Raw genomic sequence first — 57671 nt, forward strand, 5'->3', positions numbered from 1 at the left:
GCTTACATTCGTGGCACTCGTCGTCAGGATCACTTCAGCCGGCTGCGTGATGGTAATGCTCGTGCTAACTGTACTGGCATCACCATCATCCGTAACTGTGACACTATATGTTCCCGCCGAAAGACCTGTCTGATCTTCAGCTGAAGCTGACAAACCACTACCATCTGAGGTTGTCCAAGAGTAGGTATATGCTCCACTCCCATCAGTTATCGATAAATCTATCGCCCCATCACTACCCCCATAACAAGAGACATCAGTTTTGGAATAACTTATCGTTGCTGCCGTTCCCATCCCCGATTTCAAAACAACCTCTTCCGCTTCAACAGCAATCAAATGCTCGGCAACTCCGCGGTTTCCGTTTACATCGGTAATTTCATAAACCCGTGTAAGGGTGTAGGGGCAGTCCGGATTGCTTTTCGATTCAGAAGCCAGGCGGAAACTTGAATAATAAATTTGACAATTGTCTCGAACTGTACCGCCTGCATTGGCAAATTCAGACCAGGTTGAATAAGCAGCCGGGATAGATTGCCCGCATTTTCGTTGAATTGCTGCAGGAGCATTTAGCACCGGTGCCTGATTATCGGATACCAAAATACTAAAATCGAAGGACAATAAACGAACGCCATCCTCGTAAACCATTACGGTATAGTCGCCATCGCTTAAGGTACTTTGGTCTTCAGCTCCCTGCACAATACCACTTCCGTTTTGTGTCGACCATACAAAACTTACGATTCCTGATGTACCATTTACGGTCAGGTCAACCATTCCGGTTCTGCTGCCTTTACAACTAACATCGGTTTTTGAGAATAAGATTTCGGCCTGCGTTTCTGCTCCGGGTTCTAAAAGTACTTCCGGTTCGGTCGATTCAACTGTGGCTTCATAAGCCATTCCTTCTCCTGTTACCTCAATTACATGCTTAACTTCGCTTACATTGCCATCATCATCCGAAATACTATAGGTACGTGTTACTTTGTAGGGGCAGGTTATACCGCTGCTGGTTTGACCCACGTACCTAAAACTACCGTAATTAACCGAACAGTTGTCATTGGCACTTCCGCCAGCCTGTTCAAATTGTGCCCACGTTGTGAAAGCATCCGGTACCGGTTGTCCACATTCGCTTTCCGAATCCGGTGGTGCAATCAGTTGCGGTGCTTCAGCATCGGTTACGGTTACGGTAAAATTATGAACCGCCGTATTTACTCCATCGCTAATTCGATATTCAACCAGGGTTGAACCAACAGGAAACCGCTGACCCGAACTGTAATTACTGGTATAAATCAATTTATCCTGAGGTACACAATTATCCGTGGCAGATGGTTCGGTCCAACTTACATTGGCATAACATTCCCCGGGCAGGTTCCGAACCGTTATGTGTCCGGGAGAGCTGATTAACCGTGGAACCTGGTTATCTGAAACCGTAACAGTAAAGGTGCAGTTAATTGAGTTGTTGTAAAGAGTTGCACCACGATAAGTAATTACTGTTGTTCCCTGATTAAAAGTATAACTGCCAATTTGGTTGATACCGGAACCGTTCGAAGCGGCTTCGGTTGCACCTGTCATTTCCCAGCTGAGTGTTGAAATGATGCCGTTGGGATCGGAAATGTCTAAACCATTGCTGATAACTGCCACACAGGAATTCAGGTCGGTATATATGGAGATATCTTCCGGACAAACAATGCCAGTTGTATCGTCTTGAGAAGCAGGGTTGCCCGAAATTTCCGAAAGTGATTGGTTTGAAATTGAGGGTGAAACAAAACCCATTACAGAATCTATTGCAGGAGAGAATGAGGCATAGCTCTCACTACTCACAGCATTGGGTTCTGTAAAACACAGAAAAACAGCCAGCAAAAAGAATGCTGTTTTTAAAGTCTGGTTATGTTTCGATTTGGTCACTAATCAATTCTTTTTTTTAATAATTTTCGTCTTTACATAAATTTCAATTTAACCGTTATACATTCATTTTCGGGTTTGTAATTGAGTCTTTCGTCATTAAAAGTATCTGGACCTTAAATAGCTACGTCCAAAAAAGTCCACATCAAAACCAAACGTAAACTCAAAGGTTCCGTTCTGATATGGGTATATTTCGTTTGTTGTTATGTCCATTGCAAATCCCACTCTAAACTTGTTGCTAAACATCCAGTTTCCGGTAAAACATATGGCACCACCGGTACGCCCCAAAACACCTAGCCAAAGTTTTTCGCGGATCATAAAATTGGCAGCCAAATCAATCTGAATTGGCGTACCCCAGGTTGCCTTAACCAGCAATGTGGGTTTGAACACAAAATAATTAAAGGGGTCGAGCGGAAACACGTAACCACCGTTCAGGTATATGGTACGCACCTCGGCACTGGTAGAATAGTTATGAAAATTCTCTTTCAGATCGTTTTCAATAAGTTTGGGAATAGAGAATCCGGCATAAAAATAATCCTGGTAAATAAATATTCCGAAACCGAAATTGGGAAGAAATGATAAATCTACATCTTCATCAAAAGCCCTGTCGTACTTTCCGTCGGGATATAAAATGTATTCGGTAAGCGGGTTTTTATAGTTGGTAAAACCAAATTTCACGCCCATTCGCATACGTGTACGGCGCGATAGGTATACTTCGTAGGCGTAATCGCCCAGTACAGTTAAGCGCTTTTCGCGACCAAAAGTGTCGTTCATGATGTTGAGTCCAACACCAACAGCTTCGTTTCGTAAAGGTGAGTGAAATGAAATGTATTCAGTCAGAGGCGAACGGTTAATCCCGGCCCACTGTTTTCTTACTAAGGTGGTAAAACCTATCTTTTCCCACATTCCTGCATAAGCCGGGTTAATGATTTGGCCATTATACATGTATGAGGTGAAAATAGGATCTTGTTGTGCACCACACCTGAGTGATATTAGCAAGACAAATATCCCTAATACAACAATTCTTTTAATGACGATACAAATTTTCTCTTTACAACTATGGCAAACTACGACAATTTATTAACAAATGCAACTATATGTTGCGTAAAAAGATATTCACAAAGCCCTTAATAAATCAGTACTTTCAGAATTATCTTTGTTAATTTTCCCATATTGGGAAATGTTAATAACTCGGACGGACAAAATAAATTTTAATCCTGTCGTTAATCTTGCCTATTTAATAAAAAGAAAGTGCAAACCTCATCATCAAAAAATGGGGAAAGACGGCCCCGGTGATGATTATATTAAATAGAAGATATATTATCAGTCAAATATAGAATAATTTTCGTTTTTGTCTGTTAATTAACCGAACTCTTTTGAATAACCGCTGAAAATACGCGCAGGAAATTCCCGCCCCAAACTTTGGCAATTTCCTCTTCGGTATAACCACGTTTTAACATTTCGGCTGTGATGTTTGGCATCTGGCTCACATCGGCACAATCGGCCAGTCCGCCGCCGCCATCAAAATCCGAGCCAATCCCAACGTAATCAATTCCTACCAGTTTTTTTACATGATCGATATGATCTACACAATCGGCAACAGTTGGCAATTGTTTGGGGTATTTCTCATCCAGTTCGCGCCACTGTCTCCGCACTTCTGCCTGCTCCTCTTCGCTCATTTTTGCAAAACGTGTATTGAAAATTTTTCTTATTTCCTGTTCTTTCTGATAACGGACAGTGGTAGTATCGGGATCTTTAATGTAGTCGTCGAGCAAACAAATCTGAATTACACCACCGTTTTTAGCCAGTGCTTTTATCATATCATCGGTCATGTTTCGCTTATGACTGGCAATTGCACGCACACTCGAGTGCGAAGCAAAAACCGGAACCTTGCTCAGCTCTACCACATCGTAAAATGATTTGTCTGAAATATGCGAAACATCGATTAGCATTCCGAGGCGGTTCATTTCTTTTACCACCTCTTTTCCAAAGGGGCTTAATCCGTTAAATTCAGGCCCTTTTTTGTCGGTTGAAGAATCGCAAACATCATTGTTCGATGAGTGACAAAGTGTGATGTAACGAACTCCTTTATTGTAAAACTCCTCTACTCTGTTGAGTTCCTGACCCAGTGGAAATCCGTTTTCCATACCGATGTAAATGGCACGTTTACCTTCCTTTTTTAGGCGAACAACATCCCCGGGAGTAGTGGCCACTTCGGCCATGCTGTTATAATTTTTGCACACCTCATAAGTTTTCTCAATCATCTTATTCGCCATTTCGTAGGCATTCTGCGTATTCTCTTCGGTGCGTGGCCGCTGACTGGTAAATGCCGCAAAAAATATGGCATCCAATCCACCTTCTTCCATTCTCGGAAAATCAACCCGGCTTCCCGGCGCTTTGTTTGCTACCCCCACATCCAGATTGCCTTCCAACAGCGCCATTGGCGTATCACAATGTGTATCAATTGTTATTGCACGTTTATGTACTTCCATTGCTTTTCCATCTTTACCTTCACAAAATCCATTTAACCCCGCTAACAGTCCCCCAACCATTAGCAAAAAAGAATATGCCTTAATCATTATAAAATGTTTTTTGATTTTAAACTGAAAGCAATTATAACAAATGTATTTTATAATAGGCTGTATTCTGTCAAAAAGAATTTATATTATAATTAAAAATAAATTTTGGTCAATACGATTCACTCCAAAAAATCAAAAACCCACCACCTGTTTTGCATGTCTAACAGCCACGAGCAAAAGTGAAAGAGACGACCGTCCCGAATATCTTTAAATTTTGTCTTGTATATTTACCCGAAAAAAATTGAGAACAGACAGAAAACACAAATGGCTTATTCTTCCGGCGTTGGCAGGAATTGTTTTTGCGCTTACACTTATCCTGCGCCGACATCCCGGCTTTGTTGAAACCTGGTATGCGCAGCGAATCTATCCATTTATAGCTTCAATACTTTCAACCATTTCTTTTGTTTTTCCTTTTTCGCTTGATGATAGTTTTTACGCGATTTTGATCTTAATGCCTGTAGTTCTGCTCGTTCAACTATTTACAAAACGTATAAAATGGAAAGCTGCCGGAAAATTTTTGCTGAATACTATTGCCACAGTATATATCCTGTTTTATGTGCTTTGGGGATTCAACTATTTCCGCTCGCCGTTACCCGACCGATTGGGAATAAAAGACCGGGAACCCGATACGGAGGAATTTGTGCAATTTATTCACCAGTACGTTACTGAACTAAACCAATTACATTGCGATTTTGACACTGTTGACAAAGCTGAAATCGATCGCTTAATTGAAGAATCGTACCAACACCTGGCTCCGGTTTTACAGTTCGCGTACCCGATGGGCAAACGCCCCGACAAAACAATCACTTTCAGCGGATTTTATGTAAAATCAGGAATCACCGGTTATTTCGGACCATTTTTTAATGAAGTTCATGTAAACAAAAAGATTTTACCCATTGAATACCCCTATGTTTTGGCACACGAAAAAGCGCACCAGCTGGGCATAACAAGCGAGGCAGAAGCAAACTTTTACGCGTGGCTGGTTTGTTTAAACAGCTCGTCGCAACAAATCAGGTATTCGGCTAAATTGTTTATTTCATTTCATTTTTTCAGGCAGGCCCGTGGTCTGGAGGCCTATAAAGATCTTGTTGCCAAGATTTCGCCCGAAGTACAGGCAGACATCAACAGAATAACTGAACACTGGAACAAACTGCGTAATGCAACCATGGACAAAACAGCTTCGAAACTTAACGATGCGTATTTAAAACACAACAATATAAAATCGGGGATAAAAGATTATACGGGTGTGGTTGACCATGTTATGAACTTTTCGTTAGATTCGGCTTTTCAGCAGCGTCATGGTCTTACACCCCGTTAAATTCATTTACTTTTACAGCCAATAACAAAAGTTGGAAAAGAGATTGCTTCGAAAACTTCGTGCACCCAACTTCCGACTTCAAACTTTTTTTATGAAGCTAATTCCGATTTCTGCCGGTCATTTTCATTGCGATGGAGGAGCCTTGTTTGGCGCCATCCCAAAAGTATTGTGGAACAAAGTTTATCCGTGCAACGAAGATAATTTCACGCAGCTCACATTACGTTGTCTGTTGGTGGAAATCGCTGAACGTATAATACTTATCGAAACCGGAATTGGAAACCACTACCCCGAAAAACACCTCAAAAACAACGGAGTAACTTCGGTTGACGAACTAGAAAAATCGTTGGCCGAAAAAGGTTATTCAGCTGCTGATATTACCGATGTATTTTTCACCCACCTGCATTGGGACCACTGCACCGGAGCCGTTAAAAATGTTGACGGAAAACTGGAGCTTACCTTTCCGAATGCAACTTTGTGGAGCAGCAAAACTCAATGGGAACACGCTAAAATTTCGAATCCACGCGAGCAGGCAGCTTTCCATCGGCCGGTGCTGGATTTTATGATGGACTCGGGAAAATTACAGCTGATTGAAGAAGAAGGAGAATTTCTGCCAGGATTTGAGATAAGGTTTTTCGATGGCCACACGCCGGGACAAATGCTGCCCATCCTCCACACCGGGAAACACTCGTTTGTTTATACCTCCGATTTGTTTCCTACTGCCGCCAACATTCCATTGCTGTGGGTTTCGGCTTACGATCTCGATCCGGTTAAAGTAATGGAAGAGAAAGGAAAATTTCTGAAAGAAGCTGCCGAAAAAGACTATATCCTGTTTTTTGAACACGATTATTACACCGAATGTGCATCGGTGCAGGATACGGAAAAAGGCGTACAGCTGAAATCAAAATTTAGCATGGAAGAGCTCCTTTAGATTCAGACTAATGTCATGAACCAAACCCGATTCTTGCCCTTAATAATTTTTAAAAATCTGGAATAAACCAATTGTAGCTACCTGTAATTTGTCTACACAGCTAAAAAGAGCATCAAATACTCCCTAATTTGAATAAATTAAGGAACCACACTTCCCTAATTTTCATTTATCGTTCATTTCTCGTATCTTTCTGGTACAAAAAGGAAATTTCTATGAGATCAAAATGGTATAAAAGATACCTTGAGGAACAACCCGATAAAATATTTCAAAAAGGTAAAGTTTTTGTGTTGTATGGTCCCCGAAGGGTTGGAAAAACAGAGCTGTTAAAAAAATTAATTGCTCCATTTGAAGGTTCAATTTATGCTGGCACCGGTGACAACATGGAACTACGCGACATATTATCTTCCCAAAAGCTTAGTCAGTTAGATCTGAATTTTAAAAGTTACGATCTTATTTTTATCGATGAAGCACAACGAATTCCCCAAGTTGGATTGGCATTAAAGCTTCTAATTGACCATTTTCCAGACAAAACGATAATTGTTACAGGTTCCTCTTCTTTTGATCTTTCGAACAAAATTGGAGAACCATTAACCGGAAGAAGTACAACACGTATATTATATCCACTTTCCATTAATGAACTTTTTCCAGAAACCGGAGGAATGAAAATCCGGGAGCAGCTAGAAAACCTAATTATTTTCGGTAGCTATCCGGAAGCATTAACCTCTGAAGATATAAATGAAAAGACAGAATATCTATATGCACTGCGCGATTCGTATCTTTTTAAAGATATTCTGGAACTTGAAAACATAAAAAATCCATCAAAGATTACAGATCTGTTAAAGCTATTGGCATTTCAAATAGGACACGAAGTATCGATGACGGAACTGGGAAATAATCTGGGAATCGCCAAACAGAGTGTAGAGCGCTACCTTGATCTTCTGGAGAAAGCATTTGTTATTAAAAAAGTTGGAGGATTTTCACGAAACCTTCGGAAAGAAGTTGTAAAATCATCACGATACTATTTTTGGGATAACGGTGTAAGGAACGCCATCATCAACAATTTTGCGCCACTATCACAGAGAAACGACCACGGAATGCTTTGGGAAAATTTTCTTTTTATGGAAAGAATTAAAACCAGACACTACAAAAGGATTTTTGCTAACGACTATTTCTGGCGTACTTACGATCAACAGGAAATTGATTTGATAGAGGAACGCGATGGAAAACTATATGCTTACGAATTTAAATTCTCTCCTAAAAAAACCAGGATTCCAAAAGCATGGGAAAAAGCCTATCCCCATGCAGAATTTCAAGTTATTACCAAAGATAATTTTATTCAATTCCTGATTTAACTACTTCACCAATTCTTTGGTAGACAACAAACCGCAGGCAGCACAAATATCCTGCCCACGCGAAGCACGTATTGTGGTTAGAATTCCCTTGTTATTCAGGGCATTTTTAAAACTACTGACTAATCGATCATCATCAGGAGATAAAAATTGTTGTAACCAGCTCTTCTCCATTCGAACTGTCATATCAAATAGAAGAAACACAAAAAGGAAGAAACGTTGGTTAATAAATTTTGTCTGACCAACTTGACCAACTAAATCGACGATAGATTAACATAATATCTATCTGTCTGGTTTTAGCTTGTCCAGATTGATAGAAGAATGGGCTATTCATTTATCCCGTATATTATCTTTTTGTCCCAGCCGGATTCAGCATTACCCCATATAATTACATTTTATCCCAAACATCCCCTTTTATTTCCGACTAAAATTACAGGGATGTATTTTTAAGTTTATGAGCAAGAACATCTATTTGATTATATTTCTACTTTACATTTTTACTGATGTGTTTTCACAGGAGAACAAACCAACTGAAAACTGGCAAATCGATTCGATTGCCATCCATAAAAACTGGCGGACAAAAGATAAAATTATCCTTGAAGAACTGCTTTTTAGTATTGGCGACACTGTAAGCGAAGAAACCCTTAACAGGTCAATCAGCCGTATTTGGAACACCGGTAATTTTGCCAGTGTTTCCTATTCTGTCGATTCTGTTTCACTAACAAACCATGTTCTTATTTTAACCACTAAAGATGCTTTCAACCTTGTGCCATATGTCACTATCAGCGGAAATAAAGACGACAAAAAAGTATCTATGGGTTTCTCTGATGAAAATTTTTTAGGACGGAACATTAACCTGGGACTAAATGGCAGTATAGGAACCTACAAAAGTTCTTATAAATTATCGGTAGGGATTCCGCGCCAATTGTTGCACAAAAACATGACTCTTTCGTTTTTGGCCTCAGGCAGCACGGGCAATAATTTCCGTTATAAAAACAATAAAAAGGTTTCTGCTATTGCCTACCATGCCAAACAGTTTTCGGGCAATGTTGGTAATCCCTGGCACACCGATTATAAATACACCTTTTCGCCCAACTTTGGCTGGAATTTATTTCAACACAAAACAGATACTTCATTAATTGATACGGACATTCCTTTAGTAGCTGATTATACTGTTAACTATCTGGCGCTTTCGGTAAGTGAATCCATTGGTTTGATCAACCGCATCAGGCATCAACACAATGGCTATTCCATTTCGGCGTCGTACACTGCAGGGATCGGGCTCGACAAAAACAGCCCTGCCTACCATGAATTTGACTTTGGCGCTTCTTACTACAATACGCTTAACCGGGTTGTTGAACTTGCTGCTTCTTTTTCTACCGGATATACAACATCTACATTACCTTCGCTTCTTCATTATTTAAATTCAAACGATGTAAAAGGGATTGTTAACGGACAGGAATCGGGAAAAGGAAGTTACAACATTAAATTAAACGGAGGATTTACCTACCTCTATTACAGCTGGTTTGCACTGGAGCATTCGATTTATACGCATTTTGGGATGGCCAATGACAGGTATTTTTACATGTACAGAAGAAAACCCCGGGTTTCACTGGGAACAAAAATACGGATTTGGACACCTGTGATCCCCTGGCTGGCTGCCAGCATTCATTTTACTTATGTGAAAGGGAATAACAACTGGTTTCACCTGGATATATAAACCTAAATATGCATTTATCCTGATTATAAAAAGGCCCTATTTCACCAATTCTTTGGTAGAAAGTAAACCGCAGGCAGCATAAATATCCTGCCCACGCGAAGCACGTATTGTGGTTAGAATTCCCTTGTTATTCAGTGCATTTTTAAATCGCTGAATAGTTTCTTCTCCCGGGCTTTTAAGCGGCGTTCCGGGGACCGGATGAAAACGAATCAGGTTAATTCGGCACTTCAACCCACTGAGTAATCGGGCCAGTTCATCAACATGTTTCTGTGAATCATTCAAATCTTCAAACAAAATGTATTCGAACGACACACGGCGCTGACGGCCAAAGTCCCAGCTTTTTATTTCTTCAACCACCTCTTCAACCGGGTAAGCCACCTGAACCGGCATAATTTTCTGGCGCTCTTCGTGGAAAGGTGTGTGCAGACTCACTGCCAGGTGTGCCTCGCTTTTTTCAAGGAAAGTCAACATCCCGGGAATGATTCCGATGGTTGAAACAGTTATTCGTCGCGGACTCATGGCAAATCCCCATTCCGATGTCAGGATTTTGAGGCTTTTCAAAACTTCTTCGAGGTTATCAAAAGGTTCGCCCATTCCCATGTATACAATGTTGCTTACCTCTTCTACTTCGTCGATACTTTTTATCTGGTTGATAATCTCTCCGGCAGAAAGTTGCCCCTGAAAACCTTGTTTCGCCGTAAAACAAAACAGGCACCCCATTTTACATCCTACCTGCGAACTCACACAAACCGTCTTCCGGTCGCGCTCAGGAATCATCGCCGTTTCGATAAATTTATTCTGGATTGTCGGGAACAGATATTTTCGTGTACCATCGATACTGGCACTCACTTTTGTGTAAGGCGTTAAACCATACTCAAAGCGTTCGTTCAGCAATTCACGGGCTTTTTTCGAGAGATTGGTCATCTCCTCAATCGAGCTGATCTGCTTTTTATACAACCAATCTGTGATTTGTTTAGCCGTAAATTTTGGCAGCCCCAACTCTACCACCAACTCCTGCAATTCCCCTAATGTTTTCCCGAATAATCGCTCCTTCATACCTGTAAATTTGCTGCAAAGATAACGCAAAAATTTTTGCGAGACTTTGTGTCTTCCCTATGTAACTTTTGGGAAGGACTTCTTAAACAACAAATGTGAAGAAGAGTTTTATCCCATCAACGATTTTTTGAACTCCGGAGCCTTCCGATGTTTGGTAACTTGCTCGAAAGCATAGGCAATCTCAAGCAAAACAGGCTCGCTCCAGGCCCGGCCAAAGAATGAAAGTCCAATCGGGAGACCTTCAACAAATCCCATGGGCACCGTAATATTCGGATAGCCGGAAATAGCTGCCGGCGAAGAACTACCACCGGTAAAACTGTCGCCGTTTACCCAGTCGATACTCCAAGTCGGACCGTTTGTTGGAGCAATTATCGCATCCAGATTGTGGGCATCCATCAAGGCATCAATTCCTTCTTTCCCTGCATAACGTTTTGAATCGGCCAGCGCTTGCAGGTATTCTTCCGAGTTCAAATCGCCTTTTGCCTGTGCCTCTTCAAAAATCTCATGCCCAAACCAGGGCATTTCTTTATCGGCATTGGCCTTGTTAAACTCGATCAGTTCTGCCAGCGATTTTCGTGGTGCAGAAGGATGTTCCTGTAGGTATTTATTCAGGTCAGCTTTAAATTCATAAAGCAGCACTTCGTAAGATGGGTTCCCCCATTTGCGATTCGTTTCAAATTTCACATCTTCAACCAACTCAGCACCGCTTTTCTGCATCACCGCAATGGCATTTTTCATTAATTCCTTCACCTTCTCATGCGATGGTATCATTTGCAAAGCTATACCAATTCGTTTTCCTTTTAATCCGTCCGGTTTTAGAAAAGAAGTATAGTCGTTGTAAATTTTTCCTTGCTCTAAATGCGTTTCAGCGTCATCAGCATCAAACCCGGCCAAAGCCCCCAGTAAAATTGCAGCATCGGTAACATTTCGGGCCATCGGGCCGGCAGTATCCTGACTGTGCGCAATTGGGATAATTCCCTGGCGGCTCCACATACCCAGAGTAGGTTTAATGCCCACTATCCCGTTAATTCCCGACGGACAAACAATAGAACCGTTGGTTTCGGTACCAATACCAATAGTGCTGAGGTTACCCGAAACAGCTGCCCCAGTGCCCGAGCTGGAACCACACGGACTACGATCAAGACAAAACGGATTTCGCACTTGTCCACCTCTTCCGCTCCAACCACTTGAAGAATTGGTGGACCGGAAATTTGCCCACTCGCTGAGGTTGGTTTTCCCCAGCAAAACAGCTCCGGCATCGCGTAATTTTTTTACAATAAATGCATCCTTTTCCACCACATTGCCCTCCAATGCCAGCGATCCGGCAGTGGTTTGCATTTTATCGCCCGTGTCAATATTGTCTTTAATCATTACCGGAATACCGTGCAAAGGTCCGCGAACTGTTCCGTTTTGTCGTTCCTCATCCAGTTTTCGGGCAATATCCAGCGCCTCCGGGTTAAGCTCAATTACCGACCTTAAATACGGATCGACCAACGCAATACGATCGAGGTATTTTTGGCAGATAATTTCTGCTGTCAATTCTCCGGATTCCATTTTTTGCTGCAGTTCCGTTGCCGTTGTTTCATTTAAATCAAATGCTGCCAGATCAGCTTCTCCCTGCACAGCAGACTCTTGCACACAAGCAGTTACACCACTTAAGGCGACAACAGAACCACCCAGGGCTGTTGTTTTAAAAAAGGAACGACGTTTCATATATTACAGATTAAGAGATTTCCAAATATGAGTATTGAGACATGAGATTAAAAATACGAATTATATTTGATCGGAATAAAACGAAACAACCTTCCGGTAGTTCAGAAATTAGTGTTGATCCACTCAACAGCCTTTTCAATATCAATATCTTCCATACATTTGAAATGCTTTTTAGGGCATTTCTGGTGGCCAAGCTTGGAACAGGGACGACACCTCAAGTCGTTTACCTGCATTATTTCCGATGACTCTCCCGGCTGATAGGGTGTCATTCCAAACTCCGGAATGGTATTCCCCCAAAACGAATAGATATTCTTTTTAAAAGCCGCTGCAATATGCATTAATCCCGTGTCGTTAGCCAGCACCAGTCGCGAATCGCGTAATAATGAAGCCGATTGGTTAAGTGATATTTTTCCGGCAAAATTCAGCACATTGCCTTTCGACTGCGAAAGTACCTTTTCGCCTTCGTCGTATTCATTTTTACCGCCCAGCAAAATTACAGGATATGGAATCTTCTGACAGATTTCGCTGACCTTATGAACGGGTAGTTTTTTAGTAAAATAAGTGCCGGCGATTACAAACGCCACATAACCATTCTGAAAAGACTCGGGCAAATCATTCTGCTTAAACGAAGTTGTTTCATCGATAAAATAATCGAGCCCTTTGTTATCATTTTTTACATCAAAAACCGAAGCCGTTTCCAGGTACCGGTCCACGATGTGCACATCGGGCAAGCGATTCATCTTTAAACGAATCATCAGAAACTTCTCCCAATTGATTTTATTCACCGCAAACGACTGCATTTTTAGGCGGCGTTTTATTTTATTGCTTCTGAAATTGTTATGAAGGTCGATAATATAGTCGTAGTTTTCTTTTGCCAATTCGTGAATCAGCATCCCCATATTATCCTCGAGAAAATGAACCTTATCGATATGCGGATTGGAATAAACCAGGCAGGCAAACTTCTTTTTGGTTACAAAGTGCACTTCTGCATTCTCCACCTGTTGCTTCAAACCACGTACAACCGGCGTTGTAAGAACAATATCGCCAATGGAGCTAAAACGTATTACCAGAAATTTGACCTTCATTTTTTACAAAGTATCTAAGATATCATAATTTTGGAGAACTCGAATTGGTGACACAAAAAATCCCCGCAGAAGATTTCTACGGGGACTCTTTAACTATCTTATCTTTATTGCACTAAGTTGATTCAACCAATACAATAATTTTATTTGCCTTATTTTCAATTACACCTCCGTCAACTTCAAAATGCTGCTCTTCGCCACTTTTTTCTATAATTTTCAGCACACCTTTTTCGAGTGTTGAAATAATTGGCGCATGGTTTTTAAGTATTTCAAAGCCACCTTTGCTTCCCGGAAGTTGAATGAGTTTTACTTCCCCTTCAAAAACTTTTTTATCCGGTGTAATTATTTCTAAATGCATGGTTTTCCTTTCTGATTTTAGTTATCAGCTAACAATTTTTCACCTTTTTCGATGGCCTCCTCAATAGTACCAACAAGGTTAAATGCAGCTTCAGGATATTTGTCAACCTCGCCGTTCATAATCATTCTGAAACCTTTAATGGTATCTTCAATCGAAACCAGTTTTCCTTCCAACCCGGTAAATGCCGAAGCAACAAAGAACGGCTGCGAAAGGAAACGCTGAACACGACGTGCACGGTGAACTACCAACTTGTCTTCTTCCGAAAGTTCGTCCATACCCAGAATTGCGATAATATCCTGCAATTCGGTGTAACGCTGTAGCAACATAATCACATCCTGTGCGCAGCTGTAATGCTCATCGCCAACAATTTCAGGAGTAAGAATACGCGATGAAGAATCGAGCGGGTCAACCGCAGGATAAATACCCAACTCGGCAATTTTACGACTTAATACCGTTGTGGCATCGAGGTGGGCAAATGTTGTTGCCGGCGCAGGGTCGGTCAAGTCATCAGCAGGCACGTAAACCGCCTGTACCGAAGTAATCGAACCATTTTTTGTAGAGGTAATCCGTTCCTGCATAACACCCATTTCGGTGGCCAGCGTTGGCTGGTAACCTACTGCCGATGGCATACGACCGAGCAGTGCCGAAGTTTCAGCTCCCGCTTGCGTAAAACGGAAAATATTGTCGACGAAGAAAAGAATATCACGACCACTTCCGGCAGAACCGTCGCCATCGCGCAAACTTTCAGCAATTGTTAATCCTGAAAGTGCAACACGTGCACGTGCACCCGGTGGCTCATTCATCTGACCAAATACCATGGCCAGCTTCGATTTTTTTAGTCGCTCCGGATCAACTTTCGAAAGGTCCCAACTACCTTCTTCCATCGATTTCTTGAATTCTTCACCGTAATCTACGATGTTGGCTTCAATCATCTCACGAAGCAAGTCGTTTCCTTCACGGGTACGTTCTCCAACACCGGCAAATACCGATAATCCCGAGTGTGCCAGTGCAATGTTGTTGATCAGCTCCTGGATCAATACGGTTTTTCCAACACCGGCACCACCAAACAAACCAATTTTACCACCTTTTGCATAAGGCTCAATCAGGTCGATTACCTTAATACCCGTGTATAAAACTTCGGTTTCAGTTGTTAAATCTTCGTATTTTGGTGGTTCGTTATGAATGTTCAATCCTTCTTTTGGCAATTGCTCTAATCCGTCAACCGAGTCGCCTACTACATTTAACAAGCGACCCAATGCAATCTCTCCTTTTGGCATGGTAATAGGCTTACCCAGAGCATGTACCGCGGTACCACGTTGCAATCCATCGGTTGAATCCATTGCAACACAACGAATAGTGTTTTCGCCAACATGTTGCTGACATTCTATTATTAAACTTTCTTTGCCTTCGCGGGGAATTTCCAATGCATCGTAAATTGATGGAAGTTCACTGCCTTCACTATCGAAACTAACATCTACTACAGGTCCGATAACCTGTAATATTTTTCCTATGCTCTGAGCCATATTGGATTAGATTTAAGTCCGGTTTAAACCGTTTTTCGTTAAAATTTTATAGACCCAACAAATTTAGCATAGTTTTGTTTCTATGCAAGATGGGAATTCGCTTTTGTAATTTTATATAACCGGGTAAAAGCCCTCTAATGCTTACGTGTAAGCATTTTGTGCGCAAGGTTTCGAAGTGGCTGTTTTACAACATCCTGCACATTTAAATCATCTAAAATACAGATAGCACGATTGAAAAAGTCATTTACTTTTTCTTCGGCAATATTTTTTACTCCAACCGAGTGGTAAAGTTTGGTAACGGCAGCAATTTTTTCCTTCGGATCAAAGTCTGTTTTCTCAATCCAGTTTATCAGCGTTGCTTTTTCATTTTCCGAAGCTTTTGCCAGGGCATTAATCAGTAAGAATGTTTTTTTATTGGCAAGAATATCGCCGCCAATTTGTTTACCAAACACCGCCTGATCGCCAAAAGTATCCAACAAATCATCCTGAAGCTGGAAAGCCAGTCCCAGGTTAATGCCAAAATCGTAAAGCTGGTTTGCAAGGTTTTCGGGAGCATTGGCTAAAAGTGCCCCCACCTTTAAACTACATGCCAACAGAACAGCTGTTTTCAGGCGAATCATTTCAAGGTATTCCTCTTCGGTAACATCCATTCGCTGTTCAAAATCCATGTCGAATTGCTGGCCTTCGCAAACTTCCAAAGCGGTTTTACTGAATACCTCAAGCACTTCGGGCAGTGCTTCTGAACGTTCTTCTAGGAAATACCGATACGATTGAAAAGCCATGGCATCGCCGGATAAAATAGCTGCATTTTCGCTGAATTGTCTATGAACAGTCGGGCGGCTTCTGCGCACATCCGCTTTGTCCATTATATCATCGTGAAGCAGTGTAAAATTGTGGAAAACTTCAATACCAACAGCGGCAGGAATGGCCTGCTCAACAGTTTCGGAAAACATATTACAGGCCAGCAAAACCAACACCGGACGCAAACGTTTTCCACCCATATCAAGCGAATACTTTATTGGTGCATACAATTCAACCGGTTGATTACTGAGCAGTTCTTTCGAGCGCTTTTCAATTTCGGCACTCACTCTGTTTTGAAGTTCTTCTACGGTATACATTAGTTTCCCAAATTTAATTCGTCATCAGGAACAATTTCCAGGTCATCAAGTTCAATATCTTCTTCTTCATCGTAAATATGAAGCAGTGGTTCTTTAAAGGCTTCGGTTGTTGTAAGGCGCTCAAGGCCCGACAATAACGATGGCAGCAAAATCAGGTTTGATGTTACGGCAACCAACAAGGTTAACGAAACCAAAATTCCCATGGCCTGTGTTCCTCCGAAGTTGGAAATGGTAAAAATTCCGAATCCAAAGAACAACACCACCGACGTGTACAACATACTAACACCGGTTTCTTTTAATGCAATTACCACCGATTTTCGGATGTCCCAGTTGGTCATGTTCAGCTCCTGCCGGTATTTGGCCAAAAAGTGAATCGTATTATCAACCGAAATACCAAAAGCGATGCTAAATACCAGAATGGTTGACGCCTTTATCGGAATTCCCGTAAATCCCATTACCGCCGCGGTAAAAATCAGCGGGATTATGTTTGGTGTAAGCGATAAAATCACCATTCTCCACGAAGAGAACATAATGGCCATAAATGTGGAAATCAGCAAAATAGCCAGCCCCAAACTCGAAAAAAGGTTCTTTAATAAATACTGGTTTCCTTTAAAAGCTATAATACTTGATCCGCTAACGGTTACATCGTATTTGTCGGAAGTAAAAATCGAGTCGATATCGGCATTAAACTGCGTATACAATTCCTCCATTCGTTTGGTGCCCACGTCTTTAACACGGATGCTGATTCGGGTAATTTGTCGTGTGCTGTCCATAAACGAATGTAACAACCCGGCATTCTCCTCGCCCGTTGCTGCATATTGCAGGATAAAGTTCTTCTCGCGGTTATTGGGCAGACTGTAATAGCGCTCGTGGCCATTATAAAACGCCTGTTTGGCAAACTTAAGCAGGTTAAGCAGCGAAATTGATGCCGACAGTTCTGGATATTCGGCCAGGCGTTCTTCCAACTGCTCTATTTTTTGGAAAGTGCTTAGCTGCATAACGCCCTGTGGCTTTTTGGTGTCGACCATAATTTCCAAAGGCATCAGTCCGTTAAAGTTGCTTTCAAAAAATTTCAGATCGACATAAACAGGATCATCTTCCGGGATATCGTCGAGCATATAACCTGAACTTTTCATTAGGGTAATTCCGTAAATGCTTACCACAATTATACCGATAGTTGCAAAGTAAACCACCTGCCGGTAATTTTGGGTAATGTGCATCAGTTTACGGATTATCGAAGTCACAAGCTTACTATCGAGATGACCAACGTGGCGCGACGATGGCGCTCCGATAAAACTGAATATAATTGGAATAAGCAGCAGCGAAAGAATAAAAAGCCCCAGAATGTTCAGCGAGGCGATGATACCAAACTGCCGCAAAATATCGCTCTTTACAATAACAAACGTAGCAAATCCTGAAGCCGTGGTAAGGTTGGTTAAAAAGGTGGCATTACCAATTTTAATGATTACACGCTGCAGTGCTTTTATTTTATTTCCGTGGCTAACGTATTCATGATGGAATTTATTCAGCATGTAAATACTGTTCGGAATTCCGATAACGATTAACAAAGGCGGAATCATTCCGGATAAAAGGGTGATTTTGTAGCCAAACAGCGACAACATTCCCATGGCCCAGATAACGCCAACGATTACAATAAGTACCGGAACAAAAACAGCTTTAAACGACCGGAAGAACAGGAACAGTACCACGATACAAATTAACAGCGCCAGCACACTGAACATGTACAACTCGCGCTTAATTTTTACCGAGTTTACTACCCTGATGTAAGGCACCCCCGAGTAATGAAGCTTTACATCTTCTTTCTGCTCGAAATTATGGCAAACCTCCTGAATTCCGGCAACCAGGTCTTCGCGCTCCTTGCTTGCCATTTTATCCTTGTTTACCGTAATAGCCAGCAGGTAGGTGTCGGTTTCGTCGTTATAAACCAGTTTTCGGTAGAAGGGCAGCCGCTTAAATTCGGCCACGCAGGCATCCAGTTCTTCCTGAGTTGAAATCGTATCCGGAAAGGTATTTACAACTTCAAACTGTTTTTCGTCCTTGTTTTTTTCAAGGTTGTAGGTGTTTGATACCGAAAGCAGATTTTCAACGCCATCCACTTCTTTCAAATCATTGCACAGCGTTTTCCATGCATTAAAATGATCGAGGCGAAAAAAATTCGAGTCCTGTACACCAACAATGATCAGGTTGCCTTCCTGACCAAATATTTTTACAAAATTCTGATAATCTTTATAGGCTTGATCTTTCTTTGGCAACAATGAAGCATACTCATACGACATCTCCACTTTTCGGGCATGATATCCCAGAAAAATGGTAATAACAGCCAAAACTGAAAGAAAGAGGATTCGATTCCTAAGGATTAGTCTGGATAGTTTAATCCACATGTCTAAATTTCTAAATAAGCGACGAAAGTATACAAATTCCTGAGTTTTGAAAAATGCTTCAATCCAAGGTTAAGCGAATTTAAAACTTTTTAAAATTCATCATTCCATTTCAGAAATGGCGATGAGATTTTTGGCCGTTCTGATTAAAAGGTAACCCTCGGTTATAGCCGGTGTCGACATAACCGTCTGTTCCAATTTATTCGTTGCTAAAAGTTCATATTCCGGGCCCGCTTTTACCGAATACACATTACCATCGTTATCAGCAATATACACTATTCCGTCGGCAGCCACCGGCGACGATGTATAACTGTTTCCTTCACCTACTTTTTCCGAGTACATCTCCTCTCCGGTTTTGGCATCGTAGCATGTCAGACGCCCGTTCCAACGTGCGTTGTACAGGTAACCATCATACAACAACATGGTTCCCATGTAAGAGCCACCACGTAGTTTTGCCCATTTTACAAATTCATTCGAAGTTGCCCGTTCTTCCAAAGTAATATCGCCCACCGCATTTTTCTGAATGGCATAAACCGGCGAAACCTTGCCGTGGGCACTGTTAAAATAAATATAATCGTTGCCAATAACCGGCGACGGAACCGGAATATCGCCTCCTCCGGACATTCGCCATATTTCTTTACCGGTTTTAAAATCGTAACCTCCGCGGTGCTTATATCCATTCACCACAACAATGTCCTTTTCACCTTCAGAATAAATATTTGGAGTTGACCAGCCTGGATATTCGTCGCGATTCTGTTTCCACAGCTCTTCGCCGGTTTTAATATCGTAAGCTGCTACAAACGAGTTCTCCTGCACATCGCACTGAATAATGACCACATTATTATGAATGAGTGGCGAGCTTGAAAATTCCCATTCGGCTTCCTTCACCAGAAAGAACGACGATTTTAGCACTCCAAAATCTTTCGACCACTGCAGTTTTCCATCCATATCGTAACAGTACAATCCTTCCGATCCGAAAAAAGCTACTACAAATTCGCCGTTTGTTGCCGGCGTACAATTGGCATGCGACGACATGGGATGACGTTTTTGCTCGGGAATACCAGTATACGAGGTTTTTTCCCACTCGATTTCTCCCGAATGTTTATTCACACAATACACCCGCCAATAATGAATAGAACTATCCGGCACTGAACCTATCGATCCGTAAATACCGGTTTTTACATCGCCCTCATCTTGTTCACTAACTGCTGTGGTTACAAAAACCTTGTCGCCCCAAACAATTGGGCACGAATGCCCCAGGCCGGGAATGGCCGTTTGCCAGGCAATATTTTTATTGGTAGCGACATCCCACGTTTCGGGCAGATTGGCGTTATCCAGATAACCGGAAATAGATTTTCCGCGGTACATACTCCACTGCCTCGACGCATCGATTTGCTGCCCAAACGCTGACAAATACAAAATTGCAGTAAATAAGGTGAGAAACGATTTGATTTTCAACATGTGAATAGATTTTACTTTTGCTAATTTAATGAAAGTTGACCGTTCTCAAAACTCTGATTTTTAATCTTTCCTAAGCCGGAAGCAATTTTTATATCACAATCGGAAAAAACCATAATCATTTGTGGATAATCTGCTGAAACCCATACTCAGCATTTTGGGTATAAAGACATGGAACCAAAATAGCGGGAAACGAGCAATACATTGTATACATGCAATAAACGAATCCGATTAAAAACCTATCGACAACTAAAAACATGCAAAAAACACTGCTATACACCATCATTTTTTACTTTGCGGGTATCGCATCCTCGCTTGCGCAAATACCCGAACCTCAGTGGCAAAAACAATCGGGTGCAAGGGGCTGCGACTTTTATACTGATATTATAGAAGACGCCAACAAAGGTTACGCGGTTACCGGAGCGGTTAAAGTTGCCGGGCACTCCTTTGATTTTCAACTGATTCGTTTTGATGAAAATGGCGACACACTTTGGACAAAAATTATTGGTACCGAAAAAAACGAAATTCCGAAACGTCTTACACAGCTCACCGATAAAAGCTACGTTCTGCTGGGCACTTCATCAGAGGGCGAAACGCAAAGTTGCCTTTTGGTGCGGCTGGATGAAAACGGAACAAAATTATGGGAAAAGACTTTAGATGCTGAATACCTGTCGGTTGAAGACATTATTTCGCTGCCCGAAAACCGCTTTGCCATTGCCGGCTCGAAAAGCGAAAACCCTGATGATCCGAAAATTTTAATGGCCACACTGAATGAAAATGGTGAAATAACCATGGAACGATTATTTATGACCAACATGTCGGGGTGTGCGCGGGCAATAAAAAAACTTCCTGACAGCGATTATGCCCTAGCGGCCCAGGTTAGCGAAACCGGTAAAAACAATTGCGACATTGTTGCCATACGCATTAGTTATACGGGAAAAGCAAAATGGTATTCGTGGATTAAAACACCCGACCAAAAAGTGTGGCCCGAATGTATTTGCTGCTCTCCCGACAGTGCTTTTATGGTTGTTGGCTGGAACGGAAAATGTTTAAGTGACATCAACTCCGCCGATCCTATTTTTGATTACGACCTGGTTTTGAACAAGATCGACGCAAGCGGCGAAATTTTGTGGACCAAAAGTGTCGACCGCGAAGGTTCGGAAGGCGGAAACGCCCTAACAATTCGCCCCGATGGCACTTTTATGGTAGCCGGAATAAAAGCCACATCGTTCCTCGGAAATGTTGGGCCCTGGTTATTAAATATCGATCCGGATGGTAACGAACTAAACGAAAAGTTACTTAACCTGCATTTTAATAACGATAACGCATCGCGAATTATAAACAGCTCCGACGGTGGTTTTGTAGTAATTGGCCCGGGTTTACAAGAAGAAACCAACACCCGAAGTGATGGCTGGATTATAAAATTTGGTGCTTTGTAGCAACCGGTAGCAGAATGCTGGAATTGGGAATAATGAGTAGTTGAATGATGATTAACGAATTAAGATTGCAGAAGAGGGAAGAAAGTTTGCAGTTTTCAGTCACAGTTTTCAGTTTTACAATTTGGCAATAGAACCATTTAAAAGTAGTATCGTGAATGAGTTATTGAGTGAATGAGTAGGCAGAAGGAAGGAGAATAACGAATGAAGATTAACGAATTAAGATTGCAGAAGAGGGAAGAAAGTTTGCAGTTTTCAGTCACAGTTTTCAGTTTTACAATTTGGCAATAGAACCATTTAAAAGTAGTATCGTGAATGAGTTATTGAGTGAATGAGGAGCAATTGAATAATGAATTTCGAATAATGATTAACGATTTTAGATTGCAGAATCTGAGGAAAGTAAACAGTTTACAGTCGCAGTTAGCAGTTTCGCAATTTGACAATGGAACAATTTAACAGTGGAACACCTAATGATTCCTATGTGTCTATTGTGGTTCAGTTCTTGGTGTTTAATATTTCTCACCCTGCTCATCAAGCATGGGCACAAAACGCACAGGCAGCACATCTTTCTTCCTGATTTTTCCATTCTTTTTTTGCAGCAATACCAGCTTTTGGATGTAACCGGCCACCACAGGAATAATCATCCTCCCTCCTTCAGCCAACTGCGCTTGCAAAGGTTCGGGCACATGCGATGGCGAACAGGTTACTATTATAGCATCAAAAGGCGCTTTTTCGGGCCACCCCAAATAACCGTCGCCAACCTTGCTGTATATATTGGTGTATTCCAGCTTCCGAAAAACTTTGGTTGCCGACTTGTTTAACTCCTCAAAAAGTTCGATGGTATAAACCGAATCGCACAATTGCGCCAAAATAGCTGCCTGGTAACCCGAGCCGGTGCCAATTTCCAAAACACGATCCGTTCTCTGAAGTTCCAAAACCTCGGTCATATAAGCAACTATGTAGGGTTGCGAAATGGTTTGGCCCTCGTTTATTGGCAATGGACCATCGGTATAAGCCCACTTCATATACTCGGGCAAAACAAATTCGTGCCGCGGAACCTGCAGAAATGCATCCAAAACCAAATCGTTGCCAATTCCCCGGTTTTTTAACTGCGATTCCACCATTTTCCGGCGCTCATTAAAAAATGCATCGTTTTGCGAACTACATTCCACTGCTGAAAATAAACCCAAAATTAAAATCAAAACCCTCATCACATTATCTATTTACCACAGCTTCAATTTATTAACGAATGGGATGAATTAAGGTTACTTCAGCACGGACAATCCTGCATGTTTTGAAATGTAAACTAAACATTAAGAAGAGGCTATTTTTTTAGCAAAAATTAACAAATCTGACTTTAGTCATGATTCACGAAATATTTCTTTATTTATATTTGACCTACTTATTCGATAGGACATATAGTTTTAGTAGTTATGAAAAAAATGAAATCGTACAACAAATTGATTATAAGCCTATTTGCCATTCTTCTGGCAAGTAACTTATCAGTAGCTCAAGTGAGCTACGAAGAAAATGAGAGCAACAGTAAACTAATGGTTACCGGAACTTCATCGATTCACGACTGGGAAATGGCGGTTGAAGATTACGACTGTTTGGTGTCGGCTTCGGCAGATGAAAATCAGCAAATTTCAATCGAATCCATCAAATTTTCGTGTTTAGCTGAGAGCATTACAAGCGATAACAAAATTATGGATAACAAAGCGCACAAAGCGCTCGATTCTGATGACCATCCGAAGATTAGTTTTAGTGCTGACGCAACTGTATCGGCAACAGCCAACTCGCTTACCAAAACCAAAGGAAAACTTCAGATTGCAGGTAAGGAAAAAGAAGTTGAGCTTGAGTTTACGGTAGCTGAAGCTAAAGACGATCAGTTTAAAGTTAGCGGAAAGATTCCGGTAAAAATGAGCGATTTTGGCATTGATCCGCCAACAGCTATGATGGGAACCCTAAAAACAGGCGACGAAGTGTTTATTCATTTCGACATTGTTCTCCAAAACATGCAAACCAGCAAAGCAAATTAACACCACACCACATATTTTATTGATATATAACCATTTAAAATTTAATTAGAATGAAAAAGTTAGCATTATTATTAACAGTCTTCCTGATTGGATCTGTGGCTTACGGACAATTTGAAAAAGCCAAACTTGATCCTACGACTTTCGAAAATGTGAAAGTTAAAGTTGGAGGCGATTTTGCTATTCAGTTACAGTCACTCGATCATGAAGCTGATGTGGAATTGATCGACCTGAAACATAACTTCAATTTACCAACTGCGAACCTGAGCATTACAACTGATTTGGCTCCGGGTATTCAGCTGTTCATCAACAACTACATGTCGTCGCGTCACCATAACGAGGCCTGGGTTGAAGGTGGATACCTGATCATTGATTACATGCCTTTCCTGAAAGGTAGTGAGAAACTGATGCAATACCTGACTATTAAAGCAGGTGTTATGATGCCGGATTACGGTGATGCACACTATTTCCGCAGTAACAACGGTAATGTAATTAACAACCCGTTTGTGGGTAACTGGATTATGGATGCTTTCACAAGCAACCCTGGAATGGAATTCATGTTCAGAAAAGACGGTTTTATTGCAGTTGCCGGTGTAAACAACGGACGTATGAACTACGGACGCGGTAACGACATTGGTGAAGACCTTGCGTTTAACTGGAAACTGGCTTACGACAAAAACATTAACGATGATTTACGTGTTCGTGCTTCACTTTCAGGCTTCCACGCTCCAGACGGACACAGCGGTGCTTACCTTTGGGATGGCGACCGTGCTGGTGCACGTTACTACAACGTAATGCAAACAGCTGCAGCCGAAGGCGACAACTTCCGTTCAGGACGATGGAGCCCGGGTAGTGGCCAAACAAAACTGAACAGCTACATGGCTAACGTATTCCTGCAATACAAAGGACTTGAAGTATTCGGAGTTTACGAAACAATGAATGGCATAAGAAAAGGTGCCGATCAGGATTTTACTCAAACAGCAATTCAGGCATTATACCGCATCGGAAGTTTCTACGTTGGAACACGTTATAACCACGTTTCTGATGGTCTTGACTCAGAAGTTAACCGCACCAACATTGGCGGTGGCTGGTTTATGACCGAAAACGTAGTTGTTAAACTTGACTATGTGAATCAAAAATATGATGGACCTGCTCATGGAGATATTGATGGGGGAAAATTTAATGGCGTGGTGTTAGAAGCAGCCATTTCATTTTAATTTGGACAGTTAGTACAGAAAAGATGGAATGCCCGGGTTATTGCGGGCATTCCTCAACTTCTTACATGAAACGAACAGGTACGAAGGTTACACCCCAATAAATAACCAAAACAAATGAAGCACATACTATAAGCTCTGAAAACAAACCATTCGAATAGTATGAAAAAAACATTGCTGAAATATTACTTTTTATCGCTTTTCCTGACTTTCTCAATCGTTGGGGCTTCAGCCTCGGATAAGCCAAATGGCAAGACGCCTGAAAATTGCAGCAATTTTGTTCTTATCCAGGGCTCGTCAAACATCAACCGTTTCGAATTTATTCATGAAGCGCCCCGCCTTGTAGGCAACGAACAGCAATCCGACCGCCTGACCTGGCAACAGGAGGTTATTGTTCCGGTTAAAGAATTTACAGGCAGTAACCAACACATGCGCAAAGATTTTCTGGAATTGTTAAAAGCCACAGAATATCCTGTTATACAAATTGATATTGAACCCAACAACGAAAAAGCAATTACCGGTCCTGTTGAAAAAAGGGATCTGAATGCAACAATAACACTTGCCGGGCACACACACGAGTATGTTGTGCCATGCAAAATAAGCGCGTGCGATACTTCTGAGATCCTGATAAAAGGATCGTTAAAAGTCAACTTAACTGATTTTAATATTGAGCCGCCTAAAAAAGTATTAGGAACCATCAAAGTGAATGATGAAGTTTTTATTACATTTGCTTTTAAACAAGAGACCGAAAAATAAAAACCAAAAACCTTGAAATTTAGCACGAAAACGAGATATGGTGTGCGGGCTATTCTTGAAATAGCTCAGAGCGATCCTGAAATCGGAATCTATCAGAAAGATATTTCTGCCAACCAGAACATTTCGTACAAGTATCTCGACCACATTATAAATTCGCTAAAAGTTGCAGGACTGGTAAGCAAAGCCGGCGGAAGACGCAGTGGCTACATTTTAACCCGCAAACCCGAAGAAATTACGATTTACGATATTCATAATGCATTTGAGCCCGGTATTTGTGTTGTCGATTGTCTGTCGCATAACTACACCTGCAAACGACAGGGTATTTGCGCATCCCAGGGTTTTTGGGGCGAACTGAACAACCAGATCATTAAATACCTGCAAGCAACAACAATTGCCGACCTGATGCAAAACCAGGAAAAACTCGATGATATTGTTAGTTAAAGCGAACTATTATCTTCTTACTGTGGAGTTAATTTAATCACAGTTCCCGGATTATTCAGCACCACATAAATCGCACCCTCCGGCCCGGTTGACACATCGCGTACTCGTCCCTGATTTTTTACAATTACTTCTTCATGAATAACATTATCACCTTCAATTTGAAGCAAACGCACCTCTTCGTATTTTAAAGCGCCAACCAGCAACTTGTTTTTCCACTTACTAAAAAGATCTCCCCGATAAAAATCAAGTCCGCAAACTGCGATAGATGGCCGCCAGTATAAATTGGGCTGTTCCATGTCAGGCCGGTGCGTTTCTTCGGTTATAATCGTTCCGTTGTAGTTTTTGCCATAGGTAATGGTTTCCCAACCGTAGTTTTTCCCCGACTCTATCCGATTCAATTCGTCGCCGCCCAAGGGGCCATGTTCGGTTGTCCAAAGCTCTCCGGTTTCCGGATGGACGGCCATTCCCTGGATGTTTCGGTTACCCAGCGAGAACAACGATTTCATTGCGCCTTCTTCGTTAACAAATGGGTTATCTTCCGGTATACTTCCGTCTTTGAAAATACGATGTACCTTTCCGTTTGGCAGCGTAAAATCCTGCGCCTGGTAACCGGCACCACGGTCGCCAATGGCAAAAAACAAATGGCCCTCCGGATCGAAAACAATACGGCAACCATAGTGGTGGCGTGTGGTTCGGTAGGTATCATGCGGAGCTTCAAACAACACTTCCTCGTTGGTCCAGCTGTTATTTTCAATTTTTCCACGAACAATACGTGTCATTGCAGGCGGCCGGTTTCCATCGTAACCGCTTGTTAATACATGACTGTAGGCAAGATAAATCCAGCCATTTTCTTTAAAGTCGGGATCAACTGCAACATCCATCAAACCACCCTGCCCCTGGTTTAATACTTCCGGCGTATTTTTTACCGGCTCATCCAGCAATATTCCATTCTTCACTATTCGCAGCCTTCCCGGGCGTTCCGTAATTAAAGCTGTATTTTTATCCATAAAATCAATTGCCCATGGAACTTCCAGTCCTTCGGCAAAAATTTCTACATCCATTTTATAATCCATCGTTTCCATTTCTTTGGCAATCGGTGGTTTTTTGGCCCCGACCTTATTCTCCGACTCGCGGATATACGAAATGATAGCATTAATATCTCCATCACTGAGCGTTGCTTCGTATGAGGGCATTCCCAGATGCGGAATTCCAAATTTTATATTTCGGAAAACGTAACCATTCTCGGCACCAAACTGCCAGATTCCGTCAACCAAACTTGTCGCATTTCCGCCGCCCAAATTGGCACCATGGCACGAAGCACAGTTTTGCCCATACAGCAGTGCGCCATCCTGAGCGTTTACGGTAAGCGATAAAGAGAGAATGAAAATTGTAAAAAGTACGAATGTTGTTTTCATATTTGTTGATTTAGATCTTTTTAAAACCTTAATAAGTTAAGAAAAATCAACCTATTTTGTTCACTCATATTCAGTAATTTAATTTAACATTTATTAAGACACATTCTTAATATGACCAGGATTTTTCAGACCTTTATCGTTGTTATACAGAAAACTTTAAACGTTCATTAAACAGATAAAAAATAAAAAGCAGATGAAGAATGTTGCAGTAATAACCGGTGCATCTACCGGAATTGGCCGGGAGCTGGCCCACATACATGCCGAAAAAGGCGGCGACCTGGTAATTGTTGCCCGAAGCAAAGACAAGCTGGAAGCACTAAAAAAGGAGCTGGAAACTAAACACTCCATAAAGGTTTATGTGATTGCGAAAGATTTAGGTTTGCCCGAATCGCCAAAAGAAGTTTACGATGAAATTAAAAAGGTAGGCATCGAAACAGAGATCCTGATTAATAACGCCGGTTTTGGAGGAGTTGGCGTTTTCCACGAGCTGAATTACGAACAACACATGGCCATGATCAATCTGAATATTACTTCGCTAACTGCCATGACCCGCTTGTTCCTGCCCGATTTTGTAGCGCGCAACTCCGGTAAAATTCTGAACACCTCATCAACGGCCAGTTTAATGCCCGGCCCTTTGCAAGCGGTTTACTTTGCCACAAAAGCTTATGTGACTTCATTCAGCAATGCCCTATCAGCAGAGCTTGCCGATACCAATGTTACCGTTACCAACCTGATGCCCGGTGCCACCGAAACCGAATTTGGCGCCTCATCGGGAATGGACAAAACAGCGATGTTCAAAAAAACAGCAAGCGCGCGCAAAGTTGCCGAAGCCGGCTATAACGCGATGCTAAAAGGAAAAATCGACGTAGTGTCGGGATTAACGACAGCACAAAAAATAATGATCTCGGGAATTCCGTTTATGCCCAAAAAGCTACTTTTAAAAATTGTAAAAAGCATGCAACAACCCAAATAAACTATGAAACAGATATTTCCCTGGTTAATATTTATTGTTTTTATCGCATTTCTGGTTGGGGCGAATATGTACCTGGCTAAACGATTTTCGTTCTATTTTGAATTGCCAACAACGCGTTACCTTTATATAACTTTTGGTGCCTTAACCGTGTTTATGATTGCCGGCATTGCCACAACCACCAATACACAGGCGGCTTTTGGTAATATAATCTACATAGCGGCATCGATAGTAATGGGCTTTTTACTGTATCTGTTACTTTCGGTTGCGGTTGTCGATCTGGTGAATATTTTTACAAAATCAGTTCCCCGATTGTTGGGAATCTCCGCCCTTTCGCTGGCTGTTTTTATTACTGCTGCCGGAATTGTTAACGCTCAGTACCGAAGAATTAGCGAAGTAGAAATTCCGATGAAAGGGCTAACGAGCGAAATTAAGGTTGCTCATCTCTCCGATGTTCACATCGGGCATTTCTGGGGGCCAAAAACACTGCAAAAAATAGTAGACAAAACCAACGCCCAAAACCCGGATGTGGTTTTTATTACCGGCGACCTTTTTGATGGCAAAATCCGCTTAAACAGCAAAAGTCTGGAGCCGTTAAAACAAATGAATGCGCCGGTTTATTTTATCGAAGGAAACCACGATGGTTATTCGGGCGCCAAAGAAGTGAAAGATAATCTGCGTGAAATTGGCGTTACCGTTTTGGAAAACGAGGTGACCCATTTTAACCAGATTCAAATTATTGGTCTTAACCATATGCGGGCTGATAACAGCCAACAGGAAATTCCTGAAAGAAGGAAGCGGCCAAGCATCCGTTCCGTTTTGGACGAACTAAACCTTTTCCCCGGAAAACCAACTGTTTTGCTGCATCACAGCCCCGATGGAATTGAGTTTGCCAATCAACATGGTGTTGATCTTTACCTGGCCGGGCACACACACAACGGTCAGTTATTCCCGTTTAATTTTGTTGTGAGCATGGTTTACAAATACAACAAAGGACTGGGCGATTACAAAGGAACCCGCATTTATACCTCGCAGGGAGTGGGCACTTTTGGCCCGCCAATGCGCGTAGGAACCAAAAGCGAAATCGTAATTTTGAAACTAAAACCCGAATAATATGAATGTCATTATTACCGGCGCCACCGGGATGGTAGGAAAAGGTGTTTTACTCGAATGTCTCGATCATGAAGCCGTTGAAAAGGTTTTGGTAATCGGAAGAAATCCGGTTGATACTTCACACCCGAAACTGGAAGAACTCATTCACAACGATTTTTCCGATTTCTCAACAGTAAAAGCGCGACTTGCCGGTTACGACGCCTGTTTCCTGTGTATGGGAATCAGTTCGGTTGGGATGAAAGAAAACGATTTCAAAAAGGTCACTTATGACTATACGCTTTCGCTTGCAAGGGAATTGTTCCCGCTCAACCCGGAAATGACAATCACTTATGTTTCGGGCGAAGGAACCGACTCCTCAGAAAAAGGCAGAGTAATGTGGGCGCGTGTAAAAGGCCGAACCGAAAACGACCTGATTAAACTGGGATTTAAACAAGCCTTTATGTTTCGCCCGGGATTGATCATTCCCTTGCGCGGAATTAAATCGCGAACCAAGGCCTACCAGTTTGTCTACGATTATTTTATGTGGCTGGTGCGACTATTTAAAGCGGTGGCGCCAAATGCCGTGGTAAACACCACGCAAGTTGGCAAAGCGATGATCAATGCGGCACTGTATGGCTATTCTTCCGTAATTATTAAACCAAAAGACATTATTCAACTGGCTGAGAAATAAAAATCAGTTCATTTTCGCTTCATTTCTGAGATAATATCCTCTTTTTAAAGTAAAAGCAGGATTGGTTTATTTCATTCGTACTAAGTAAATAATTTTTTTTACTAGCTTTACTGCATTATTAAAATATTTTAATAATCATAAAATGAACAAACTTTATCTCATTGGCATTCTACTACTGTTTACGTGGTCGTGCACAACCAACTACCCCAACATTCCTCAACAGTATCATTCGCTTTTAGACTCAGCGCTGATTAAAGCCGGCGACAATGCTCCCGAAATGGAAAAAGCTTTGGCAGAATCGGCGAAAGAACAAAAAGAAGGTATGGCATTTCTGATCAGTTACATGCCCGAACGTGATCTTACCACATTAACGGCCGACTTTCTGCTCGAAAATGTAGATTATGCCTACAAGGCTCGCGAGAAATACGACTGGTGCAACAACCTCCCGGATTCTGTGTTTTTTAACGAGGTACTTCCATACGCCAACGTTTCGGAAGATCGCGATGTGTGGCGAAAAGACTTTTACGAACGTTTTGCCAAGTACGCCGATAATTCAGACAATATGGTTGAGGCCATTATGTCGATTGCCCGCAATATTAAAGACGAAGTGGATGTGGAATACAACACCAAACGTTCAAAAGTAGACATCAGCCCTTTGCAAGCCATGAAAGAACACATGGCCACCTGCACAGGTTTGTCGATTTTACTTACCGATGCCTACCGCGCTGTTGGAATTCCTTCGCGCCTTGCCGGCACCGCTATGTGGACCAACTACAAAGGAAACCACACCTGGAGCGAAGTTTGGATTGATGGCAAGTGGCAGTTTATTGAATATTATCCTGATACCTTAAATCAATCGTGGTTTGTTGCCGACGCGGGAAAAGCCGATCCCGACAACATGCTGCACTGGATTTATGCTGCTTCGTACAAACCAACCGGAATGCCATACTATGCAGCAGTTGACGCCCCTTACATTATGCAGGTGGTTGATACGAATAAACTGCCCGAGCACATACGGCCACGATTTGAAGAAATGAAAAATGAGGCAACGGACATTGCGCCGTACATTTGGGGACATAACGTAACTCAACGTTACATCGATATTTATCAGGAATCCATTAAAAACAGTAAACTGAATGACAACGAATTGATGGCCAACATCGTTGTTTTTGCTGATAAAGACACATCTGTTAGCGAATCACGACTGAGTTGCCGGGTTGACGTTTTTGAAGGCGATAAAAACATCAATTTTGGTTATTCGCCACGTAAAACCGACGACATGAACCAGTTCCTTCAGTTAAAATTGAAGAAGGAATCCAACTACCGCTTTGTGGTCTCGAATCCTGAAAAACAGATCAAACAAGAATTTACTTTGGTTACTGAAAACACGCCCACACAAGACATTCAACTTATTTTATCTAACTAGTTCAGCTAACAATCCATGAAGAAACTTATTGTATTTCTAACGCTACTTATTGCAGCACAGCAATTGCTGGCACAGCCCACAAACGTAGTTACACACAACAAAGTCCTGATTAATACTGATCCGTCGCAAGGCGTTAAAAGTTTTGTAAAGTGGGGTGAATTTCCTTCAGCTGACAAAGAAATCAGGAGAATCGTTTTAAACCTGACACTTGCCTATCCCGAGGACCGTGCCATTGCCCACTGGGATTATATGGACCGCGTGAAGATTTTGCGAAAAGGAGGAGTTAACGGCGAAATGATCGACTACGAAATTGGCCGTATGCTAACTCCGTACGGCAGCAATTTTAAAGAAGGCTGGAGTTACACCTGGAGTATTGATGTTACCGACTTTCAGGCTTTTTTGCGTGACAGTGTGGAGATTGAATACATTCACTCGGGTTACGAATCGCCCGATTTGGGTTGGGATTTAACCCTTGATTTCGACATTACTTTTGGCCCGCAGGTGGCCGATTTTATTTCTGTTGAAAAAATGTGGGACGGCAATTTTCGTTATGGCGATCCGGAAGATCCCATTGAAAAACAGCTTTCGCCAAAAACGATTTCTACTGACGAAAATGCTGATTTTGCACGTTTTCGCATTCAGCATACCGGACACGGAATGGATGAACCAAGCGGTTGCAGCGAATTTTGCAGCCGTTGGCGCGAGTTAAAGTTCGACGGAGAAGTGGTGGATCACCGCGACATGTGGAAAGACTGTGGCAATAATCCGCTATATCCGCAGGGTGGTACCTGGATTTTCGATCGTGCTTACTGGTGCCCCGGCGACTTGCAAGTGCCTGATGTGGTTGATATTCCCCTGACAAAAGGAAGCCACGAACTCGACCTCGATATGGAACCGTTTACGGCCGTTAACAAAGATCAACCCCGCGAGCAAATCACTTCGTTCCTATTCCAATATGCCACACCAAATAAAGAAAACGATGTGGCCATTGAGGAAATTATTGCACCAAACCGGAAAGACAATTACAACCGTTTTAATCCTCGCGGTTTCAGCCCGCTCATCAAAATACGAAACCTGGGTAGTCGCGATTTAAAAAAGCTGAAGATCATTTATTCAACTAAAGGATTTGAAGAGAAAACCTATCAATGGAAAGGCAACCTTGGTTTTTATGAAGCTGCTATTATTTCGTTGCCGGGAGAAATAGATATGAAGGAAGGTTTAAACACCTTTTCTGTAATTCTGGAAGAACCCAATGGCAAAGAAGACGAATGGGATGGCGATAACAATATGAATGTTGAGTTTGAAAGCATCCCGACAATCCCATCGGAATTTGTGGTGGAATTTATGACCAACAACAAACCCGAGGATAACTGGGTGCATGTTGTTAGCAGCAGCTACGACACTGTTTATTCCAAAACACCAGAAATGCTCGATTCGGCCACAACTTACATCGATACTCTTGAATTGGAAGAAGGCAACTATTTCCTGAATTTGGTAGATACTGCTGGCGAAGGACTGGAGTTTTGGTTTCTGGCCGATGCCGGTTACGGGCGTTTACGTTTAAAAGATACCGAAGGAAACCTCATCCATTTATTTGAAAGCGACTGCGGAAACGGACAGTTTTATGCCTTTAAAACTGATGACGATTTTAAGGTGGACACCACAATTTCGCACCTGTCGGTAAATATTTACCCGCGCATGGTTAAAGATTACGCCACTATTTATACCACCACCAACAAACCATCAACACTAAAAGTGCGCATTACAAAAGATGGCGAATACATTGAAACACATGAGTACACCAACATTAAAGATGCTCAAACCGGTGTTGACCTGCGTCATTTGCAGGATGGACGTTATGTGATGGAGATATATGTTGATGGTGAACACAAAATGAACAGGCGTTTTAACAAGGTGCCGGAAAGCGGATTCAGAAATTAATGATCTGAAGAATTTATTCGCGCAAACCTTATCGCATTCAGCGCTGGGAAACAGGCAATTGGAGCACTATTCCGATTGCCTGTTTTTTTATTGCCGTATTTTTGCTCCGTAATCCGACATGAAATTGCAGGCAACAGAACCTTCACAAGTAGTAAAACGTTATTCTTCTCGAAAGCATTTAGAACAATATATTCATCCTACTCAAATCAACCCGATGAAAACAGAAAAACAGATTAATTGCCCATTCTCTCAAATCCCCTTTCGTTCAGTACTTAGTTTTGAACTACTTATAAAGGATATCGAGCGAATTGGAGTGATGACCAATCACCCGATGAAAGATCTGGCAAATAGCACGCTGAATGCTTTGAACAGGGTTCCTGAGCTAAAAAAACCAATACGCAACACCACCCTGCTTGATGAAAACAAGGATCTGGTGAATCAATTGATGGTGTTTGTAATAAATCCGTTGCGCCACCAAAACAGCATGGAAGCATGCACTGCTCCGTTTGGGCAAGAACCATTTTTTGCCACCGATTTAATGAAAAACAGCCTTAGCTGCTCACATAAATTACTTGAAATTGCCAAAGGGGGCGAGCAGGATCTTTCGCTGATTTCTAAATTGTATCAGGCTTATCTGTTGATACTCGAGAAATTTTACAACTATAAAATCGACGTCGATCTTCCTTTCACTTATCGGCTTGCCGACACAAAAGAAGGCTACATTAAGTACATCCGAAAACAAGTAACAACCGATTATGTACAAGTACGTGAATTAAAAAAGCACGCAAAACTTTCATCGGAAGACATTACCAAACTGCTGGATAACACCGAGGATCTGGAGTTGTGGAACGAGATAATTCCCTTGGAGAATTTTGAATTTTCGGGCTTTATTCATTTCAACCTGATTGATATTACGCAGGATTTTGTGATTTCGCAGCTGAAAACCGATTTGCTTGACAAAAAAACCATTGAAACAAACGAAGGTTTTGAAGTGCTGCAAAAACGGATGCGTGCCTTGTTCGACAATCCAAAGTTAAAATTCGGAATGGCAGTGGCGCCCGATGAAGATGCAAACATGAATCTGAACCTCATTTGGGATACCATTATTCCCCGCTCGCAGCTGAAATGCGATCAGTATCTGGGCACAATCTACGAACAGGCGTTCAGAGAAAACCGCATCATCAACACACCCGATCTTACAAAATTACCACAGGATGTTGTTATTCAGAATTTGCTGGATGCGGGCATCAGAAGCCTGGCAATTGTTCCGCTGTTTATCGACAAAACTCCGGTTGGAATGCTGGAGTTTGCCTGTACAAAACCAAACAGCATAAGTATGATGCAAGTAAAGCGACTTTACGATGTATTCCCCACTTTTGCGCTGGCCCTGAAACGATCGAAAGAAGAATGGAACGACAAAATCAGAGCGGTTATACAGGATCAGTTCACGGCTATTCACCCCACTGTTGAGTGGCGTTTTCGCGAAGCGGTTGGTCACTTTCTTTCTGAAAACAAGAACGGTGGGAAAACGGCGGTTGAATCGATTGTTTTCAACGATGTGGTGCCTATTTACGGCGCTTCCGATGTACGCGGTTCATCGCTGGAACGTAACCTCGCTATCCGGGCCGACCTCTCGGAGCAACTAAAACATGCACGTGAAATTCTGGACTTTGCCCGCCAAATTAGAGAAATGCCTTTGCTTGATGATCTCTGTTTTAACATCCAGCAAAATATCGATACCGTTCAAAACGGACTAAAAGCCGGAGATGAAGTTGTTCTTATTGAATTTCTGACAAAAGAAGTTGATCCTTTTTTGGGCTTGCTGAAAGACCGTTTTTCAGAACTTGAAGAACCGGTAACAGACTATTTTAATTCGCTTGATCCGCACCTGAATGTAGTGTATAAAAAGCGGAAAGAATTTGAGGAAAGCCTGACGCTGATTAACCAAGAGGTTAGTGAAATAATTGAAACCGAGCAGGTAAAAGCCCAGGAAGTTTTTCCGCATTATTTTGAAAAATACCGTACCGATGGCATTGAATACAACGCTTATATTGGTCAGTCGCTGGTAAAAGGATTAACGTATAACGACATTTATTTGAAGAATATTCGCTTGTGGCAACTGCTTGTAAAAGTTAAAATTGCACGTAGGATAACATTGCTGCAACCCCGGCTGGCAACAAAGCTCGATATTACACAACTCATTTTGGTTCATTCCAATCCACTGAGTATTGCTTTCAGGCAGGACGAGAAAAAGTTTGACGTAGCAGGTGCCTACAACATACGTTACGAGATTACCAAAAAACGCATTGATAAAGCGCGGATTAAAGGCTCCAAAGAAAGGGTAACCCAACCGGGAAAAATTGCTGTTATTTACTCGCATGCCGATGAAATAAGAGATTACAAAAAGTACATCGACTACATGATTGCAAAGGGTTTACTAACCAACAACATTGAAGATGTGGAACTGGAAGATTTGGCAGGAGCATCAGGATTGCGGTCACTGCGCGTTGAAGTTAATCTCAGCGACTTAACACCAAACCAAATTGAAAACTCAGAAATTGCCCAAATTATTAGCGGAAACTAAAAAAAGGTTTAGCCATACCATTTTCTTGTGCGCCCTTGCAGATTATTCAACGTATCGATGGTGATGTTTACATCGTTTACCACCTGGAAATCGAACATGCCCACACAAATAAAATCGGCACCATTTTTAAAGGCCCAGTTAAATCCATCTTCGGGCTGAATAGCTCCGGCAGCCAACACTTTAAACCCCATTACCGGAACGGTGGCGCGGCTAACAAAGTCAACCGTTTTATCAGGGTACAAACAAAACAGGTTATCGTGAAACCGGTTGTGATCGGAATATTTCTTGCCATCCACTTCAAACGGGTAGCGGTTCTCGCGCGGGTGTGCCGACCAGTAATTGTCGTGATGCATGGTTTTCATGTAATAATCCGGGATAATTCCCTGCTCCTCACAGGCAATCAGTGAATCAACCGTATGCGAAGCCAGCCCGGCAGTGTAGCCCTGCTCGCGGATATGATTTAGCATCAGATCGATTTTATCCAGTTTATTGTCGCGCACCAGCCAATCGCACCAGTTCCCCTGAACCTGAATAATATCTACACCAAAATCGATGGCTTTATTGATATTTACCACGTAGTCGTTGTTATCGGCATCGGGGTGCACCTGCGTTATCACCTTAATTTTACTACCGGTCAACTTCTTGTACTTCTGCATGGTGGCATTTGTAGGAAACCCGATATTAATGGTATTAATCCCGGCTTCCTCGGCCAACATCAGTGTTTCAAAGATCTTCTTTTCGGTATTATAAGCTCGGAAAAGCGAAGGCACATAATGCAAATCACGCGAATGCGCCCAACCGCCAATCAGGTTTCCTCCGGCTACCAAACGGCTTATTTCGTGCGGCCCGATCTTGCCTTTCGGCAATTCACCTTTTAATTCTTTTATATCAGCACCGCCAACTTTTATTGTAGCACCAGAAAGTGTGTCGACACCAAATTTTTGTGTTTCGTTAAAAGCTCCCAATCCTAAAACACCCAGAGCAGGAATCGTTGCCAGGTTTTTTAAAGCTTCTCTTCGCGATTTTACTCCGGTCGGTTCTTCACCCGCTTCTTTTTTCTTCGGGAAAATCAGCAATGCATACAAGCCCCAGCCTTTTTCTTTTAAAACCAACAAAACAAGCAAAGCCAGTGCTTCAATCACATTCTTGTTTACGATGTACAGACTTCCTTCGGTATTGGCCAGCAACGAACCACCAAATGGCGGATGTGCAAAGTAGTACAGCAACAGTAAAACAATGCCCGAAGCCGCAGAAACACGAATCGCCAAACCAAGCGTTAGCCCCAGTCCGATAAGAATTAAAGCAGCAATATTGAGCGGATCTGCCACACTCATAATAGCATCAGAACCTCCCATCCATTGATACAAACCCGACAATGGTCCTGTTGAGCTGGATAAATATCCGGCAGCACTCCAGTTGCCGTCTGCCAGTTTTGCTACTCCTTCGTACACAAAGTGCCAGCCAATGGCAATTCTAAAAATTGTAATGATGAGTTTTTTCCAGTTCATAAGGCGATTTTGTTTTACAAATTGCTAAAATTATAAGTACCCGATCCAACTTCCAGCACCAGTTCGTTTTGGGCTTGCGATATAACCTTCACATCAGCATTAGTGCCTAGCGTTTCTCCGTCGGCAACAAAATCCGCCGCCGGCAAAATCACTGTCGCGATGCATCCAACCGGAACCGTAATATCAACATTCAATTTCCCCTCCTTCTGCTCCCATTTTATTCCGGCTTTTCCGTAAGGTGTTTTGTTGTAATATTTGGCAAATTCCATTTCATCAACCGGCTGCGGATGAAAAATAATATGTCGATAACCAGGATCTTTTTCATCGGCCTGCATACCTGCCAACTGACGATACAACCAAACCAAACCACCGCCAAACATCGGGTGATTGTGCGAACCACCGGTATCCCAATGCTCCCAACTGGTAGTAGCTCCAAGTGTTAACCAACGTCCATAACCAGGCTCCTCTTTTTTATTCATGGCTTCGTAAGCCAGGTCGTGCATTCCGTTTTCCGTTAGCACTTCAAAGAAAAACTGAGTACCAAATATTCCGGTATCCAAATGTCCTTTGTTCTTTTTTATGTTTTCCTTCAGCGCCTTTATTACACGTTGATATTCAGCTTCCGGAACACCCATTTTCAACGCAAAAATATTGGCTCCCGAGTTTCCGTATGTTCCTTTCTCCACATCGTAAAACCGCTGGTGGAATGCTTTTTTTGTATCATCTGCCAGCTTTGTATACTTTTTTGCTTCCTTTTTATTTCCCAACACCTCAGCAGTTTTTGCTGTAATATCGGCACAGCGCCAAAAATAGAAAGTATGTACCAGGCTATCAGCAGGGAGGTCGCCCGGAGTAACCCATTCACCCAGATTAAACCACTTCAAAACATTGCCGTCAAGACCAAGTCGTTGCGAGTTCATTATTCCTTCATCATCCACCCAGGTTTGCATGTAGCGCACATATTCTTTCATCGGTTCGTAAGCTTCTTCCAGCATATCCACCGCGCCGTAATGCACATAAAACTCCCAGGGCATAATATTTACTGCGGCTCCCCATGCAACTCCGCCACCACAACCGGGTTGCCACGGTGCGCCATTTGGTACATAACCGGTTTCGACATTTTGAGCGCCGATAATATCTTGGATCCATTTGTAGTAAAAGTTTTGTGCATCGAAATTATGCATCACAGTAACACACGCCACCTGGCCATCGCCTGTGTATGGCGAGCGTTCGCGGTGCGGGCAGTCGCTGGCGATTCCTCCGTGCATGTTATCGGTCTGGCTGCGTTTCCAAATCTTATTCACCTCGTTAAAAAGCGGATTTGATGTTTCGAAATGGGCCGATTCTTCGATGTAGGTATTTATCGCCTCAGCACATATATTTTCGGGTTCCAGCACGCCCGGCCAGTTTACAATTTCCACTTCGCGGAAAACAAACCAGTTAAAACGGGCTGCATAATTTTCTTTGCCAACGCCTTTAAAAATGTACGAATTATCGCCCGAGAAGGTATTCGACAGGTATTTGATCTCAACTTTATGCCCTTCAGGGCCTTCCACATTTTTCAGCCGCACCCAGCCCGAAATTTCAACACCAAAATCAACTTTGTAATTTCCGTTGTACATTTTCTCTATCCTCACCGGGTGAAGCGTTTCATAAACCTTATCCGGGTGTGCAGTATGTGCCGTCAACTTGCTTTCGGGAGCTTTTCTTAAAACAGCACTTTCCCATGTCGAGTCGTTAAAACCCGGCGAGCACCAACCGTTTTGTTCCAAACGCGCATCGTAATGTTCGCCGTAATAAACCATATCCATTAAAATGGGGCTTTTTGCTACCTTCCAGCTCTCATCGCTTATAATAACCTCCTCGGTACCGTCGGTGTAAGTCACATGAACCTGCAACAATAAACGCGGCGAACCATACCCCAATGCCCAATGTTTGGCCGGATTATAAAACCCGTTTCCAAGAATCGCCCCAAAAGCGTTTGCTCCGGAAACCAGTTGATCCGAAATATCATAAGCCAGATACATCACTTTGTATTCCCGGAAATTATCGTCCAGTGGAATGTATTGTTGCGTGAGTGCCGGGCGCTTCCCATAATTGGTTTGATTGGGAACCAACACATCGTTGCCAACTTTTTTGCCGTTCAGATAAAGTTCGAAATAACCCAGTCCGGTAACGTAAGCCACAGCTTTCTTCACCTGTTTTGTGGCCTTAAATTCTTTGCGAAAAAGTGGCGCCGGCGGAGGTAACTGTTCCGGCAAATCTACAGCCGGTGAGTTCGGTTTTGGCAGAGCTTCTTCGCCTTGCCAGGGTACGCCTATCCATTTTGCCTGCCAGTCATTTTCTTCCAACAAACCCATGTGCCAGCTTGCAGGCTCGCTCCATTCCGAAACCTCATCGTTTTTATCCCACACGCGCACCTGCCACCAGCAATCCTGGCGGGAAACCAGTTTTTTCCCATCGTATTTAATGCGGTTAGATGCTACACTTTTCACTTTGCCGCTATCCCATAAGTCAGCATTCTCAAGCTTTTCCGTTGACGTAGCCACCCGAATTTGAAAGGCTGTTTGAAGCTGTCGTCTTTCCCCTTCATCGGCTACATTTATCCATGCCAAACGCGGCTGAGGCACATCTACAACCACAGGGTTATTAAGGTATTCGCAAGTAAGTTGTGTTGGATAAATCTTTGCTTCAGATACAAAAGTGAAACAAAAAAGAAGATTCAGAAACAGGAATAGTTTTTTCACAGTATTAGGTTTTGTTGAATTGCCTAAAGTTACCAATAAGTTTATTATTCAGACTTTAAGAATTAACATTTTTCGCTTGTTTTATGTCTGCATTTTCTACATTTGTCCTTCTTAAAATAAAACAGACGTAGAATGAGCAAAGATTTTTCGCCCACAAAATACATCCTGAAATCGTTTAAAACAGGCAAGGAGTTTAAAGATGAAGGCTGGATGCTGGATGCTCCGGGTGAGGCCGAACCAACATTAATTCGTGCTATTTACGATAAAAAACAGATTGACGTAAAAGACGATTCGTGGGGCTTGTACAAATTTGCCGATTGGTTGCCAATTGGCAGAATGCTGGAAGGTTCGTCGGCACCGGTGACCTATAAAAGCGAGGGTTTGGCAAAAGAACTGGGTCTTGAAAATCTTTGGATCACCTTTAGCGGCTACTGGCCCGAAAAAGGCACAAACATGAAAACGGCTTCGTTTAAAGAAACCGAAGCTTACTCGGTTTGCGGCCGAATGACCGAAGATATGAAACAAACCCTGGTGGTGGCTTCGGCCGGAAATACTTCACGTGCTTTTGCAAGAGTTTGTTCTGAAAACAATATTCCACTTCTAATCTGTGTTCCAGAAGATAATATCGGTGCACTTTGGTTTGACGCTCCGATTAACGATTGCGTAAAACTGATTTGCAGCAAATCTGGCAGTGATTATTTCGATGCCATCCACCTGTCGAATATCGTGGCAGGAATGGAAGGTTTTGTGGCTGAAGGTGGTGCAAAAAACGTTGCCCGCCGCGACGGAATGGCAACTACAATGCTTTCGGCAACTACAACCATTGGCGAAATTCCTGATTACTATTTTCAGGCCATTGGTAGCGGAACCGGAGCCATTGCAGCCTGGGAAGCTAACCTGCGTTTGATAGAAGACGGACGATTCGGCAACAAAAAAATGAAACTGATGGTTTCGCAGAATACGCCGTTTACACCTATTCACGATGCCTGGAAAGCGGACTCACGTGCCATGCTATCGTTGGATGATAACCTGGCCCGCGAGCAGGTGGAAGCAATTGTTGCTAAAGTTTTATCGAATCGTAAACCTCCATACCCAATTGCCGGAGGATTATTTGACGCGATGAAAGATGCTGGCGGCGAAGTATTGCTGGCATCGAACGAACAAGCTGCCCATGCGGGCGAATTATTCCTGAAAACCGAAGGCAATGATATTCATCCGGCATCGGCTATTGCAACTGCTACTTTAATTGAAGCAGTTAAAGACGGTACGGTAAAAAAGGACGACCTGATAATGCTGAATATTACAGGTGGCGGCGAAGAAAAATTCAAAGCCGAAAATGAGCTGTTCTATTTAAAACCTGAAATCGTTTTCGACATCAATCCGAACGAAGAAGAGGTGAAACAAAAAGTGGAAAAGCTGTTTTTGTAACTGAGCACAAAATATCGATCGACTATATAAAAACAAACCCGTATATGATCAGTATACGGGTTTTTCTATTCTTGTATGGAAATGGGCTATATCAAAAATATACCCCAAGAAATAGACTTTTACTACCAAGCAGATTCTGAAAATTGTTGCAGAGATCGCTTTAACCGGAAAAATAACAAACTAAAAAATATTCTTTTTGTTTTCGGCCGGATACAAGTCAGATTTAATATTTGCCCATCAGTTTTAACAAACAACTGGATTTGAATGAATTCAAGAAGTAGCGAAGAGGTTTGACAACCAATAATCCAAACAGAAAAATCCTTCAAAATAATCCCTTACAACATCACTGCACACTTCAAATAATGATTTATTCTGATTTTTGATCGTTTTGTTATAGGTTTTTGATTGTTTTGTTATAGTAAGAAGTAGGTGCAAATTTTATATTTGTCGTCACTTTAAATAGAAAACATTTAATTACCATACTATGATACGTAGAACTTTATTGACGTTAACTTTCTTTTCAATCGCACTAATTGCATTGGTTTCGTGTAACAATTACACCGACTATTCCAATGTTCCGTTTGATGAGCCCAGCCCAAAACCCTGGGAAGATCCGGGAATTTACCAGGTAAACAAAGCCGAGCCACATGCTCACTTTATTCCTTTTGCTTCTGTTGAGCAAGCCCGAACCGAAGACAAGTGGCAATCGCCATTACTAAAATCGCTAAACGGAACATGGCAGTTTCACCTGGCGCAAAATCCGTCGGAACGCCCGTTTTGGTTTTTCAAAAATGATTTTGACACCCGCGAGTGGGACGAAATTCAGGTACCTGCCAACTGGGAAGTGGTTGGTTTTGATTACCCGATTTATACCAATGTAAAATACCCGCACGCTCAAACTCCTCCGCTAATTCAGGAGCATTACAATCCGGTGGGATCGTACAAACGTACTTTCGAAGTTCCTGCCGAATGGGATGGCAGCGAAATCATTGCACATTTTGGCGCGGTTTCGTCGAATATGAATCTCTGGGTGAACGAACAATACGTAGGTTACAGCGAAGACAGTAAAACACCTGCCGAGTTCAATATTACAAAATATTTGGTGCCCGGAGAAAACACAATGGCTGTTGAGGTTTTCCGCTGGAGCGATGCTTCGTACCTGGAAGATCAGGATTTCTGGCGTTTAAGCGGAATCACCCGCGACGCGTACCTTATTGCTCGTGGCGCACAAGCACTAAAAGATTTCCGTGTTGGTTCATCACTTGATGACACCTATACAAACGGATTGTTCTCACTGGATGTGGAACTGGCCAACAGCGGAAATTTAACCGTTGAAGCTGTTCTTTCTGAAAACGGAAACGTTGTAAAAGAATTCTCGGAAACTACCGACGGAACAGCGGTAAATTTTGCAGCTGAAATTCCAAACGTAAAACAGTGGTCGGCTGAAATTCCAAATCTGTACGAGCTGGTAATTACCCTGAAAAACGGAGAAGACGTTGTTGAAGTCATTCGTCAGGATGTTGGTTTCCGCCGTATTGAAATTATCGATGCCACCCTTCGTGTAAATGGAAAATACGTTTACATTAAAGGTGCCAACCTGCACGAACACAACGACAAAACCGGTCACGTTCAGGATAAAGAAACGATGTTGCTGGATATTAAAACCATGAAGGAGAATAACCTGAATGCCGTACGTACATCGCACTATCCGCAGCCGGAGCTGTGGTACGAGCTGTGTAATAAATATGGTTTGTACATTGTTGACGAAGCCAATATTGAATCACACGGAATGGGTTACGGCGCCGAATCGCTGGCCAAAAACGAAGCCTGGAAAGCGGCGCATTTGTACCGTACAAAAAATATGTTTGAACGCGACAAAAACCAACCTTGTGTGGTAATCTGGAGTCTGGGTAACGAAGCCGGAAATGGCATGAACTTTATGGCTACGTACGATTATCTAAAATCGGTAGACAACACACGCCCGGTACAATACGAACAGGCACATGGCGGAGCTAACACCGATATCAACTGCCCGATGTATATGCGCATTGAAGGCATGGAGCGTTTTGCCAAAGAAAAAGCCGATAAACCATTAATCCAGTGTGAGTATGCGCACGCCATGGGTAACAGTGTTGGAAACCTGCAGGATTACTGGGATCTGATTGAGAAATACGATGTGCTGCAAGGTGGATTTATCTGGGACTGGGTAGATCAGGGCTTGTGGACCACCAACGATGCCGGAGAAGGATTCTGGGCTTACGGTGGCGACTTTGGCCCCGACACGGTCCCTTCTGATGGCAACTTCTGCAACAACGGTTTGGTTGATCCCGACCGTGCCGTAAAACCTCATCTGCTTGAGGTGAAGAAAGTATACCAGCACATTGGTTTCGATGCGGTTGACCTGAAAAAAGGAATTATCACTGTCGAAAATAAATATGCATTTATGAATCTGTCGGCTTTCGACTTTGTTTGGGAAGTAACTGCCGACGGAAAAGTAGTTGACAGTGGCGACCTTGAAAGCATTGAATTAGCTCCGGGTGAAAGCGAAAAGGTTACAATCGGGTTTGATGTAAAACCGGAAGCCGGTGTTGAATATTTCCTGAATGTACATGCAAAATTAAAAGAAGACTGGAGCCTTGTTGAAGCCGGTTGGATTTTGGCCGAAGAGCAATTTGAAATTCCGTTTGTTGTGCCAATGACACTGGAATACAAAATTCCTCAAATGCCGGATGTAAGCCTGGAAGAAACTGCTGAAACAGCAACGGTAAAAGGCGAAGGATTCTCGATAGCTTTCGACAAGAAAACCGGTATTATTTCAAGCCTCAAAAAAGGTGACACTGAACTATTGATCAGCGGCCCGGTTCCAAATTTCTGGCGTGCACCAATCGATAACGACTTTGGCAATAATCTGCACAAGCGAAGCCGCGTGTGGCGCAAAGCCGGCGAAAACCGCAATGTTGCCAATGTTGAAGTAAAAAGCTTAAACAACAACACCGCTGAGGTAGTTTTCGACTTTGATCTTGTAAACGAAGACAAAGAAAAAATTGCTTCGTACAAATCGATTTACACGGTTTACGGCACAGGAGATATTGTGGTTGAAAACAACTTCAAAATGACAAAAGACGACCTGCCGGAAATCGTTCGCATGGGTATGAACCTGGTAATGCCACGCAAATTCGACCAAATGAGCTGGTTCGGCCGTGGTCCGCAGGAATCGTACTGGGACAGAAAAACAGGTGCTTTTGTAGGCTTGTACAGTGGCAGCGTTGCCGATCAGTACTGGGCATATCTTCGTCCGCAGGAAAACGGAAACAAAACCGATGTGCGTTGGGTAACCATTACCGACAACGCCGGAAACGGTCTGTTATTCGCCGGATTGCCATTACTGGAAGTTAGCGCACACCACAATATTATGGAAGATTTTGAAAGTAATGAGCGTACCGATGGCCGCCAGGTAGAAGGCGTTGAAGTGATCAACCGCCACATAAACGACGTAAAACCACGCGAGCTGACTTCGGTTAACATCGACTACAAACAAATGGGTGTTGGTGGCGACAACAGTTGGGGCGCATGGACGCATGACGAGTACCGCCTTACTGACAAAGAATACAGTTACGCATTTAAAATGAGTTTCATTTCGCCCGAAGAAGACCCGGCGAAAAAAGCAAAAGTTAAATTCTAGAAAAGCAGAGTTTCACTAAGATAAAAGGCGCAGCGACAAAATGGTCGTTGCGCCTTTATTTTTACGACAAATCCAATACCTTTGCTCAAAATTCAGAAAAATGGAAATTCAAAACCTGTCGTACCTGTTGCTATTGCTGATCTACCTGGTAATTCCGGTGGTACTCAGCTTCCAGAAAAAGGTGCGGTTTGTTTTCAGGCTAAAGTATATTTTGCCTGCCGTAATTTTTGCCGGAGCCATTTTTGTTATGTGGGATCTCCGGTTTATACAAATGAGCATCTGGACGTTTAATCCCGATTACTTTACCGGAATTGAGCTGCTTCGGTTACCAATTGAGGAGTGGCTCGCATTTTTAATCATCCCGCTGTCATCCATTTATATTTACGAGTGGCTGAAAATTCGTTTCGAGGATTTTGACAAGCCCAATGTTTTTATGATAATCAGCCTTGTGCTTTTGCTTGTTACAGGAGTTTTAGCCTATGTTTTCCGTACCCGGATGTTTAGCTTCTTTACTTTCTTCCTGTCGGCAATATACCTGGGGTACACCGTTTTTCGTAACCGTTTCAGAAAATATTACACCAAATTTTACCTGACGGTGGCCATCTCATTTATCCCCTTTTTAATTGTCTCGGCACTATTAAATTCGCTTCCAGCAATTGTTTATGATTCGGCCCACACTATGGGATTAGCTATTTTTGGCGTTCCTGTTGAAAAGATCGGTTACCTGTTTTTACTATTACTCATCAACGTAACGATCTACGAATATTTAAGCAACCGGAAACACTATTAATTCAGAAAACGATGAGCTTATTTTACAACCTTGGAATTTTATTTTACGGACTTTTCATCCGTGTTGCGGCTTTATTTAACGAGAAGGCAAAACTGTTTGTTGCCGGGCGTAAAAACTGGGAAAAGAAGCTCGGTTCGGCGGTCGACAAAAATGCCTCTTACATTTGGTTTCATTGCGCATCGCTGGGCGAGTTTGAGCAAGGCCGGCCGGTATTGGAGGAAATAAAAAAGCAATACCCGCAATACAAGATCATACTCACTTTCTTTTCGCCTTCGGGTTACGAAATCCGAAAGAATTATGAAGGTGCCGATATCGTTGCCTATTTACCCATGGATACCAAAAAGAATGCGCAGGAGTTTATCAGCATGGTCCGCCCCGAAAAAGTATTTTTTGTGAAATACGAATTCTGGTACAATTATATTTCCGGACTCAAAAACCAGCAAATTCCGCTTTATATCATCTCAGCCATTTTCAGAGAAAATCAGCAGTTTTTTAAATCAACACCCTGGGGAAAGTGGTACCGGAAAATGCTACACAGCTTCGAACATATCTTTATACAGAACGACACTTCGGCACAATTGCTTGATAAGGCCGGCATTAAACATTACACTGTTTCGGGCGATACACGTTTCGATCGGGTGGCCCAAATTGCCCGCGGTGCAAAAAAGTTCGAAATTGTGGAAAAATTCAAAGGCCAAAATGTAACCCTGATTGCCGGAAGCACCTGGAAGCCCGATGAAGAGCTGCTTGCAGCGTTTATTAACAACAGCAGCAATGTGAAGTTTATAATCGCTCCACACGAGGTTGCACCGGCAAATATCAACAGAATTCAGGAATTGTTAAAAAAACCGGCCATTTGCTTCAGCAAAGCCGATATTTCCGATATCGACAGTTACGATGTGTTAATAATTGATTCCATTGGGATTTTATCATCGCTATACCAGTACGGAAACATTGCGTACATAGGCGGTGGCTTTGGCGTAGGCATTCACAATATCCTGGAAGCAGCTACTTTTAAATTGCCAATTTTGTTCGGACCGAACTATTTAAAGTTTAAAGAAGCTGTTGATCTGGTTAACGAAAAAGGGGCCTTCCCTGTCCAAAATTTTACTGAATTGGAAGCCACGCTGAGTAAGCTTTTGAATGACAACAACAACCTGAAAACTGCCTCTGAAATCTGCAAAAAATATGTAGAAAAAAATGTGGGCTCAACAACACTTATCATAAATAAAGTTTTTAACAAAAAGTGAAAAACTGCACGCTTTTTGTTAGCAAAATATTCTTCGAAAAATTGAATTTTTACAAGTAATATTCTGTTAACAAAATTCTTCATCAGCTAATAATAATTTTCAGTTTTGGTAAACTTTTCTTAACTATCAAATATATAACACACTGTATATCTGAATCATAACAAATTGAAGTTGATAACTTTTAATTAATTAGGGCTCAGAAAAATTCCAAATATTTGTTTTCTGTTCTATATTGCATTACACAATTAAGATGTGATTGACATCTACGAAATCGGAAAATAAATTCTTATAACTTTTAATACACTTACAGAAAAAAAATGGCAGTAAACGAAGTATCTGTAAAAGCCCCGGCGGGCAAAAAAATTTACTCTCAGGAAGAAGCAGTAAAAGCCTCGCTAGAGTACTTCAGAGGAGACGATTTGGCAGCAAGAGTTTGGGTGAATAAGTACGCCCTTAAAGATTCGTTCGGAAATATTTTTGAGCTAACACCGGACGATATGCACAAACGACTTGCAAAAGAAATCGCACGCATTGAAGAACGTTACCCTAATCCATTAACCGAAGATGAAATCTACAGCGTCCTTAAAGATTTCAAATACATTGTTCCGCAGGGAGGACCAATGACCGGTATTGGAAACGACTATCAAATCGCATCACTATCCAACTGTTTTGTAGTTGGGAACGACGGTGACTCGGATTCGTATGGTGGAATTATGAAAATTGACCAGGAACAGGTTCAATTGATGAAACGCCGCGGAGGTGTAGGACACGACCTGTCGCACATTCGCCCAAAAGGTTCTCCGGTAAAGAACTCGGCATTAACATCAACCGGTATTGTTCCGTTTATGGAACGCTACTCCAACTCAACACGCGAAGTAGCCCAGGACGGACGCCGTGGTGCGCTTATGCTTTCGGTATCGATTAAACATCCCGACTCGGAAAGTTTTATCGACGCCAAAATGGAACAGGGCAAAGTAACCGGCGCCAACGTATCGGTAAAAATTCAGGATGATTTTATGCAGGCTGTTGAATCGGGAACTCCTTACACTCAGCAATACCCGATTAACGGAAAAGCGCAGTACACCAAAAACACCGATGCCGGTAAAATCTGGAAAAAGATTGTAAAAAATGCATGGAAATCAGCCGAACCGGGAATTCTTTTCTGGGATACCATTATTAAAGAATCGGTGCCTGATTGTTATGCCGACCTGGGTTACCGCACGGTTTCGACCAACCCTTGTGGAGAAATTCCGTTGTGTCCTTATGATAGCTGCCGCTTATTAGCCATTAACTTATACTCGTACGTAGAAAATCCGTTTACCAAAGACGCGAAGTTCAATTTCGAATTGTTTAAAGAACACATCCATTACGCACAGCGCATTATGGACGACATTATCGATCTTGAACTGGAGAAAATTGATGCCATTTTAGAAAAAGTTGAGGAAGATCCTGAAGCTGAAGAAATTAAATTCACTGAAAGAAATCTTTGGGAAAGCATTCGTAAGAAAGCCAAAGAAGGCCGCCGTACCGGAATTGGTATTACTGCCGAAGGCGATATGCTGGCTGCATTAGGATTACGCTATGGAAGCGATAATGCAACTGATTTCTCGGAAGAAATTCATAAAACAATTGCCATTGAAGCTTACCGTTCGTCGGTACACCTGGCTAAAGACCGTGGAGCATTTACCATTTACGATGCCGAGCGCGAAAAGAACAATCCGCTTATTAACCGTATTAAAGATGCTGATGAGGCGCTTTACCAAAAAATGGCAAAATACGGCCGTCGGAATATTGCGCTGCTAACCATTGCTCCAACCGGAACAACCAGCCTGATGACACAAACAACATCGGGAATCGAACCGGTTTTCCTTCCGGTTTACAAACGCCGCCGTAAGGTAAATCCTAACGACAAAGATGTTCGTGTTGATTTTATCGACGAAGTTGGCGATCATTGGGAAGAGTACACCGTTTTCCACCACCATTTTAAAACCTGGATGAAAGCGAATGGTTACGATACTTCCATCGAATATTCGCAGGAAGACCTGGATAAAATGGTAAAAAAATCGCCTTATTACAAAGCTACATCAAACGATGTTGACTGGCTGAACAAAGTACGTATGCAGGGAAGAATCCAGAAATGGGTTGACCACTCGATTTCGGTTACCATTAACCTGCCTGCCGATGTAAAAGAAGAGCTGGTCGGCGACTTGTATTTCGAAGCATGGAAAAGCGGATGTAAAGGTGTTACCGTTTATCGCGACGGATCGCGCTCGGGTGTGCTTATTTCGAACGACGACAACAAGAAAAAAACCGAAGATGGCGCATTCCCGCTGAAACGCCCTGAAAAACTGGAAGCCGACGTTGTACGTTTCCAAAACAACAAGGAAAAGTGGATTGCTTTTATCGGTTTAATGGATGGCAAACCTTACGAGATTTTCACCGGTTTGCACGATGATGAAGACGGAATTTTGCTGCCTCGCTCGATAACAAAAGGCTACATTATTAAAAACTGGGAAGGCGAAGATTCGCGTTACGATTTCCAATATGCCAACAAACGTGGCTACAAAACCACTATTGAAGGATTGTCGCACAAATTCAATCCGGTATACTGGAACTACGCCAAGTTAATTTCGGGAACCTTGCGCCATGGTATGCCAATTCATAAAATTGTTGAACTGGTAACCAGTCTGCAACTGGATAACGAAACCATTAACTCGTGGAAAGCGGGTGTGGCACGTGCACTGAAAAAATACATTCCTGACGGAACAATCGCCGATGATGCAAAATGTGGCGAATGTGGATCAGACGAAGTAGTATACCAGGAAGGCTGTTTAACCTGCCTCTCTTGCGGATGCTCGAAATGCGGATAATTATTAATTCGACTATACTAAAAGAGCCGGGATCGTTTTGATTCCGGCTTTTTTAATGCTTAAAAGTTTATTAGATCCCTGATCTTTTCGTTATAACTCTTACTACATGAAACAATTCGTTCCTTCTCGCATTTCATAACCAAATCAAAGCGGCCATTGTCCAGCTTCTTAACTTCGTGGATCAGGTTTTTATTCACCACTGTAGATTTATGAATACGGATAAACTCTTCCGGGAATTTTTGCTCCAATTCGCCGAGGGTACTATCAACCACGTATTCTTTCCCCGTAATATCGGTTAGAAAAACAAAGTTATTCCCTGCCGACAGATCAACGATTTCGTCGAAACGAATAAGCGTAATTTTATTCCCCTCTTTTACCGGGTAATACTCTTTAATTTTCTCGGCCGTAATTAAAGGCTCTTGTTGATTGTTTATTGGCGTTTCGGGCTGTGCCTCATTTTTAGGTGCTTTACCTTTCCTTATCAGATACCTAATCAGCAATACCAGCAATAAAACTCCCAGAAACCCAGGCACTAACAAAATTAAAAGGATAATTATTTCCTGCGGACCGATAAATCCAAGTAACAAAGTATTCATTGGTGTTTAAATTAGTTTTAGCTCAAACTAAACAAATACTTTGTTAAATTAAAAATTAAAATAAACCACTTGCCTTATATTCGTGGCAACAGCCCCTGAAAAAGCCGCGAGGCGCCTGAGCAAATAGGCAAGTCGCCTTCACGCAAACATTAATTTTTAGAATTAAGGCACAAAAAAATGCCCCACCGAAAAACGATGAGGCATTTACGTATGCTGTAAATCTCTTAAGCTTCAATCATTGCTTTGTAAGCGTCAGCGTCCATCAGGTCGTCCAACTCAGCTGCGTCTGCAACTTTTATTTTAATCATCCATCCTTTTCCGTAAGGATCTTTGTTTACCAATTCAGGGTCGTCGGCCAGGTCTTCGTTAAACTCGGCAACTTCACCTCCAACTGGCATAAACAGGTCAGAAACGGTTTTCACTGCCTCAACTGTACCAAAAGTTTCACCTTTATCCAGTGTTTCACCTTCAGTTTCAATTTCAACAAACACAACATCACCCAGTTCTCCCTGGGCAAAATCGGTAACACCTACAACAGCTACATCTCCCTCAACGCGTACCCATTCGTGGTCTTGCGTATATTTCAAATCAGCTGGAATATTCATATTTTTAGTTTTAAATTATTTAAATCGAATCGTTTGAAAACCACCTTTTAAATCTATCGCTTTACAAATTCGCCGGGTGCATTTTTCATTAATGATATTTGCCAAAATTAAAACATTTTAATGAAAAACAACCCCCTTATACCCATGCATTTCCCTGATTTTTATCGCATTTTATCTCGTGGGGTACAAAATATGTGGTGCTTTTTGTATAATTGCAAAAATTGTAGAAAAAATGTATTCAAAAAAAATCAATTCGCCCGACGATCTCGAAATCGCTGCAAAGGAGCTAATTACAGCATTTAGCGACGACCGCGTTTTTGCATTTTACGGCAAAATGGGTGCGGGAAAAACAACTTTCATCCAGTCGGTTTGCCGTGCACTCGGATCGGATGATAATGTTACAAGCCCTACTTTTGCACTGATAAACGAATACAACACTGCAGATTTTGATTCAATTTTTCATTTCGATTTTTACCGGATAAAAGATATTGAAGAAGCTTACGACCTGGGCTACGAAGACTACATTTACAGCGGAAGCTACTGCCTGATTGAATGGCCGGAAATGATCGAACCGCTTCTGCCCGAAAAAATGGTGGAGGTGAAAATTGAAGTTCAGGACGACAATACCCGCCTGATTACCGCACAGGAAATTTAGCCTGCCAACACTGCTTTCTACTTCCCTGTTAATTTTCTTTGAAAACTCCCCTTTTGCTTGTAAATTGGTGCTGTTGATTTCGTCAGATAAATTCATTAAGTTCAATTATGGAAAAAGCAAGAGAAAAGGTATCAATACCAAAAACCATGCTTCTGCCCAAAGAGGAGATGTTGGAGGTAAAAAAGAAGGGCCAGAAAATAAAGATTGGCGTTCCTTCCGATCTGTCGAAGGTTGAATACCGGGTACCTTTATCGCCGCAAGCCGTTGATTTGCTGGTTTCGTACGGCCACGAAATCCTGATTGAACGCGACGCCGGAAAAGCGGCCAGCTACAGCAACGAAGATTATCAAAAAGCCGGCGCTACCATTGTTGAAACCAAAGAAGAAACTTTTCAGTGCGACATAATTTTACGTATTGCACCTTTTGATTGCGACGAGATCGATGCATTGCGCGGCAACCAGTTCATCATTTCAAACATGCAGATTCAGGCTCATTGCAATGAATCCATTCAGAAATTGATGCAGAAAAAGGTAACCACCATTGCTTTTGAATACCTTGAAAACGAAGAGGGCTTTCTTCCATTCGTTCATCAAATGAGCCAGATTGCAGGAGTTACTTCCATCACCATAGCCAGCGAATACCTGAGTAATTCGCGCAACGGAAAAGGCGTTTTGTTTGGCGAAGTTACTGGCGTTACACCCGCCGAACTGGTGATTATAGGTACCAGCACAGCTGCAGAATATGCAGCGCGTGCAGCACTCGGACTGGGTATTTTCGTGAAGGTTTTTGATACTTCGGTTTACGAACTCAGTAAACTGGAAGAGAAACTTGGCCGGCGTATTTTTACTTCGGTATTCTATCCCAAAGTATTACGCAAAGCCCTTATTTCGGCCGATGCCGTTATTGGAGCAACAGCTTTTAATACTCCACCTAAATTTAAAGTTTCGGAGAGCCTTGTAAAACAAATGAAGGAAGGATCGGTAATTATAGATTTGAACGTGAGCCAGGGGGGCTGTTTCGAAACTTCGAAGTGCACCGATTTTAACAACCCAACATACACCAAACACGGAGTTGTGCACTACTGTGTTCCTAACACTCCGGCCATGGTAGCCCGAACGGCTTCCATTTCGTTGAGTAACATTTTAATTCCGATTTTGCTTGCCATTGGCGATAACGGCGGAGTTGAAAACTACATAAAAGTGTCGAAAGGATTCCGGAAAGGCGTGTACATCTACCACGGTATTCTCACCAATCACGACGTTGGGCGCATGTTCAATATCCCCGCAAAGGACATTGATTTATTGCTGGCAGTTTTTTAATCAAGAATAAGTTCCAATGCTGAACTCACTAAACAAAAAGTATCCGTTTAACGACAACCTAAAGGTAAATGCACGCTCCATATCGTCCGTGAGCCTGGGTATTTTTTTATTTCTGCTGTTCTTTCAGCCCTTCGAAATTCAAAACCCCGATTTTAATAACCGCCTCATTATCCTTGCAACGTTTGGCGCAATTACACTGGTTTTACTCAGTATTTTTCGGGTGGTTATTCCTTCCATCTTCATCACCGCATTTTCCGAAGAGCGCTGGACCATTTTAAAAGAGATCATCATCGATCTTCTTTTTGTGATTTGCAACTCCGTTGCCTTTGCATTTTTTGCTCGATACGTAGGCCAAATCCCTATGACCTTTCCAATTGTCATCAATATCGTCATCATTTCAATAACAGCGGCGGTGGTTGTGGTGCTTACCAACCAGTTTTATCTGCTGAAAAAGAAAGTGCAGAAGCTGGAACCTAGCCCGGAGCAAAACGGCAAAAAGGAAACGAAAGAACCGCCGAAAGAAATTGAGTTTGAATCGGAAAACAAAACGGAATATTTTACGCTTTTTCTCGAGCAGTTGATCCTTATCAAATCAGCGAACAATTACATTGAAGTGATTTATAAACACAACGACGAGATCAAGAAAAAACTGATCCGGAACACCATGAAAACCACAGAGAAATTGTTACAAAAGTACCCGGAAGTCATTCGCTGTCATCGATCGTGTATGGTAAACAAAAACTACATTAAAAAGGTATCGCGTGGCTCCGATGGTTTGGAACTGAATCTCTTTGATTACCCGCAGGTAATTCACGTTTCAAGGCAATATGTGCTTCAATTAAAAGAAGCGCTAAAAACATCCTGATCCAATTTCCTGCCCCTTATTTTACCTGTCTGACTTAATAAATACGTCCAAATCACCTAACAAAGAAGGTAAATGGGACTACTGACACTTATCCCGGATAAATGGCAAAAATCCCAAAAACACGGAAATTATCACTATTAAAAGTTAAAAATCCCAAAGACTTTTTTTTCGAATAAAATGTCCGTTTATTTGATAATTCGAAAACAATGTAAAATTTATTGCCATGAACATACTACTAATTTATCCGGAAAAAGAGAACAATTCAAAGGGATTTGCAGCCTTCTTTCAAAAGTTTTTTAGCAAAACAACGGAAGATCCGCTGGAGCTGATCGAGATTTCTATTCAGTTACCCATTACCTGGGAAAGGAAATTGCGCGATCTGAACCAGCAGAAGTTAAACACCAAGGATTTGGCGTGGGCCGATTACGTAATTGTCAAAGCAGAACCAAGACAACGAACTTCAACGATAAAACTGATTGAAAAATGCAAAAGTGCCGGAAAGAAGATCATAGCAGAAGGAGCATTATTCGATTCTCAGCCTGCCGATTTTGACAATGTAGATCACCTGATTTTGAACCAGGCAACATTTGACCCTTTTGTGCGCGATATGGAAGCCAACACTACCCAACGCATTTACAGCGCTGAATTCAGAAAAGAAAAATTACGCAAAACAGCGTATTCATTACTTGGTTTTTCGGATTACCTCTCGCGAAACATTCACCCGTTTTCGGCGTGAACAAGTATTTTTAGCGAAACAGGTTCTACCACAACAGTGTCATCAACAAGTTCTATCCCCTCCTCGTTTATGCTGTTGCCATCGGCTACAACTTTGTACCGGCCTTCGGGTAAGGGGAATTCAACTTCGTCCTCGTTACCGTTAAAAATGAGGAATATTTTTGACCAGTTGTCGCCGGCCTGTTTTCCATCCAGGCAATAGGAAACAACCCCTATTTTATACTCGGCGCAAAAATTCAGATCTTTTCTGATTGATTCGGCAGAGGACATCCGAAATGCCGGATGATTTTTCCGCAACTGAATCAGTTTCCGGAAATATTCAAAAACATCGATGTATTCATTTTTGCGGCTCCAGTCGATTTGGTTCACCGAATCGGGCGATTTATAGGAGTTTCCGTTACCACCTTTTGTACGGCAAAAATCAACACCGGCATGCAAAAGCGGCACACCTTGCGAGGTTAACACCAACGCTCCGGCAAGTTTTACCCGTTTGCGTAATTCCTCATCATTTGCTTTTGGTAAGCTCTGTTTCAGCTTGTCCCAAAGCGTGTAATTATCGTGGCACGACACGTAGTTGATACACTGATCGGGTTCGGCAGCCCAGGCCGTATCTACCGTATCGATATATCCGTAATTTACCTGCGGATGATAAACTGCCGCAGTAATTCCAAACTTTATAGCCTCCTCGCGCAGGTTAAGCCCGCTAACAAAACCTTTCGACTTTTTATCGCCGTGGTTTCCTTTTAGGGCATCACGAAAATCGTCGTTAAAGCTGGCTATTCTTCGCATTGCCGAAGTGTTCTTCTTCACTGCCCGTTTCGATTCGGGCATAGGACTTTGATCGGCCGCCCAGCCTTCGCCATAAAGAAACAAGCCGCGGTCGATCTTATCCAGCGACTTTCGGATTTCCTGCATGGTTTTCAAATCGTGAATTCCCATCAAATCGAAACGGAATCCATCTACATGAAATTCCTCCACCCAGTAGTTAAGCGTATCGATAATGTATTTACGCACCATTTCTCGCTCCGAAGCCAGCTCGTTGCCACAACCCGATGCATTTGAAAACGAACCATCCTCTTTCTGGCGGTAAAAATACCCCGGAACAATTTGGTTAAAAACCGACTCTTTAGCGTAGTAAGTATGGTTAAAAACCACATCCAGAATCACGCCAATTCCATTGGCATGCAGGGCTTTTACCAACTCTTTAAATTCTACAATACGTTTGCGCCCATCGTAAGGATCGGTTGCATACGAACCTTCCAGCGCATTATAGTGCATGGGATCGTAACCCCAGTTATATTTTTCAAGTGGCTTTTCTTCGTCAACTGTAACATAATCGTTCACCGGTAACAAATGCACATGCGTAACTCCCAGCTCCTTTAAATGATCGATACCGGTTTTTACACCTTCCGGCGAACGTGTTCCTTCTTCGGTAAATCCCAGAAATTTCCCTTGGTTTTCAATGCCTGAATTTTCGGCAATGGAGAAATCCCGCACATGCGTTTCGTAAATCACGGCATCGGTAAAACTGCTGTAGCGCGGTCCATTATCATAAACCCACTCTTCAGGATTTGTGGTGTTCGGATTATAAATCATTCCGCGCAAGCCGTTGGCCCCAACACAACGGGCATAAATTCCGGCAACCTCATCCAGCCATTCGCCATCGTTTACTCTGAAAGTATAGAATTTACCTTCGTAATCGCCGGTAAGAATTGTTCCCCAGGTGCCGTTCTCCTTCTTCTGCAGATTGGTTTTGTAATAGGCTTCACCCCTCACTCCGTCCTTGTACAAACGCAATTCCACCATTTGAGCTGTTGGTGCCCAGATTTTTATCGTAGTCTTTTCGGGCGACCAAAACACTCCCAGATCCTTACCCGAATAACCGGGATAAGTTGAAAAATCGATATGGTTAAATTTCCAGTTTCGCATTAAAATTTAACTAATGTTTTTCGTAAAAAAACCGCTTTGCTCCCCAACCTCTTTCCTTTCACATCTTTCAGATAGATCTTCGTCTTTGGATATTTCTTTAATGATTTATCGTGCGAGTAAAACCGATTCAAATCAATAGTTAACTGATGCGATTTTCCGCCCTCAAGATAAAGTGGATAAAAGCTGTAATTATCCATTC

Annotated in this window: 44 protein-coding genes (1 of these 44 running past the window's edge); 24 read left to right on the forward strand and 20 right to left on the reverse strand. The window is 42.3% G+C overall.

The features are described from left to right. From LH29_RS00005 to LH29_RS00015, 3 genes are all read right to left on the reverse strand, one after another. A partial coding sequence (locus tag LH29_RS00005) for an HYR domain-containing protein (RefSeq protein ID WP_045025466.1) occupies positions 1–1893 on the reverse strand: 1893 nt, incomplete at its 3' end. Between the two features lie 96 nt (positions 1894–1989). Next, positions 1990–2967, reverse strand: a complete 978-nt coding sequence (locus tag LH29_RS00010; RefSeq protein ID WP_082063352.1) for a PorP/SprF family type IX secretion system membrane protein — start codon at positions 2965–2967, stop codon at positions 1990–1992. A gap of 281 nt (positions 2968–3248) precedes the next feature. Continuing rightward, a complete protein-coding gene (locus tag LH29_RS00015; protein ID WP_052670453.1) occupies positions 3249–4469 on the reverse strand; it encodes a dipeptidase in 1221 nt (406 codons plus the stop codon). Between the two features lie 241 nt (positions 4470–4710). Between LH29_RS00015 and LH29_RS00020 the strand changes: the two genes are divergently transcribed. From LH29_RS00020 to LH29_RS00030, 3 genes are all read left to right on the forward strand, one after another. Beyond that, positions 4711–5787 (forward strand): DUF3810 domain-containing protein, encoded by a 1077-nt coding sequence (locus LH29_RS00020; protein ID WP_045025469.1) that lies wholly within the window; start codon positions 4711–4713, stop codon positions 5785–5787. Between the two features lie 91 nt (positions 5788–5878). After that, positions 5879–6715 carry an MBL fold metallo-hydrolase gene (locus tag LH29_RS00025; RefSeq protein ID WP_045025470.1) on the forward strand — a complete coding sequence of 279 codons (837 nt, stop codon included), beginning with the start codon at positions 5879–5881 and terminating at the stop codon, positions 6713–6715. Positions 6716–6927: 212 nt separating this feature from the next. Further along, positions 6928–8067, forward strand: a complete 1140-nt coding sequence (locus LH29_RS00030; RefSeq protein WP_052670456.1) for an ATP-binding protein — start codon at positions 6928–6930, stop codon at positions 8065–8067. Here the strand turns inward: LH29_RS00030 and LH29_RS24710 are convergent, their stop codons facing one another. Beyond that, positions 8068–8238: a hypothetical protein gene (locus tag LH29_RS24710; protein WP_198152310.1), complete on the reverse strand. Its 171-nt coding sequence runs from the start codon at positions 8236–8238 to the stop codon at positions 8068–8070. A 280-nt stretch (positions 8239–8518) separates the two neighbouring features. On the opposite strand from LH29_RS24710, the gene LH29_RS00035 reads away from it, so the two are divergent. Beyond that, positions 8519–9784, forward strand: coding sequence for a BamA/TamA family outer membrane protein (locus tag LH29_RS00035; RefSeq protein WP_045025471.1), 1266 nt, complete (start codon positions 8519–8521; stop codon positions 9782–9784). 36 nt (positions 9785–9820) lie between these two features. Here the strand turns inward: LH29_RS00035 and rlmN are convergent, their stop codons facing one another. From rlmN to LH29_RS00075, 8 genes are all read right to left on the reverse strand, one after another. Next, positions 9821–10840 (reverse strand): 23S rRNA (adenine(2503)-C(2))-methyltransferase RlmN, encoded by a 1020-nt coding sequence (rlmN, locus tag LH29_RS00040; protein WP_045025474.1) that lies wholly within the window; start codon positions 10838–10840, stop codon positions 9821–9823. A 108-nt stretch (positions 10841–10948) separates the two neighbouring features. Next, positions 10949–12553 carry an amidase gene (locus tag LH29_RS00045; RefSeq protein ID WP_045025476.1) on the reverse strand — a complete coding sequence of 535 codons (1605 nt, stop codon included), beginning with the start codon at positions 12551–12553 and terminating at the stop codon, positions 10949–10951. 101 nt (positions 12554–12654) lie between these two features. After that, entirely contained in the window at positions 12655–13638 is a 984-nt protein-coding gene (locus LH29_RS00050; protein WP_045025479.1) for a glycosyltransferase family 9 protein, read from the reverse strand. Positions 13639–13750: 112 nt separating this feature from the next. Continuing rightward, the gene (gene atpC / locus LH29_RS00055) at positions 13751–13993 is read right to left on the reverse strand and encodes an ATP synthase F1 subunit epsilon (RefSeq protein WP_045025481.1); all 243 of its coding nucleotides are present in this window, start codon (positions 13991–13993) and stop codon (positions 13751–13753) included. A 17-nt stretch (positions 13994–14010) separates the two neighbouring features. Further along, positions 14011–15516: a F0F1 ATP synthase subunit beta gene (gene atpD, locus LH29_RS00060; RefSeq protein ID WP_045025483.1), complete on the reverse strand. Its 1506-nt coding sequence runs from the start codon at positions 15514–15516 to the stop codon at positions 14011–14013. 134 nt (positions 15517–15650) lie between these two features. Next, a complete protein-coding gene (locus LH29_RS00065) occupies positions 15651–16634 on the reverse strand; it encodes a polyprenyl synthetase family protein (RefSeq protein WP_045025486.1) in 984 nt (327 codons plus the stop codon). After that, positions 16634–19036, reverse strand: a complete 2403-nt coding sequence (locus LH29_RS00070) for an efflux RND transporter permease subunit (RefSeq protein WP_045025489.1) — start codon at positions 19034–19036, stop codon at positions 16634–16636. The genes LH29_RS00065 and LH29_RS00070 overlap by 1 nt, the downstream gene beginning before the upstream one ends. Before the next feature lie 99 nt (positions 19037–19135). Next, positions 19136–20494 (reverse strand): outer membrane protein assembly factor BamB family protein, encoded by a 1359-nt coding sequence (locus LH29_RS00075; protein WP_052670457.1) that lies wholly within the window; start codon positions 20492–20494, stop codon positions 19136–19138. A 254-nt stretch (positions 20495–20748) separates the two neighbouring features. Here LH29_RS00075 and LH29_RS00080 point away from each other — a divergent pair, with 254 nt between their 5' ends. Then, the gene (locus tag LH29_RS00080) at positions 20749–21930 is read left to right on the forward strand and encodes a hypothetical protein (protein ID WP_045025491.1); all 1182 of its coding nucleotides are present in this window, start codon (positions 20749–20751) and stop codon (positions 21928–21930) included. A 506-nt stretch (positions 21931–22436) separates the two neighbouring features. Here the strand turns inward: LH29_RS00080 and LH29_RS00085 are convergent. After that, positions 22437–23138: a protein-L-isoaspartate(D-aspartate) O-methyltransferase gene (locus tag LH29_RS00085; protein ID WP_045025494.1), complete on the reverse strand. Its 702-nt coding sequence runs from the start codon at positions 23136–23138 to the stop codon at positions 22437–22439. Between the two features lie 222 nt (positions 23139–23360). Here LH29_RS00085 and LH29_RS00090 point away from each other — a divergent pair, with 222 nt between their 5' ends. The 4 genes from LH29_RS00090 to LH29_RS00105 all read left to right on the forward strand — a co-directional run bounded on the left by LH29_RS00090 (position 23361) and on the right by LH29_RS00105 (position 26374). After that, complete coding sequence (locus tag LH29_RS00090) at positions 23361–23966, forward strand: YceI family protein (RefSeq protein ID WP_045025496.1); 606 nt, start codon at positions 23361–23363, stop codon at positions 23964–23966. Between the two features lie 50 nt (positions 23967–24016). Further along, positions 24017–25180: a porin family protein gene (locus tag LH29_RS00095; RefSeq protein WP_045025500.1), complete on the forward strand. Its 1164-nt coding sequence runs from the start codon at positions 24017–24019 to the stop codon at positions 25178–25180. Positions 25181–25339: 159 nt separating this feature from the next. Then, on the forward strand, positions 25340–25933 hold the full coding sequence (locus tag LH29_RS00100) for a YceI family protein (RefSeq protein ID WP_045025502.1): 594 nt from the start codon (positions 25340–25342) through the stop codon (positions 25931–25933). 12 nt (positions 25934–25945) lie between these two features. Beyond that, on the forward strand, positions 25946–26374 hold the full coding sequence (locus LH29_RS00105; RefSeq protein WP_045025504.1) for an RrF2 family transcriptional regulator: 429 nt from the start codon (positions 25946–25948) through the stop codon (positions 26372–26374). Between the two features lie 17 nt (positions 26375–26391). On the opposite strand, the gene LH29_RS00110 is transcribed toward LH29_RS00105, so the two are convergent. Continuing rightward, complete coding sequence (locus LH29_RS00110) at positions 26392–27789, reverse strand: PQQ-dependent sugar dehydrogenase (protein ID WP_045025507.1); 1398 nt, start codon at positions 27787–27789, stop codon at positions 26392–26394. Positions 27790–27982: 193 nt separating this feature from the next. On the opposite strand from LH29_RS00110, the gene LH29_RS00115 reads away from it, so the two are divergent. From LH29_RS00115 to LH29_RS00140, 6 genes are all read left to right on the forward strand, one after another. Then, positions 27983–28762: an SDR family NAD(P)-dependent oxidoreductase gene (locus LH29_RS00115; RefSeq protein ID WP_045025509.1), complete on the forward strand. Its 780-nt coding sequence runs from the start codon at positions 27983–27985 to the stop codon at positions 28760–28762. A gap of 3 nt (positions 28763–28765) precedes the next feature. Then, positions 28766–29872, forward strand: coding sequence for a metallophosphoesterase (locus LH29_RS00120; RefSeq protein ID WP_045025511.1), 1107 nt, complete (start codon positions 28766–28768; stop codon positions 29870–29872). Position 29873: 1 nt separating this feature from the next. After that, positions 29874–30542 carry an NAD-dependent epimerase/dehydratase family protein gene (locus LH29_RS00125; protein WP_045025513.1) on the forward strand — a complete coding sequence of 223 codons (669 nt, stop codon included), beginning with the start codon at positions 29874–29876 and terminating at the stop codon, positions 30540–30542. 142 nt (positions 30543–30684) lie between these two features. After that, the gene (locus tag LH29_RS00130) at positions 30685–31968 is read left to right on the forward strand and encodes a transglutaminase-like domain-containing protein (RefSeq protein WP_045025516.1); all 1284 of its coding nucleotides are present in this window, start codon (positions 30685–30687) and stop codon (positions 31966–31968) included. Positions 31969–31983: 15 nt separating this feature from the next. After that, positions 31984–33909, forward strand: coding sequence for a peptide-N-glycosidase F-related protein (locus LH29_RS00135; RefSeq protein WP_045025519.1), 1926 nt, complete (start codon positions 31984–31986; stop codon positions 33907–33909). A 214-nt stretch (positions 33910–34123) separates the two neighbouring features. Next, positions 34124–36493, forward strand: coding sequence for a GAF domain-containing protein (locus LH29_RS00140; protein ID WP_157493508.1), 2370 nt, complete (start codon positions 34124–34126; stop codon positions 36491–36493). A gap of 8 nt (positions 36494–36501) precedes the next feature. Here LH29_RS00140 and LH29_RS23470 read toward each other — a convergent pair whose 3' ends face one another. Continuing rightward, positions 36502–38001 (reverse strand): DoxX family membrane protein, encoded by a 1500-nt coding sequence (locus LH29_RS23470; protein WP_052670459.1) that lies wholly within the window; start codon positions 37999–38001, stop codon positions 36502–36504. A 14-nt stretch (positions 38002–38015) separates the two neighbouring features. Next, entirely contained in the window at positions 38016–40748 is a 2733-nt protein-coding gene (locus LH29_RS00150; protein WP_082063533.1) for a family 78 glycoside hydrolase catalytic domain, read from the reverse strand. Positions 40749–40880: 132 nt separating this feature from the next. Here LH29_RS00150 and LH29_RS00155 point away from each other — a divergent pair, with 132 nt between their 5' ends. From LH29_RS00155 to LH29_RS00175, 5 genes are all read left to right on the forward strand, one after another. Further along, positions 40881–42176: a cysteate synthase gene (locus tag LH29_RS00155; protein ID WP_198152311.1), complete on the forward strand. Its 1296-nt coding sequence runs from the start codon at positions 40881–40883 to the stop codon at positions 42174–42176. Between the two features lie 484 nt (positions 42177–42660). Further along, a complete protein-coding gene (locus LH29_RS00160; protein ID WP_045025523.1) occupies positions 42661–45858 on the forward strand; it encodes a glycoside hydrolase family 2 TIM barrel-domain containing protein in 3198 nt (1065 codons plus the stop codon). A 100-nt stretch (positions 45859–45958) separates the two neighbouring features. Continuing rightward, complete coding sequence (locus tag LH29_RS23475) at positions 45959–46648, forward strand: lycopene cyclase domain-containing protein (RefSeq protein WP_052670465.1); 690 nt, start codon at positions 45959–45961, stop codon at positions 46646–46648. Positions 46649–46659: 11 nt separating this feature from the next. Beyond that, on the forward strand, positions 46660–47898 hold the full coding sequence (locus LH29_RS00170) for a 3-deoxy-D-manno-octulosonic acid transferase (RefSeq protein ID WP_045025526.1): 1239 nt from the start codon (positions 46660–46662) through the stop codon (positions 47896–47898). Between the two features lie 317 nt (positions 47899–48215). Continuing rightward, the gene (locus tag LH29_RS00175) at positions 48216–50768 is read left to right on the forward strand and encodes an adenosylcobalamin-dependent ribonucleoside-diphosphate reductase (protein WP_045025528.1); all 2553 of its coding nucleotides are present in this window, start codon (positions 48216–48218) and stop codon (positions 50766–50768) included. Between the two features lie 59 nt (positions 50769–50827). On the opposite strand, the gene LH29_RS00180 is transcribed toward LH29_RS00175, so the two are convergent. Together LH29_RS00180 and gcvH are read right to left on the reverse strand one after the other, a co-directional pair. After that, positions 50828–51364 carry a LytR/AlgR family response regulator transcription factor gene (locus LH29_RS00180; RefSeq protein WP_045025529.1) on the reverse strand — a complete coding sequence of 179 codons (537 nt, stop codon included), beginning with the start codon at positions 51362–51364 and terminating at the stop codon, positions 50828–50830. 224 nt (positions 51365–51588) lie between these two features. Continuing rightward, positions 51589–51969 (reverse strand): glycine cleavage system protein GcvH, encoded by a 381-nt coding sequence (gene gcvH / locus LH29_RS00185; protein ID WP_045025531.1) that lies wholly within the window; start codon positions 51967–51969, stop codon positions 51589–51591. A gap of 232 nt (positions 51970–52201) precedes the next feature. On the opposite strand from gcvH, the gene tsaE reads away from it, so the two are divergent. The 4 genes from tsaE to LH29_RS00205 all read left to right on the forward strand — a co-directional run bounded on the left by tsaE (position 52202) and on the right by LH29_RS00205 (position 55544). Next, a complete protein-coding gene (gene tsaE / locus LH29_RS00190) occupies positions 52202–52624 on the forward strand; it encodes a tRNA (adenosine(37)-N6)-threonylcarbamoyltransferase complex ATPase subunit type 1 TsaE (protein ID WP_045025534.1) in 423 nt (140 codons plus the stop codon). Positions 52625–52731: 107 nt separating this feature from the next. After that, on the forward strand, positions 52732–53943 hold the full coding sequence (locus tag LH29_RS00195; protein ID WP_045025537.1) for an alanine dehydrogenase: 1212 nt from the start codon (positions 52732–52734) through the stop codon (positions 53941–53943). Positions 53944–53959: 16 nt separating this feature from the next. Continuing rightward, positions 53960–54808, forward strand: coding sequence for a LytR/AlgR family response regulator transcription factor (locus tag LH29_RS00200; RefSeq protein ID WP_045025539.1), 849 nt, complete (start codon positions 53960–53962; stop codon positions 54806–54808). Between the two features lie 223 nt (positions 54809–55031). Then, positions 55032–55544 (forward strand): hypothetical protein, encoded by a 513-nt coding sequence (locus tag LH29_RS00205; protein ID WP_045025542.1) that lies wholly within the window; start codon positions 55032–55034, stop codon positions 55542–55544. Here the strand turns inward: LH29_RS00205 and pulA are convergent. Continuing rightward, positions 55526–57472 (reverse strand): type I pullulanase, encoded by a 1947-nt coding sequence (gene pulA / locus LH29_RS00210; protein WP_045025544.1) that lies wholly within the window; start codon positions 57470–57472, stop codon positions 55526–55528. The genes LH29_RS00205 and pulA overlap by 19 nt on opposite strands. Then, positions 57472–57671, reverse strand: the 3' portion of a protein-coding gene (locus LH29_RS00215; RefSeq protein WP_045025546.1) for a hypothetical protein. The gene runs 349 nt beyond the window's last position; the window shows 200 of its 549 coding nt (coding positions 350–549); its start codon lies beyond the right edge, outside the window — the gene reads right to left on this strand; it ends in the stop codon at positions 57472–57474. The genes pulA and LH29_RS00215 overlap by 1 nt, the downstream gene beginning before the upstream one ends.

The sequence above is a fragment of the Draconibacterium sediminis genome (assembly GCF_000949475.1).
GTDB classification, from domain to species: Bacteria; Bacteroidota; Bacteroidia; order Bacteroidales; family Prolixibacteraceae; genus Draconibacterium; species Draconibacterium sediminis.

Coding starts and splice junctions, on each gene's coding strand:
- LH29_RS00015 (WP_052670453.1), bottom strand. CDS start 4,469: ATGATTAAGGCATATTCTTTTTTGCTAATGGTTGGGGGACTGTTAGCG.
- LH29_RS00025 (WP_045025470.1), top strand. CDS start 5,879: ATGAAGCTAATTCCGATTTCTGCCGGTCATTTTCATTGCGATGGAGGA.
- LH29_RS00030 (WP_052670456.1), top strand. CDS start 6,928: ATGAGATCAAAATGGTATAAAAGATACCTTGAGGAACAACCCGATAAA.
- LH29_RS24710 (WP_198152310.1), bottom strand. CDS start 8,238: ATGGAGAAGAGCTGGTTACAACAATTTTTATCTCCTGATGATGATCGA.
- LH29_RS00035 (WP_045025471.1), top strand. CDS start 8,519: ATGAGCAAGAACATCTATTTGATTATATTTCTACTTTACATTTTTACT.
- rlmN (WP_045025474.1), bottom strand. CDS start 10,840: ATGAAGGAGCGATTATTCGGGAAAACATTAGGGGAATTGCAGGAGTTG.
- LH29_RS00045 (WP_045025476.1), bottom strand. CDS start 12,553: ATGAAACGTCGTTCCTTTTTTAAAACAACAGCCCTGGGTGGTTCTGTT.
- LH29_RS00050 (WP_045025479.1), bottom strand. CDS start 13,638: ATGAAGGTCAAATTTCTGGTAATACGTTTTAGCTCCATTGGCGATATT.
- atpC (WP_045025481.1), bottom strand. CDS start 13,993: ATGCATTTAGAAATAATTACACCGGATAAAAAAGTTTTTGAAGGGGAA.
- atpD (WP_045025483.1), bottom strand. CDS start 15,516: ATGGCTCAGAGCATAGGAAAAATATTACAGGTTATCGGACCTGTAGTA.
- LH29_RS00065 (WP_045025486.1), bottom strand. CDS start 16,634: ATGTATACCGTAGAAGAACTTCAAAACAGAGTGAGTGCCGAAATTGAA.
- LH29_RS00070 (WP_045025489.1), bottom strand. CDS start 19,036: ATGTGGATTAAACTATCCAGACTAATCCTTAGGAATCGAATCCTCTTT.
- LH29_RS00075 (WP_052670457.1), bottom strand. CDS start 20,494: ATGTTGAAAATCAAATCGTTTCTCACCTTATTTACTGCAATTTTGTAT.
- LH29_RS00080 (WP_045025491.1), top strand. CDS start 20,749: ATGCAAAAAACACTGCTATACACCATCATTTTTTACTTTGCGGGTATC.
- LH29_RS00085 (WP_045025494.1), bottom strand. CDS start 23,138: ATGAGGGTTTTGATTTTAATTTTGGGTTTATTTTCAGCAGTGGAATGT.
- LH29_RS00090 (WP_045025496.1), top strand. CDS start 23,361: ATGAAAAAAATGAAATCGTACAACAAATTGATTATAAGCCTATTTGCC.
- LH29_RS00095 (WP_045025500.1), top strand. CDS start 24,017: ATGAAAAAGTTAGCATTATTATTAACAGTCTTCCTGATTGGATCTGTG.
- LH29_RS00100 (WP_045025502.1), top strand. CDS start 25,340: ATGAAAAAAACATTGCTGAAATATTACTTTTTATCGCTTTTCCTGACT.
- LH29_RS00110 (WP_045025507.1), bottom strand. CDS start 27,789: ATGAAAACAACATTCGTACTTTTTACAATTTTCATTCTCTCTTTATCG.
- LH29_RS00115 (WP_045025509.1), top strand. CDS start 27,983: ATGAAGAATGTTGCAGTAATAACCGGTGCATCTACCGGAATTGGCCGG.
- LH29_RS00120 (WP_045025511.1), top strand. CDS start 28,766: ATGAAACAGATATTTCCCTGGTTAATATTTATTGTTTTTATCGCATTT.
- LH29_RS00125 (WP_045025513.1), top strand. CDS start 29,874: ATGAATGTCATTATTACCGGCGCCACCGGGATGGTAGGAAAAGGTGTT.
- LH29_RS00130 (WP_045025516.1), top strand. CDS start 30,685: ATGAACAAACTTTATCTCATTGGCATTCTACTACTGTTTACGTGGTCG.
- LH29_RS00135 (WP_045025519.1), top strand. CDS start 31,984: ATGAAGAAACTTATTGTATTTCTAACGCTACTTATTGCAGCACAGCAA.
- LH29_RS00140 (WP_157493508.1), top strand. CDS start 34,124: ATGAAAACAGAAAAACAGATTAATTGCCCATTCTCTCAAATCCCCTTT.
- LH29_RS23470 (WP_052670459.1), bottom strand. CDS start 38,001: ATGAACTGGAAAAAACTCATCATTACAATTTTTAGAATTGCCATTGGC.
- LH29_RS00155 (WP_198152311.1), top strand. CDS start 40,881: ATGAGCAAAGATTTTTCGCCCACAAAATACATCCTGAAATCGTTTAAA.
- LH29_RS00160 (WP_045025523.1), top strand. CDS start 42,661: ATGATACGTAGAACTTTATTGACGTTAACTTTCTTTTCAATCGCACTA.
- LH29_RS23475 (WP_052670465.1), top strand. CDS start 45,959: ATGGAAATTCAAAACCTGTCGTACCTGTTGCTATTGCTGATCTACCTG.
- LH29_RS00170 (WP_045025526.1), top strand. CDS start 46,660: ATGAGCTTATTTTACAACCTTGGAATTTTATTTTACGGACTTTTCATC.
- LH29_RS00175 (WP_045025528.1), top strand. CDS start 48,216: ATGGCAGTAAACGAAGTATCTGTAAAAGCCCCGGCGGGCAAAAAAATT.
- LH29_RS00180 (WP_045025529.1), bottom strand. CDS start 51,364: ATGAATACTTTGTTACTTGGATTTATCGGTCCGCAGGAAATAATTATC.
- gcvH (WP_045025531.1), bottom strand. CDS start 51,969: ATGAATATTCCAGCTGATTTGAAATATACGCAAGACCACGAATGGGTA.
- tsaE (WP_045025534.1), top strand. CDS start 52,202: ATGTATTCAAAAAAAATCAATTCGCCCGACGATCTCGAAATCGCTGCA.
- LH29_RS00195 (WP_045025537.1), top strand. CDS start 52,732: ATGGAAAAAGCAAGAGAAAAGGTATCAATACCAAAAACCATGCTTCTG.
- LH29_RS00200 (WP_045025539.1), top strand. CDS start 53,960: ATGCTGAACTCACTAAACAAAAAGTATCCGTTTAACGACAACCTAAAG.
- LH29_RS00205 (WP_045025542.1), top strand. CDS start 55,032: ATGAACATACTACTAATTTATCCGGAAAAAGAGAACAATTCAAAGGGA.
- pulA (WP_045025544.1), bottom strand. CDS start 57,472: ATGCGAAACTGGAAATTTAACCATATCGATTTTTCAACTTATCCCGGT.